Source organism: Cupriavidus sp. FW305-27 (assembly GCF_058787995.1).
In genome coordinates this window covers 1-56,219 of record NZ_JBYTAG010000044.1, presented here as the reverse complement: position 1 = coordinate 56,219, position 56,219 = coordinate 1, and the positions used below count along the sequence as shown (strand labels likewise).

Below are 56,219 nucleotides of genomic sequence, written 5' to 3'. Positions count from 1 at the left end.
CCAGGCGGCCAAGTCGGCTTTTTCGTAGGGGTGCCTCACATTTCCCGATGGGGTTGTGGATGGTTCCGCCGTCTGGAGCAGGTTAGCGGTCGTGTGAGGTTCGGTGGTATTCGGAAATTCCTAAACGGCCGGCAGGAAAATACAAATGGCGCCGCCAGCGGCTGCACATGACCATGCAGTCGGGTGCATCGCCCCCAATCTCCCGCCACCTGCCGAATCGATCCGAATCGACCATGAAGCATACCCGCATCCGCACCTTCAACACCAAAGTCACCTACCCGGAACAGAATCTGGACAACGACCTTTGCCAGGCCGTTGTCGCGCGAGGCCGTACCGTTTTTCTGCGAGGGCAGATCGGCCAGAACCTCGACACCTCGGAGAGCGTGTGCATCGGGGACGTCGCCGGACAGGCGGAGCAGGCCATGGCCAATATCGCGATGCTGCTCGAGGAAGCCGGCGGCGAGCTCGAGGACATCTGCAAGATCACGATCTACATCATCGACCCTCGCTACCGCGAGGCGGTGTATCGCGTCGTGGGCCGCTGGCTGAAGGGTGTCTTCCCGGTCTCGACCGGCATCGTCGTATCGGCCCTGGCCCGCCCCGAGTGGCTAGTAGAGATCGACGCCACCGCTGTCATCCCCGACTGAGCTGCCATGACCTTTTCCATCATTGCACGGTGCCCCGCCAGCGGCCAGTTCGGCGCCGCCGTGGCGTCCTCGTCACCGGCGGTTGCCTCGCGCTGCATCCGCGGCCGCAAAGGGGTCGGCGCAGCCGCGAGCCAGAACATTACTGACCCGGATCTGGGGCCCCTCGCCCTGGACCTGATGGCCAGCGGCCTGACGCCGGAACGCGCCCTCGCGGAACTGCAGAAGCGCCCCCATATCGAGTATCGCCAGCTCATGGCCATCGACGCGCACAACCCGCCAGTGGTGTTCACGGGTGCCAGGGCGCTCGGCACCCTGGCAAGCGTGGTCGGCACCCATGCCGCATGCGCGGGCAACATGCTGGCGACGCGTGAAGTGCCCCAGGCCATGCTGTCGGCCTTCGAGCAGACCGAAGGCGCGCTCGCGGAACGGCTGATGCAGGCCATGCTCGCCGGCCAGGCCGCCGGCGGCGAGGAAGGTCCGGTGCACTCGGCAGGCCTGCTGGTGTACGATGCGCAAAACTGGCCTGTCGTGGATCTGCGCCTGGACTGGGTAGAAAACGACCCGGTCGAGGCCCTCCATGCCGCCTGGCAGGTTTACGCGCCGCAACTGAAGGACTATGTCAAGCGAGCGCTCGATCCCCGCGCGGCGCCCAGCTTTGGCGTTCCCGGAAACCTGTGACCAGTCCGACGCATCGAATGAAGCGTGACAGCGCCGGTCAGGCAGCCGGCACTCGAAAGGGCAAACCTTCTCCAGTACACTGGATCGTTCCCCTTTTCCTGATCTCGACATGCTCAATCGCATTTCCCTGCGCCAGATGGAGTATTTCGTCGCAACGGCGAAGCATGGCAGCATTGCCGCTGCGTCGACGCAAATCCATATCTCCTCTCCCTCGATCTCCGCAGCGATCGCCCATATCGAGGCCGAACTGGGCGTGCAGCTGTTCGTGCGCCATTCTTCCAAGGGCATTGGCCTGACCACCATCGGCAAGCTGGTCCTGCATCACTGCGAAGATATGCTCGGACGGTCGTCCCGACTCTATGAAATCGCCTCCGATTCGAGCGACGTCATCCAGGGCACCTTGCGGGTGGGAAGCTTCCAGTCGCTCACGGCAATGATTGCGCCCGAGGTCATCTTCGGCTTTTCGCGCGCGTTCAAGAAAATCGAGCTGCAGATGGTCGAAGGCGATCAGGAAGTCTTGATGAACAAGCTCCATGCGCTTGAGATCGACGTGGCGATCACCTACGACCTGCACCTTGAGGACGACATCCAGTTCGAGAGCCTGGCGACGATGCCGCCCTATGTCCTGGTGAGCGAGGTCCATCCGCTGGCGCAGCAGAAAGTCGTCTCCTTCGAAGAGCTGGCGCCCGAACCCTACGTCCTGCTCGATATGCCGATGAGCCGGGACTATTTCACCTCCCTGTTTGAAAAGGCCGGCGTGACGCCGAACATCGCGGCGCGTTCGCAGTCCACGGAAGTGGTCCGGTCCATGGTCGCCAACGGCATTGGCTACGCACTCTTCAATGTGCGCCCCAAATCCGATCAGTCGCTCGATGGAAAGCGCATGGTGCGGGTCCGCCTTGCCGGTACCCATCGGCCCATGCTGCTCGGCCTGGCGACTTACAAGCCGATGAAACAGTCAAGATTGACGAGAATCTTCATGGAACGCTGCCGCGCTTATATCTCCGACCAATACATCCCCGGAATGAGCGCTCCAAGTTTCTTCGATCCCCATATAGCAGCGCCGCTGAAATCGGCGTCCTGAAGCGCCAGCCGCATCGGTCATGCCGTGTTTTGGCAATGCCCCCTCAAGAAGGGCCAGAGATGGAAAATCAAGCCTCCTCCGCAAGCGTCTCTCTCCTGGAAACGCTCATTTCTTTCGCATCGGTTTCCCTGACGCCAAACATCGCGCTCATCCACAAGGTCCAGGACATCCTGGCGGAAGCCGGCATCGAATCGATGCTCGCGCCCGACCCGCAAGACCACAGCCGCTCCAATCTGTTTGCGACGGTCGGTCCGGTGGGCGTTCCGGGCGTCCTGCTCTCCGGCCATACCGATGTGGTGCCGGTGGAAGGCCAGCCCTGGACTTCACCCCCGTTTGAGGCAACGCACCGGGATGGCCGCATCTACGGACGCGGCACAGCCGACATGAAAGGCTTCGTGGCCTGCGCCGTCACCGCCATGGTGGCGGCCGCCCGGCAGCCGCTCCGGCGCCCCTTGCAGCTGGCGCTGTCCTTCGATGAGGAAATCGGCTGCGTTGGCGTGCGCCACCTGCTGCGCCGCCTGGAGCACAGCCTCCCCGCACCCTACCTGTGCATTGTCGGCGAGCCGACCCTGATGCGGATCGGCACCGGTCACAAGGGCAAGGCTGCCTACCGGGCGGTCTGCTGCGGCCAGGCCGGCCACTCAGGCCTGGCGCCCAGGTTCTTCAACGCCATCCACATGGCCAGCGACCTCGTCGCATCCCTGCGAGACGTGCAGCGTGAACTGGCGCAAAGCGGCCCGCGCGAGGAGGGCTACGGCGTGCCCTACAGCACGGTCCACGCCGGCGTCATCCACGGCGGCCGTGCCTTGAACATCGTGCCCAGCGAATGCGAAGTCAGCTTCGAGATTCGCAACGTCTCGGAAGATAAACCCGAGCAGATCCTGAAGCGCGTCCTGGAACGCCTGGCCGAGCGCGTCAAAAAAGAGGCGCTGGATCCTGCGGCGCCGTTGCCAGACATCCAGATGACGAACAGCTATCCCAGCCTGAGCACCCGCGAGGATTCGCCTGCTGTCGGCCTGCTCGCCTCGCTGCTCCCCGCGGGCACCCCATGCGCCAGGGTGGACTATGGCAGCGAGGGTGGATTGTTCCAGCAGAGCTGGAATCAAACGCCAGTGCTGATCTGCGGGCCCGGGAGCATTGAAGTCGCACATAAGGCCGACGAGTATGTGGAGCTGGCGCAGATCGAAGCCTGCGACCGCATGCTGGCCGGCCTCGTCGAATTTCTCTGTCGATAAGCCTGGCATCCTGGCCAGCTTTGGCCCGGACGCCTCACGGACGCTATCAAAATGAAGTCAGCAGGATGCTGCGATCGACCGACTGGATATCCGTCTTGCCGCAAAACGCCATGGAGAGATCGAGCTCGTTCTGAATGATGCTCAAGGCCGTGGTCACGCCTAGCTCGCCGAGGGCGCCCAGGCCATACATCATGGCGCGGCCGATATACGTGCCACGCGCCCCGAGCGCGATCGCCTTGAGCACATCCTGGCCCGAGCGGATGCCGCCATCCATATGGACTTCCACCCGATCCCCGACGGCTTCCACGATGCGTGGCAATGTGGAGATCGATGACGCGGCGCCGTCCAGCTGGCGCCCGCCATGGTTCGACACAATGATGGCATCGGCGCCGCTTGCCAGCGCCAGCCGCGCATCCTCGGGGTCCTGGATGCCCTTGACGATCAGCTTCCCATCCCACCGCTTCTTGATCCATTCAATATCGTGCCAGGACAGACGCGGATCGAACTGCTCCTGAGTCCACTCCACCAGCGCCCCGATCTTGTCGACGCCCCTGGCATGCCCGACGATATTGCCGAACTGACGATGTTTGGTACCCAGCATGCCCATGCACCAGCGCGGCTTGCTCGCCATGTTCACAAGGTTGCGCAGGGTCGGCTTGGGCGGCGTGGACAGACCGTTCTTCTTGTCCTTGTGCCGCTGGCCGAAGACCTGCAGGTCCATCGTGACCACGAGCGCCGAACAATTGGCATTCCTGGCACGGTCGATCAGGCTTTCGACAAAGGTCCGGTCGCGCAGCACATACAGCTGGAACCAGAACGGATGGCGCCCGGTCGCTTCCGCCACCGCCTCGATCGGGCAGATGCTCATGGTGGACAAGGTGAATGGGATGCCGTGCCGCTTCGCCGCGCGCGCGGCCAGGATTTCTCCATCGGCGTGCTGCATGCCGGTCAACCCGGTGGGCGCGATCGCCACCGGCATGCTGACCGGCTGGCCCACCATGGTGCTGGCGGTGCTGCGCTCGGTAATGTCCACCGCCACGCGCTGGCGGAATTCGATACGCTGAAAATCCGCCTCGTTGGCACGGTAGGTATATTCGGTCCACGAACCGCCGTCGACATAGTCATAGAACATGCGCGGCACGCGCTTTTTCGCCAGCCTGCGCAGGTCTTCAATGCACGTCATCTCGGCCATGGGAACCCCCTTGAAAAAAACAAAAGCTGCCGGATCGCCCGATCCGGCAGCTCGTGCGTGCAACCTCGTTACCAATGACAGGTCACCGTGCAGCCTCAGGAACAGGCTCAAGACCGCTCATACGTCATATATCCGTTCTGGAGCACGATATGGTCAGCGATGTATTTCGCATCGTGCCAGACGCCATAGATGAAGGACGACGCCCGGTTGACCAGATTCGGCAGGCCCAGGAAATAGATGCCGCTTTCCGCGGAGATGCCGCGCTTGTGGAACGGATCGCCCTTCTCGTCGAAGGCATTCTTCACGTTCAGCCAGTTGAAATCAAACTTGAAACCGGTCGCCCAGAGGATCGTGGTGATGCCGGCTTCAGCCAGGTCGAGGCTGAGGATCGGGTGCTTAAGGCACTCCGGGTCTGGCAGCAGCTCCCAGGCGTCAGGTTCCGGCGGAAACGGCAGGCCATTCTCTTCGATATAGGCATCCGCTTCGCGCAGCACGTCGAAGTAGGCGCGGTCGCCTTCGGCGATGTTCTCGGGCAGGCCTGGCTCGAATGTCATGACGCCATCCTTGTAGGATTGGGTCAGGCCGACCAGGTTGATGCCCGCGTGCGCCAGGCGCCGGAAATCGACGGTCTTGCCGCCTTCATAGCCGCTCACGGCGAAAGCGACGTGCGCCTTCTTGGGCCGGATCCTCACTTCATCCCACAGGCCGAGGGCGCCCAGCCACCAGCAGTAGTCACGGCCACGGTACGCGCGCGGCGGGCGGTAATGCTCGCCGACCGAGAGATAAACCGTCTTGCCGGCCTGGCGCAGCTCTTCGGCGATCTGTGAGCCGGAAGCGCCCGCGCCCACCACGAGCACCCCGCCTTCCGCCAACTGGCCCGGATTCTTGTAGGCCGAGGAATGCAGCTGCCGGATTTTTTCGCTCTCAGGCACGATCTTCGGATAGGCTGGCTTCTGGAACGGGCCGGTTGCGGCAACCACGTTGTCTGCCTCGATGATGCCGTCGGAAGTCGTCACCCTGAATCCGGGACGCCCTTGATGCCGTTCCACCCGCCTGACTTCCACGCCGGTACGGACCGGCGCCTTCAGCATGGCGGCATAGCTCTCGAAATACTGCGCCATGCGCTCTTTCGACGGAAAGGTCTCCGGCGAGATGCCCTCGAATTTCATCCCGGGAAAACGGTCATGCCAGGCCGGTCCATTCGCGACCAGAGAATCCCAACGTTCCGAGCGCCAGCGTTCTGCGATTCGGCTGCGTTCCAGCACGACATGCTGCACACCCATGTGCGCGAGATGCTCGCTCATCGCGATGCCCGCCTGGCCAGCACCGACCACCACGGTGTTGATTTTTTCCACTGACATTTGAATTTCCTAAGAATGATCGCCCCGGTCAGTCGCCCCGGCACGGAAGCTTCGACGGCAAGGCGTACTGGCGCCCTGGAGACATCGCTCATCGACGGTGGCCAGTTTGATGAAGCCCACCTCGTTTGAAAATCACGTTTTTCAAACTCAGGACTTAGGAAAAAGTAAAGCGCGGGCCGAAGGGTTCGGCACTGCCCCCCGCACCCGCGCACCACAAGGCGTTCCCGGCCATCGCATCCGCGCCGCCTGCGCCTGAAAACGGACATTTCGTTTTTTCCGAGGGACCGCATCAGTTTCGGCAAAGTCCCGATACTGGCTGTTTGACTTATCCTGCTTGCCAGTACCAGCTCGGCCTCGATGTCATTGGGCCCAAGCCTGGAGCACGGCATACTCCTCAATCTCTGTACACCTATGAACGTAGCCAACTCCGAGCCTGCCGCACAGCAACCCCACGCACAGCCCGATACCGCAGTCAGCCTGGAACGGGTGGTCAAGAAGTATCACGACCACACCGTGCTGCACGAGCTCTCGCTGAAGATACGACGCGGGGAATTCCTCACCCTGCTGGGCCCGTCCGGCTGCGGCAAGACGACGCTCCTCAACCTCATCGCCGGCTTTGCGGAAGCCGACACCGGCGAGATTTTCATCGATGGCCAGCCGGTGACCTGCGAGCCGCCGCACAAGCGGCAGATCGGCATCGTCTTCCAGAACTACGCGCTCTTTCCCCACATGACCGTCGAGCGCAATATCGGCTATGGCCTGCGCATGCGGGGCGTGGGCAAGGACGAAATCGCACAGCGCGTGAAGCAGGTGATGGACCTGGTGAAGCTGGACGGCCTCGGGCACCGCAAGCCGCGCGAACTTTCGGGAGGGCAGCAGCAGCGCGTGGCGCTGGCGCGGGCGCTGGTGATCCAGCCCAAGGTACTGCTGCTGGACGAGCCCTTCTCGGCCCTGGACAAGAACCTGCGCGGCTCCATGCAGGTAGAGATCCGGGAAATCCAGCGCCGCTTGCGCCTGACCACGGTATTCGTCACCCACGACCAGGGCGAGGCGCTGGCCATGTCCGACCGGATCGCAGTGATGTCGAACGGCACCATTCGGCAGATCGCATCGCCGGCCGATCTGTATCAGAACCCGCAAGACCCGTTCGTGGCGTCCTTCCTGGGCGACGTGAACATCCTGCCGGCTCATTATCACGGCCAGACGGCAACGGATGTGCAACTGCGCCTGGGCTCGGGGCTCATCAGCTTCCCGCATGCCCGCCTGGCCGACGCATCGCACGATGGGGAAAGGCTGGACGTGTACGTGCGCCCGGAGCACATCAAGCTTGAGCATCTGCATGCCGAATCGGTGTTGAGTGGCACGGTGATCAATCACGTCTACCAGGGCGATCACATCAATACGTTCATAGACGTGGACATTCCGATGACGGCCCGTCAGGTCGTCACGGTGCGCAGTGCGGGCCTGGGCGCCATGCAGCAATGGCCCATCGGCTCGGTCGCGGGACTTGCGCTGCCCGATGAGGGCGTCAGCATTTTCAGTCCGCAGAAGCGGACGTAAGAACAGATGCAAGAGCGCAACGCGAAGGCGTAACACAACGCGTCAGACAACGCAGCCTGAGAGAACACACCCATGACCAGTCTTCCTCGCTCCATGCGAGCCATCATCGCCCGTGAACCCGGCGACGCCGGTGTGCTAACGCTGGCCGAGCGCCCCATGCCCGAGCCCGGTGCTGGCGAAGTCCTGCTGCGCGTGCTTGCCGCCGGCGTCAACCGGCCCGACATCATGCAGCGTCAAGGTATCGCGAAGCCCGCGCCCGGAATCACCGACGTGCTCGGCCTGGAAGTCTGCGGCGAAGTGGTGGCCTGCGGCCCCGGTGTGGACAGTCAGCTGATGGGCCAGCGGCTGATGAGCCTGGTACCCGGCGGCGGCTATGCGCCGTGGTGTACGGCGCCGGTCGATCAGTCCTTCATCGTGCCCGGCACGCTTTCCGATGCCGAGGCAGCCGCCTTGCCCGAGGGGCTGTTCACCGTGTGGCACAACCTGTTCGAGCTGGGCCGCCTGACCATGGGTGAAACCGTCCTGATCCACGGCGCAGCCGGCGGTATCGGCACGCTCGCGATCCGGATGGCGCATGCCGCCGGCGCAACCGTCATCGCCACGGACAACGACGAAAGCCGTTTTCCGGAACTGCGCGCCATGGGCGCCGACGCGACGATCTGCTGGCCCACCACCGATTTCACCAAGGCCTGCCTGGAGTACACCGATGGGCGCGGGGTCGACGTGGTCATCGACATCGTCGGCGGCGACTATGTCCGCCGCAATCTTGCCGCCATGGCCTTCGGCGGCCGCCATGTCAGCCTGTCCTTCATGCAAGGCTCGGCGGTCAATGTCGAACTGCTGACGCTGATGCAGCGCCAGGTGAGCCTGCACTCGTCCACCATGCGCCCCCAGAGCCATTACGAAAAGACCCGGATGGCCCAGAGCCTTGCCCGCCATGTCATCCCGCTGCTGAAAAACGGACGGGTCAAGCCGCGCATCCACGCCACCTTCCCGCTCGCGGAGGCGGTCGCGTCCCACCGGATGCTGGAAAGCGGCAAGGTCTTCGGCAAGCTGGTCCTGATCCCCTAGAGCCTGTCATCCAATCAAGCATGCTGAAACTTCTTTTCGCTCCGACCTCGCCATTCGTGCGCAAGGTCATGGTCTGCGCACACCTGACGGGGCAGGCCGAGAACATCGAACTGCTGGACAGCGCCGCCCATCCGGTGCGGCGCGACCCGCGCATCGCGGCCCACAACCCGCTCGCCAAAGTCCCGACGCTGCTCCTCGAAAATGGCCAGGCCATCTATGACAGCCGGGTGATTTGCGAGTACCTGGCCAGCCGGGCAGACGCCGCGGACATCTTTCCCGCCTCCGGCCCCGCGCGGTGGACGGCCCTGACCCGCCAGGCGCTCGGCGATGGCCTGCTCGACGCCGCGCTGCTCGCGCGCTACGAACGGACCGCGCGCCCCGAGGAAGTCCAGTGGCCCACGTGGCGCGAAGCGCTGCTGACGAAAGTCAGCGCCTGCCTCGAGTCAATCGACGCCATCGCACCGGACCTGGCGGAAGAACAGCCCACCATCGGTGAAATCACCATCGGCTGCGCGCTGGGGTATCTGGACTTCCGGTTTCCCGAACTCGATTGGCGCGCCCGATACGGCAACGCGGCACGCTGGAATGAGGCTTTCCAAAGCCTGCCCGCCATGCTGGCCACGCGCCCCCACGAAGGTTGAGATAACAGAGGTCAGAACATGAGCGAGAAGATCACCATCTGGTTCCTGAACGGCCCCAACGCCAATCTTTATGGCCTGGACGCCAACAAGACCTACGGCAGCGACAGCTTTCCGGTGCTGCAGTCACGATGCGAGCAAAAGGCCGCGTCGCTGAATGCCGACCTGCGCTTCTTGCAGTCGAACTACGAGGGACAGCTGGTCGACTGGATCCAGGAAGCGCGCGGCGTGGCGGACGGCATCATCATCAATGCGGCCGGCCTGACCTACTCGTCGATTCCGATCCTCGATGCCTTGCTGTCTTTCCCCGGCAAGATCATCGAAACCCATATGAGCAACATCTGGAAGCGCGAGCCGTTCCGCCACCACTCCTACATCTCAAAGGTGGCGGATGGCGTGATCGCCGGGCTGGGCGGCGACGGCTACGAATTCGCCATCGAGGCCGTCACGCGGCTGGTGCAGAAGGGCAGAGCAGCGGTCTGATTTCCATGCGCACGCGGAACGGCAGCAGGATGTACTCTCGCTGCCGTCCTTGCCATTATTCTCAAGGCAGTTGCCAAGATGCCAATTTCTGAAGACACCCCCTCGGGCGCGCTGGCTTTCTACAGCGCCTTCGACGATTTCGACACGTGGAAGCGCGCGCTCCAGGCCCAGCTCCCGAACCTGAAAGTCATTCACTCCAGCAAAATCACCCGGCCAGCCGACATTCACTACGCGCTCGCCTGGAAACCGCCGGAGAATTTCTTTGCCGAAATGACGAACCTGCGCCTGATCGTCAATCTGGGAGCGGGGGTTGATTCACTGGTCCAGCGGCAGGATCTTCCCCAAGGCATTCCCATCACGCGGCTCACGGACCCGCAGATGGCGCGCATGATGGCGGGATACGTGCTGTTCTCCGTGCTGCGGCACGCCCGGGACATCCCGTACTTCGAGCAGGCGCAGCGGCGGGGTGAGTGGGCCTACCGTCATCCCCGTTCTCCGGAAGACATCCGCGTGGCGGTTCTGGGGCTCGGTCAGCTGGGCGCGAAAGCGGCCCACGAACTGCAGCGCCAGGGGTTCAAGGTGATCGGCTGGTCGCGCAGCCCGGCGCAGATCGAAGGCGTGGAATGCTTTGCCGGACTGGAAACGCTCGACACCGTGCTAGGACAGGCGGACATTGTCGTCGTGATGCTGCCGCTCACGCCGCAGACGGCTGGCATCCTGGATCGGGCGCGACTCGAGCAGCTGCCGCGAGGCGCGGCCTTCATCAACGTTGCGCGGGGCGCACTGGTCGATCAGGCGGCGCTTACGGACCTGCTCCAAAGCGGCCACATTGGCGGGGCAACCTTGGACGTTTTCGAGCGCGAACCTTTGCCTGCCGGGGATCCGCTGTGGAGCATGCCTAATGTGCTGATCACACCCCATCTGGCTTCGGTGGCGATTCCGTCGTCTGCGGCGAGGCAGATTGCGGAGAATATTGTTCGGGTTTCTGCCGGCGAATCGCCGGATAACATCATTGATCCAGCACGCGGATATTGAGGTATGGGCTACGTCCGGTGCAATGCGCCGGACGCGTGGAAGGGATGAGAGACGCGATCAAAATGGAGCGAAGCGGTTCTGGCTAGGGGGCGAAGCAGGGGACTTGGATCGCGAGGCGAATTGTTCCAATGCCGCTGTGCCAGGGTGGCGGCAGACAGTACAGGTAGTCCGGCGAGGCCACGCAACAATGACAGATCATTTTGATCGCGTCTCCAGCGTCAGACTGCCGCTTCTTCCTGCTCACCCGTATGAATGCGGATGACGCGGTCGATCAGCGTCACGAAAATCTTGCCGTCGCCGATCTTGCCGGTAAGCGCAGCTGGCGCCCGACCTCGTACCGAGTCACCTTGCAGTGAGAGCCGCCAAGCCGTCAGTGGACCACCTTTTGGCCCCCCGTGCGCAAGTTCCCCAACTATGTCCTAAGCAAATGGTCGAATCGATTTGCTGTAGCCGTTCCGGATGCCTGATGAGAAGAACCCGCCGCACTCCGCCTTTCGCGCACAGGGCTCGCATTCTGGTGCGTATTCGTTCTTCCAGTCAGAGATGGACTTGACATATGCTGGCTCGACATCCGCATTCACCAAGCAGAGTTGATGGTTATACACAGACGTCTTGAGTCCATAGCTTCTTAGAATCCCGACAGCCGTACTAAGCTCCGTCTTGTAGTCGGCGGGGTCGATCCAGAGCGCATCCAGGTTCGCGCGGGTGAACCCGGTCATTTCCAATCCCATTAGCGCGACGTGGTCGACAAACAGAAGATTCCGGGCAATGAATTCTGAAAGCGCAGGCAGACCTTTATAGGTTTGCTTGTGGACCACAACACGAATCTCAACTTTCTGATTCAGGCGTTTCAGATTCAGGATGCCTCGAATTGTTTCATCAAAGGCCCCTTCGGCTTGGACAACGTAGTCATGACGTGCCGGGTCGGCCGAGTAGACTGGGATGCCTATCATCACATCGGGATGCTGAACTGCTGCATATTGTTCAGCAAACGCCGCGGCGGCGAATGTTCGCCCGTTCGACAGGATGTGCAGGGAGGTACGTGGTAGCCAGTTCCTAATTTGATGAAGCAGATCGATGAATCCGTCGCCGAACAGCGTTGGTTCTCCGCCTGTAATGCCCAGCGAACGCGTGTTCCGCGGAATCAGGCGAACGGTCTCCATGGCCTCGTCCAGCAACCAGCGGTCATCAACCTTCTTCGGTGGCTGCGAACACATCAAGCAATAGTTGTTGCACTGCTCTGTAAGCAGGATGCTGTTGTGGTTGGACTCCGCCCGGAAAAGCGCTCTGATCCTACCGTCGCCGGTCAAGCTGACAACATCGCCCTCAGCCAGGTAAGAGAACTCGTCGGTCAACAGGGTGCAGGGGATGTCATCGGTCAGGCTCGTCGGCCGTTCGTTGAACGCGAAATAGTGAGCGAAGCCGGTGGGGGCCGGCACATTAGATCGGGACAGGTAAGCCCTTGCCCCCCTCAATGGGAGTGGAAGGGCAGGATTCGTACTGAGGCTGAACTGCCGCCGAGGTGCCGGCGATTGCGGCTGTGGAGCCTTCTCCTCGGCGAGGCGGATAACGCGTCCTGAAAGTGTTAGCATCGATTCACCCACCGCATGAAAATTTCCCTGGCTGCTTCGTCATTGCGCATCTTATCGAGCAGGTACTTGGTAATCCCCATGACGCGCTTGCAGAAGTCGGACTCCGGCTTCCGTCCAAGAACGTCGCCATACATGCCATGGTGAAACACAGGGTCGGATCCACACCACGGCTCGAACGCACAATCGCTACACATTGGTGCAGACGCCGTGAAGGAGTCTTCGAGGGCCGTCAGTAGCGCGTCCGCGGTGAATATTTCCTCGTAACTGTTCTGATGAACATTACCGATGCGGAACGTCGTGTCGCCCATCTCACGCAGCATGCGGCTCTCGTCAGACGCATAGACGTCACCGTCGTAGTTAAACACGACGGCTGCGATGCCGGCGCCTGCAGGAGTCATCAGATCCACAAAGCCAGGGTCTTCGGCCGACATCATCTTGGTCAGCAACAGGGTGGAGTAGTACTCGGTGAAGGGCGTTCCTGCCTTGTTGAGGGCGAGGATGTAGTCCATTCCCTCTTTGTAGAATTCGAGCCACCGTTCGGTGTTGTAGGCCTGAAAGCTCTTCGTCTTGAGCGCAAAGCCGTAGGGGGAGAGATGGCGCAGAAAAATACCGTCGAAGCCATGCTTGAGGTATTCGTCGATGATGTCGCGGACGCGATTCAGACTTGCCGGCGAAGTGGTCATCAGCGCGGATACCGAGTCGTAGCCCACCATGTCGCGGGCGCGCTTGAGGCCTGAGACAAAGCGCTCGTGACTGTCCCGACCGGGACGCGGCCGGTTCTTGTTATGCAGGTCCGCCGGGCCATCCAGGGAGGATGACAGGAAGATCTTGTGGTCGCGACAGAACTCCAGAATCTCATCCGTGGCCAGCGACAAGGTTGTGGTGATAACAAACTGGAGATCCCGGCCTTCCACTTTGTTTATTTTCTCAGCCTTTTTCACTACATATCGAATCAGCTCGAAGTTCAGTAATGGCTCACCACCTTGAAACTCAATTTTTATAGCGGGGTTCGGGGAACGGAAAACGAGGTCCAAAGCCTTGTCCGCTGTCTCCGGTGTCATATCGAAGGCCGCTTTGTTCTCCGACTGGCGAGAGACTTGGCAATACTGGCAACTATGATCGCAGCGTAACGATGCGACAAATATGTGCAGATTCGTGAAGTTGGAAAGCTTACTAAACTTGGTCCGCGTCTTCAGTGTGAGCAGTTCCAAACTAGCTTCGTCACCGGCTTCACGGAGGAAATGCCGGGATCTCAGCGTAATGTAGTCGGGGTCGCTAGGACTCAAACGATGCGCTACGAGGTCCTCAAGCTGCCGGCGAGATAAAAAAGCAAACTCGCCGACGGCATTCGTGGCCACCACATTTTCGTTATCCAGGGCTTCAAACCGAAACGGTAGTAACTGATATCGCCCCGCATTCTTGCTTTGATAGCTCTCTAGGCTGCGAAACTTATTCATTGTTGCAACCCTGTGCGCGAGAACGCGTACGCTAAAATCAGGTTTCTCGCTGCCTCTGTTTCGTTTTTTATTTGCAGGCGGAGTTGTTGGTCGAGGAGTTCACGTTTGAAGTTGGCTAGAACGTCTTCCAGTGGTGCTGCGATGCCCCCGACCAATTCAATTTCGCAAACTACGGAGGTCGGACTTTGCGAGATCAGCACCGTGAGCCGGTCTATGAATCTGTATGCCGCCTTTTGTACCGCCTCCAGGCAGTAGACGGCGGAATCTAGTTCCAAACGTGTTGTCATGGGGACCTTGGAGGAGCCGACCCACGAGGAGTCGGCTATGAAATGTGTTTGTTTCTGCTTAGTACCGGCTGGAGTAGTGCGACGAATGCGACCGGTGCGACGAATGTGATGAGTGCGACTGATGCCACGCCATCAGCTTTCCCTCATGGGCGTCCGAGCGCTTCAGGATGAAATTGAAGACGTCGCCGGCAGAGTCTGTCACTGCGATTCTTTCGAGAGATTTGGCGTCAATCGAAGTGGTCGATGAAGCATCAACCGAATGTGTCGGCGCTTGCGACGGCAGCTGCGCTGCAGTGGCGCCCTGCGCCGCAAAACCTGCGGCGACTGCCGCAAATGTTTTGAGGAACCCCTTCATACCGTCTCCCTTTTTATTAGTCCGCCTCTCTAGAAATTCAGCCTGCGGATGTATAACCCATTTGAGTTAAATTCCTCCCATTTGTACTAAATGGGAGGCAAGGCGTATTGGCCGTGTAAGGTCTTGGTACACCTTGTAAGGAAGTGTAACATCCGATTTTTGAATTGGCGGCATAAGGTGCTATGTGTGCTTTGTTATGCTCTCGCACATGTGGTTTTTGACAAGAATCCTAAATCGAAAGTGGATACCGAGGCGCTTTGGAAGTTCTGCGCTTATGATCGATCGACGTGCGACATCGGAAGCCCATCCCGAGTGGTACCTCCGAACCTTTGGCGCGGTCCGGCCAACTCTGGACAGAAGTGCGGGGGTTGGTCGTGGATGTTCACCAGTCCGAGGCAACGGGGATTCCAACGAGATCAAATACGTCAGCCCGACCCATTGGCCACAGGCGGACGAGGGGAAGATGAATTTCCCGGGTTGCAGCCCCTATCGAGTGAATATGCTAACTGACAGCAAAGAGGTTTTCAATGCGAAGGCAAATGCTAGTCCTGCGTGTGGGAATTGACCGTGGGGGCGGGAACTATTAGGAGCCCCGATTTGCGGATCGCAGTTTTGAGTACACATTGATTCCGGAATTTAAGGTTCATCGCTGATTTCCGGGAAGGCACAGATCGGCCAAGAGCTGTCGCCACCGCAATTTGCGATGATTCAACGGGCGCGCTTGCCGTCCTCGGTGGCCGTAGTGCATCATCCCTGCCGTACAAATCCACAAGCGCCTTACGGAGCTAACGCACATGGCGTACTCGAAGTCCAGGACCAGTCTGCTGATTGCTTTTCTCATTGCGAGCAGCGCCACTTTCGCGCAGCATGAGGTCAATTTCCACGACCCCATCAATATCGAAGGCCACGTGTCGGAAAAAAATGGCCCACAACATGCAGGTGGAGCAGAAAAGGGTGGCCCGGAGGGCCCACGCGACAAGCCAGCTAACGGCCCAACCACCACGATTCAGGCTCAACCCATTGATGTAGTTGCGGAAATGTCCCGCGGTCGAATCAGCGGGAAGGATGCTGTTCCTGTCACGGTGGGAGGCGTCACCTACATGGTGTCGCCTCAAGCAAAGGCGGACCTGAAGGAATTTATCAAGACGTACAACGCGACCGGCCACGTCGGACAGCTTGTCGCTGCAGCCGCAACCCTTTTCGCAATGTTTGGACTCGTCACCGAGCCCGATCTGAGTCAGATCGATTTCAACATCGACGAGACTGTAATGGTGCTGTCGGCGCCTTCGATCTTTGCAGCAGCTTGGCGCGCCCAGGCCTTGGACTATGTTCGAGGCTACATCAATCCCAGCCGCGCCCATACCCAAGAGGGTCGCATGTGGCAGCGGATGGAAGATCTGATCCGCGAGCCGGGGAGGTATCGCGACGGCGGTATCAAGCGGGAGCCGAATGGGCAAATACAAATGCGCGCGCTGCCCGCGCAGCGGTATCGCGATGTGCCAGGCGACTATCCCCTGACGCAAGCGGACGAGGTCGAACTGGGACGGCTGATCGATAGCCTGCGACGGAACCCCATTGCCATGGACTACCTTGCTAAAACTGACGCCGTGTTGGGCATCTATACGCAGGACCCACAAGGACGGCCAAGACTGTCCGCACGAGACCAATACCTCATGAACATGGCGCTACTGCGACTCGCGCCCCAAGAGAAGACACAACTCGCACAAGCATTCTGGCGAAACACGCAGTTTCCGGCCGCACTCACGCCGGCATTCTGGTCATCCATGTCGGCCTACCTGCAGCGTGAGGAATGGGATCGCAATTCGCACATCGCAATCCTGCGTCACATGGCGGGCTTCAGCGACGACCTTGGCTTTCCGGACGAGTTGCCGAGGTATGACGATGGGTTCTGGACGAACATCGCACCAGCAGCGTTGGCGGCCACTGGGCCGATCTTCGTCTTTCCCCAGCACGGCCCGCAGGCTTGGACCTTCCACTATCCCGGTCCCGGAGGCCAGTAGCAACGCGTGCGATTCGCCCGGCCGGAGTAGCGGAACGATCGAGTTCGTCGACTACCTGCAGCCTCCGCTATACCGCGAAGGCGGGTCCTTCCAGCATCGAAACGGCGTAGGGCAACGGACGGCGGCCACCTTTGGCACCATCTTGCACGTCTCCACGACGTGTGGGTCCAAGCGCGCCTTTGTCACAGTCTGCCGTCAGAGTGCGTCCAGCGCGGGCCGCGGGCTGCTTTGGGTCGGATTCGGCCGGTTGCGACGTCAACGGCCCAGGCACTCTCCCAGAGACAGTAAGATCAATCACGCAGATCGGCGAAGATCCAAAAAAAAACCGCAGCCGAAGCTGCGGTTATTCCTTCACGCCGGAGCAACACCCCCGGCCACATCAGCACCACCACTCACTCCACCGGACAAATCTCCCCCGCCGTCCGGTCAAACTTCGCCTTAATCATCGCCACCAGACACCGGATACCAAAGCAAGCATCCGAACATTCGCTTTCCACTTCCAACAGCACTAGCACCCTGTCCAATCCAGCACTGATGCAATTCAGCGATTCGCGACAATCTTCCGGATTGGCGATCAAGACGGTTTGTTGTTTCGACGCGGTTTGCTCTTCCATTGCGAACTCCTATCAAAGTTGGAAGACCCGCCTGATGGATAAAAATGAAGGGTGGCGGGCCAGACAGCGGGGGTACCAAACCGGTCTTCACAGAGTAATCCGGCCAGCCTTTCGGCTGCCCCGCCCGGCCCGCCAAAAACTGAGGAGACGTGGACGCGCGAACTTGGCCGTATGAGACGGCCGTCTGTAAAGATCCGGGTTGGTACGCCCGATCACCGTTGTCTCGGTGATGGCTCCAGTGTTCCCATCTCTGTCGTCTGTGGCGATCAGACGATTCGCAATCTTCCGGCGCTTCGCTGTCAGGCAGTTGCCTAGCGAATCCTGTCGAACCCACCAGCAGCCCAACGCTCTGCGCTGTCCCGCGTCAGCCGAAAGTCGGGCCGCACCTTCACAGTCGCCAGCACATCGCCGAAGGAATCCTCAGCCGTGAGCGTGCCAAAGGGCTCGAATTCATCCGGCGTAATGACGAGCTTCACAATCACAGTGCCGGATTCAGACTCGATACTGACCTGCTTGTTGAGCTGCGCATGCAATTGCTGCTCATGCCGCCGGATAACCTCTGAAGCCGTCTTGACCAGCGTCTGGTGCGCAGTGGCATCCAGCGGCTTGGGATCGACCTTGTTTCGCCCCATGGTCCAGGGACCGACCAGCGCGGGCTCGGCGCTGCCGTCGCGGATCATTTCGACTGCCCAGCCGTCGCCGTCCTCGTTCTTGATGACGCGGGCGGTCCAGCCCTTGTCGCGCCAGAGGCGGGGCTCGTGGATGGCGGTGGATTCGTGCTCGGAAAGGGCGTCGTCGGTGTGGTGCATCAATCTCGTGGTACGGGTCGGGGAACCCGCGAGGATACTATAGGGGCCGACAGGCAGCGTTCGGCCGTGCGTGTGGGCGCCTGGCAGGTTGCTGAAAGACCGGCCGGCGGCGGGGTTGCTCCCCTCTTAAATGAGTTCCTTCATCAAGCGCTCGACAGTCATCGGTCGATTGGAATTCAGGAGCAATGCTCGCATTGCGGACGCACCTTCAGGAACATGCCGGAAGGTCATGCTATCCCTGATCCTTCTCGGACAGCGCGCTTTCCAGTAGCTCACGTGCCTCCCTTCCATGAAGCCAAATGCAACGCTTCCATTCTTCGGTGGCTCCGTGCCTTCCTAAATATGCCTCGCGCTCTTCGGCGGTTAAGGATTCCCAGAATGAAGACCAATAGTTATCCCACCAATATTCAATGTCGCCTTGCAGGAATCCCAGCTTAAGCGGTTCGCTAATCTCTGGAAAGGCGACCCACGGAGGCGGTGGACTTGAGTTGGCCACTACTATGCGATCCAACACGGAAGTATCGTTGGTCATCATTGATACTATTGATCCAGAAAATTCATTACTGAACGCAATGGAGATGAAAAAATCTCCAGCCTCATTGCCGCTGCGTCTTATATACAAGTGCTCATCAACTTTATCGAATCCGTTTTTAATGCCTTCGATAAGCTCATGTACCTTATTCGACTCCAGTTGAAAGTGAGCGTAAAAAGCATTTATACCCGTTCCGGGTAATAAGCTGGAAATCTCAGGGTACCTAGAAGGCCTCTTTTCAGTCGCTGATATTGGCACCATATCTAGCGGACGAGAAAATAAACCTTTCAATTCTTCCAGCGAGCGGCCGAAGCGTGCTCGGAGGGCTCGATTCCGCTCCTCGGCGATACGCCTGTGAGTCAACATGTCGCGCAATTTCTTGAGCACTTATCTCACTCCATTTGATCGACCACCCAGTCCGCGCCCGAATAACCTAGGCTTCCGCCGATGATGCCATGGCTAGCGCCGCGCCGGCAGTAGCCGGGGCGCTTGCGCTATCGATCACGGGACAGCCCATCAGGGTGCCGTTCGCGGCCAGCGTCGGATACGCATATGGGTCTTGCGCCGTGCGACAGTCTGCTAGGCGCGGCTGAACATCGACTTCCTGATAATGGCATGCACGCCCCAGTTGCCATTCACCACCTGCGTGATACCAAAATCCACTGCAACAGAGATCAGCGCAACCGCCTCATCTTCACTCAGCCCCTTGACCGACATAAGGAAGCGGCGTGTCTTGCGGAAGGCGTCGCGCATGGCGTCGTCCAGGGTGGACTTCAGGTAGATATGGCTCTGCGCCATCTGGCCCAGTTCAGCCAGGTGGTTGGGCGAGCTGAAGCCATGCAGGATCCATTCGTCGGCGGTTTCCACCAGCGGGTAGCTCAGGTCGGCGAAGGGAGCGTCGCGGTCGATCATGGTGCTCTTGTGCAGGACGAGCTGGAAGTCACCGGTCAGCGAGCATTCGATGGCCGTGCCGCACAGCTCGGAGTCTCCCTGCGAGGCATGGGGATCGCCAATCGACAGCAGGGCGCCCGGCACGGCTACCCTGAGGTAGACGCTGGCGCCCCGGGTGACGCGCCAGTTGTCCAGGTTGCCGGCGAAGCTGGAGGGCGGGATGGAGTCGATCAGGCCGTCCTGCGCCGGCGCCACGGCGATGACGCCGAAGTGGGGGCGGACCGGTATCTCGATATCGCGCAGCACGTCGTAGTTCTTGACGATGGTGTCGTGGTCGACCGGCACGCCGGGATAGTCGATGGTCGGGTGCAGCACGCCGAACGGATCGCGCTGCGGCGTCCAGCGGAAGTTGTAGACCGCGCGCGCACGGCTGTCGGCGCGTTCGCAATCGATCTCGAAGACGGTGACCACTTCGCGCTCGCGCGGCTCGGTCAGCATGTCGCGGTAATGAAAGCCCCACCAGGTCGCGGCGTTGCTGCCGAAGGCCCTGCCGGCAAAGCGCGGGTTGCAGCACGGGCGCGGGCGCACGTCCAGGATGCGCACCTCCAGCACATCGCCGGGCATGGCGCCGCGCACCGCGACCGGGCCGGTGCAGATATGCACGCCAAAGCCTTCGCCGGCGCCGCGGCCGTAGACCGACGCATCGATGGGGCCCGCGCCGCGCCGGTTGACGTTCTTCTGCTCCGCGGTCCAGTGAAAGACGCTTTCGGCGCCGGCGTCGCCGTCGATCATGCGTTCCCGGTCGTCAGAGGCGTGCTGCGTCAGGGTTTCGATGGTGACGGTGTCGCCGGGCATGACCTCAAGCACGGGCGGCAGGTCGTGGCTGAGATAGCCCCAGTGCACGGTCTTGTCCGTGGCCTGCAGCCAGTGGTGCCGGCCTTCCGGGCGGGCGGCGTGCGAGCGCGCCTGGGTGATGGGGACGATGGTGGGCGCCGCTTGCAGGCGCGCAGCAGGGCCATCGTTCGCGGGCGCGCCATGGCTAGCGGGAGCCCGCTTCGCATTGGCCGGAAGCCCGCGGGAGACATTCTGCGGTGGGCGATGCTCGGGCGTGTTCGCGGTCTGCTCACGGTAGGCGCGGGGCGAGATCCCGAACTGTTCGCGAAACGCGTGGCTGAAGTGCGAAGGGTCGTTGAAGCCCCAGCGATAGCAGATGTCGGAGACCGAGAGCTTGTCGTACTGGTGGTTCGCCAGGTCGGCCCGGCATCGCTCGAGCCGGCTGGTGCGCAGGTAGGCGGAAAAGCTGCTGCCGGATTTCTCGAAGAGCTTCTGCAGGTAGCGGGCCGACATGCGCTCGTCCGCGGCGATGGCGGCGAGGCTGAGTTCCGGCTCGGCAAGGCGTGCGTCGATGCGGCTGCAGACGCGCGCAAAAACGGCCGCGCGCGAGGGCGTCATGTCCGGCGGTGCGCTGGGCTGGCTGTCGGCCAGCGCGGCGTCAAGGCAGGCGGTGATGGTGTTGTCGAAGGGCTGGATGGCCTTGGCGTTTGCGGACACGATGGTGTCGAAGCTGGCCGCCATGGACTGGAGCAGGCGGGCAAACAGTTCAGCGGCGTCGCCGCTCAGCACCAGCGCGGAGCGAGGCAAGGGGGCCGTGATGCGTGCGCTCAGCAATGCCTGGCCGATATGCACGATCAGCATGCGGAAGCTGGTGGCCAGGGCCAGCCTGCGGGCGGCGTGTTCCGGCACGCAGACCACCTGCCCCGGCCGCAGCGGTTCACGCAGTTCCGGCGCAGCGAGGTGCGCTTCGCCTTCGGTCAGCATCAGCAGCATCAGGCCGCGGCCGTCGCCGCTGGTGATGGCCAGCGTCTGGGGGACCGATGCAATGCAGGTCAGCTCGATGCCCGCGGGGGTGGTCCGCGACTCGATCGTGCCGTGCAGGGTGTGATCGGCGCACAGGCTTTCGCAATGCAGGCGTGCGGCGCGGAGTTCGTCACGCCAGGCTGCGCCGCGCCGGTTGTGTGGATAGGCTTCGGTGGAAAAACGCAAAAGGTGCAATTGAACCTCCCTGGCATCACGCTGCAACAGCGAAAACGGGCGGACATTGCTGTCCGCCGCGCATCCAAAGCATTTCCTGCGAAGGCCGGGCCCTCCGCTAGCCGAACAGCAACTGCCCCCGCATCGCGGCCACCAGTACGAATCCCGCGAACGTGCCAAAGATGGCGAAGATCCCGCCGAGCACGTTCGGGGCCGGTATCGGTGCACGTACCGCAGTGTAGATAACGCCGGTCACCAAGCCAACGGCTGCGGCCTGCAGCTCGGTGCTGCCCAATGCAATTTCCACCATGTCATTCCCCAATCTCATGAGTTGCGCGTGATTCAGCGGCTTTCCGGCGGCCGCCCGAAGGCGATGGTCCTGCGCCACGCGTGCACGATCAGATAGCCGATGTAGGTGAAGAGGATGGCGCAGATCCCGCCGGTGACGTTTGGCGCGGGGATCGGCAGGTTCAGCCAGGAATACAGCGTGCCGGTGACCAGGCCGACAATCAGTGCAACCAGCTCGTTGCGTCCTATGTAGACGTATTGCATATGGCGCTCTCCCTTTGTATTGAGTTGACGGCTCAGCCCTTGTCCTTGGGCGGGAAGATCGAGCGCGGCATGGTGCAATGGATGCCCTGGGTGCCATCGACGACCTGCGTCACGCCGAAGTCAGCCGAGACGCTCATGAGCGAATAGGCATCGTCGCGCGAGAGTCCCTGTTGCTCGGTCAGCAGGTGGATCATGTCGCGGGCCGCGTTCTTGCCGGCTTCATCCAGGTCTTCATGGAAGCCGTGGACGACCCAGCAATCCGGCGTTTCCAGCAGCGGCGAGGGGAAGTGGAAGTCCTTGCGCAGGACCACCTGGAACAGGACGTTCAATGAGGCCTCGATGGCGGTGCCGCTGATCTCGCCGTCGCCTTGCGAGATATGCGGGTCGCCGATCGAGAACAGCGCGCCGTCGACCTGGACCGGGTAGTACATGGTGGCGCCCGCGCCGATGCGCCAGTTGTCGATATTGCCGCCATGCAGGCCGGGCTCGACGGTGGTGACGCGGCCGCGCGCGTCGGGCGCGACGCCAGCGGTGCCCAGGTGCGGGCGCACGGGAACCCGCACACCGGCCAGCGCCGGCTGCCTGCAGCATTCCCGCTCATCCACGAGCTTGCCGGGGATGGTCATCTTGCCGGGGTAGTCGAAGGCGTACAGGGCATGCGCGGTGTTGGAGCGCTGGTCCAGCTCATAGATGGTGACCCGCTCCTTCTCGAACTCTTTGTACAGCTGGCCCCAGTGCGCCGCGGCATTCGCCCCGAAACGGAAGCGCGGAATCATCTGCAGGTAGCGCACCTCCAGCACGTCGCCGGGCTTGGCGTCTTCGACATAGATAGGGCCGGTCATGATGTGCACGCCGGGGTTGCGGTCGTCGTGGGGAATCGCCCGGAAGATCTCGCGAATGGCGTCGTCCATCATCAGGTCGGGGGCATCGCCGGCATGGTGGGTTACCGCTTCGGCGCGGATGAGGTCGCCGCTTTTCACGGTCAGGGCGGGCGCCTTGGCGGCATCGAAGTAGCCCCAGTGGACGGTCTCGGGGCGGGCGGGCAGGTCGTGCAGCATGTTGTCTCCTATGTTTTCTTGCAGCCGTGTCCGCAGCCGTTCACCCGGTGAGCGGCTGGATTCGATGAGGTAATCAGGGACACTGGCTATGCGTGGCAGGCGGGGTATGCCTGGTACCGCGCGGCAGTCCTGCTGGCGCCGCGCGGTGAGTCAATACTAGGGACAGGGCGTTGCGGGGCAGTAGGGCGATTCACCCCAAACTCTTGTGTTGCTGCGTACTAAGGTAAACCCGCTGCACGATGCCGGGTCGCGGCGGGCTGTTAATTCCTGGTTGACATCGTGTCAACGATCTATGGAATTGTCGACAACGCCTTGACAGTGCGGAAGCCCGGCAGAGCCAGGGGCTGATGCTGAGGATGGCAGGGGCCCTGGGCATGGATGCCGCGCAGGTTGCGGGGCTGAAGGCCGCCGGGGGTGGTGTAAGTCGCTGTGCGGCGCCGGCGCAATGCCGGCGCCTGCTATTGCTATTGCGATGGCGCCTCGGGCCATTTCCCCTTGCGGGGAAAGCGCATATCGAACTCGGTGAACACGTGCTCCTCGGAGCGGCAGCTGATGCTTGCCCCCCAGCTGTTCAGCACCTTCTGGCAAAACGCCAGTCCGATGCCGGTGCCGCGATGTGCCGGGTAAGAGAAGAAGGGCTGGAACATCCGGGCCAGCACTTGCGGCGGCACGCCCGTGGCGGTGTCGCGGAACACCACATGGACGGCGTCGGGCCGGACCTCGCAGCGGATATGGATGGTGCCCTTGCCGGCCCGCTTGGTCGCTTCCAGCGCGTTCTTCAGCAAGTTGGTCGTGACCAGCCCGAACAACTGGGCGTTGCCCATCACGTAGGCGGGGCCAGGCAGGTCGACGGTGACCAGATCCAGGTCGCTGTGCTCGAACGGAAACCGGCCGACAGCGTCGCGGATCACACCGCCCAGTTCGAACAGCTCCTGCGTGGCGTTGTCCGGGTTCTTGGAGTTGGCGACCAGCAGTTCAATGCTGTTGCTAATATGGGCCAGGTCTGATTCCATCCGGGCCACGGCCTGCATCAGGCCGTCGCGCTGCGGCGTGTCCTGGTCCAGGGCTGCCGGCAGCCGCGCCTTGAGGCCCCTGGCAGTCATGGCCAGGCTGGTCAGCGGCGTGCGCAGTTCGTGCGCGACGGTGGCCAGCGCGGCGGCCATCCCGCGCCGCTTCTGTTCGGCCAGCAGCTGGCGGTCCATCTTGATCACCACCAGCACCGCGATGACAAAGCCGATCACCGGCAGCTGCAGCAGTACCGGCTCCCACGGGATTCCGCCCATGGAGTTGCCCGCCAGCACGAACAGCGCAATGGCTGCTGCGGCCCCTGAGAACAAGGCAATGGTCGCGAACGCGGTGTTGAAGTGATACAGGATCACCACCGCGATGATGACCGATTCGGCCCACACCATGGAGCCGCCATTCTCCAGGTAGAAGAAGATAAAGGCGAACGGCAGGCCTATGGTAATGGCAAAGAGTGCATAGGGCGGCAGCCAGCGCCGGTCCGAGAAGGCGGAGGCGAACAGCAGCGGCACGAACAGCGCGGTGCAGACCAGGCGCAGCCAGAGGTTTTCATAGGGCTGCGGGAAGATGTAGGACCAGATCACGTAGTACAGCGGGTGTCCGATCACGCCCAGCGCCCCCACCATCTGGATCCGGCGCAGCCGGATGACGCTCTCCTCGTCCAGCAGCGTAGCCCGCGCGGCGGTCTCGAATACAGTCTGCCACGCATCGCGGGCGACGCCGGCAAGTGAGGTGCGGCCGTCTTCCGCTTGCGCTACCTTTGCATCCATCTCCAGGACTACTCCTCGCGGGAGCCTGCCAGCGACCCGCTTGTGGGATTTTGAGACTTGCGCCGGGCCCGGCGCGTCGAGGACCATTCATCCAGCCGGACTTCGTCGCGGATGCTGGCGAGCACGCCGACCAGGCGGTCGATTTCATTGGCGGCAAGTTTCGCATGCAGCGTAAGTCGCATCAATGCCCGATTCTTCGGTGTTGCCGGCGCACAGAATACCGCGCCGAAGATCCCGCGGCTCTGCAGCGCATCGCGCAGCACCTTGACTTGCGGCTCGGTTCCCGCCTCCAGGCCGATGATCTGCTCGGAGCCTTCGCTGATGTTGTAGCCCAGTTCGGCAATCGCAGCCCGGGTGTCGCGAGTGATGGCGTGCAGGCGCGCACGGCGCTCATCCGCCGTGGCGACGAAATCCGTCACGGCATCGAACCACGCAACCTCATGGCGCAGCAGCCCGGAACTGAAAATGGCCGGCCGGGACTCAACCGCGAAGAAGTCCTTGAAGTCGGTCGAACAGGCAACATAGCCGGCGCGGCCGGCAAACGCCTTGGCCAGCGAGGCCGTGCGGAAGTGTACGCGCTCGGACAGCCCGAGCGCGCGCACCAGGCCGCCGCCAGACGGCCCATGGGTGCCGAGCGAGTGCGACTCATCCACCACCAGCACGCAGCCAGACGCCTCCGCCAGGTCGACATAGTCCTCCAGCGGCGCCACGCTGCCGGTGGTGCTGTAGACCGAGTCCACCATGATCACGCCCGGGCCGAAGCGCTCAAGCTGGCGGCGCACGTGCTCGCAATCGTTGTGGCGCACCGGCACGGCCTGCGCGCCCGCGGCGATGATGCCCTCCCACAGGGAGGCATGCCCGTTCATGTCGATATAGACCGGAATGCCGGGGCCGGCAATGCACTGCACCAGGCCGACGTTGGCGGCCCAGCCGGACTGGGCGATCAGCCCGTCCTCGGCCTGCATCAGGTCTGCGATCTTGCGCTCGACGCGCCGCTGCGGGGTGTCGCCGTGCTGGAACACGGACGACATCAGCAACTCCGGCTCCTCATTGAGGAAGGCCCGCGCCTGCGCCTGTACCAGAGAGGTCTCGCCGAGCAGGCAGAGATAGTCGTTGCTGCTCAGGTGCAGTGCATCGGGCCCGGGCGTGCGTCCGTGAAGCAGATGATCGCCGCCCCAGAGCTTGCCCATCCGCTCGTCGAAATGTTGTGCCATCCGCGCCGTGATCCATGGCGGCAGCGTGGGGGCTTTGGCGCGAGAGGCGTGGCGCATCGAGTGCGGAGGCTCGGCTTCGGAGAACATCGGCTTTCCTTCTACAGGTCGGGTAATCAGTGAGATCGGTGGCAAGGCTCTGCATGGCGGTTGCGGCAAAAAGCTGCCGTCCGCGCGCGACGCGGCCGCACCCAGTCCTTCCGGCGAGGTGCCATTGCTGACAAGTCGGGGGAGTCCTGTTGACGTAGCGACCACTGTGCCAGCCTTACTCAGCGATTGTGACCGGACTTCCACCAATCCAACGTCCGTTTGGAGTGGGGGGTGCCGGGTTGAGACAGCCGCGTCGTGGCCGCACCTTCGCCGGCCGATAGGCCGATTTCTCACTGTAAAATGCCTTTAGCATCACTTATGTGATGCTTGCGCTACCTGCTGCGCCGGTCCGTGAAGCCCGGACCGGGCGGGCTCGCGCTTGGCGGGACCTTGTCAGGCCCGGGACTGCCGAATGCTCATCATCAGTTTTGGTGAAGAATGCCCTTTTTGCACGCCCTGTTTACAGGCAGGCGCCTGCGGCAGCGCGCCATAGCCAGGAAGCGGGGCAACATGGGACTTGGCACCGAGGGCGGGAGACAAGGGGACTGCCAGGTACGCAGGTTGCCGCCAGCGTGACCTGGCTGGCGGCGTGTGGGGGAGGGGGGCTTCGGAGAGAGGGCGCTGCCCATGGCGCTTCCAGGCTGGTGCCTTTGGCGCAGGGGTACAGGGCAGCAGCGTGCTGCGACGCTTGTGTCGGGGGCGCCTTACGCCTGGCCTGCCTCGTCGATCAGCGCGGAAACGTCGACGATATACATCTGCCGCTCGGAGTCGTGGATCGAATCGATGCACACGTGCCGCCCGTCGCGGCTCCAGCGTGGATGCAGGTCGCAGCGGTTTTCCTTCTTCAGGACCGGGCTGGTGTAGTAACTGCCCAGGTCATGGCGCACGCCCTGCGCCATGTCGAAGAGAAACAGCACGCGCTCGTTGGTGTGCGCGTCGGGATAGGTGTCGCTGAGCAGCCAGCGCTTGTTGGTGGGCGAGAAGGTCATGTGACCGTTCTCGGTCAGGATGCCGTCGCCGATGACTTCAACCTTGCCGCCGGGGCTGTCGTGGTAGAGGTGGTAGTGGATGCTGCCCGCGTGCGGTCCCCACACGATGATATTGCTATCGTCTTGCCAGAGCGGATGGGAGATCTGGTACTCGGACTTCTCATAGTCGAAGGTGCCGACCGCGTTCGGATCGAAATCTTCGGCAAGCTGCGGCAGCGGATGGTCGGAGCATTCGAGCAAGCGCATGTCGCTGCCGTCCGGATTGACCGTGATCAGCCGGTGCAGGAAGCAGGTTTCGTCCTCGACCCGTTCGGTCCAGCGGTGCAGCAGCAGCACACGCGATGAGGACGGGTTAATTTCGATGTGGCTGACCCAGTGGATGGCCTTGTCCATCGAGGCGCGCGGATTGAAGTTGCGCAGATCAGCGTAGCTCACGACCAGGCGCGTCTGGCCGGTGCGCAGGTCCATGTAGTGGATGCCGTCGTCGGCGGGCGCATTGTCCAGCGCGGGCTGGGTGCCGTGGTCGCTGTAGCCGATGGTCTGGTGCGTGACGTAGAGGCGGCGGTAGTCCACGCACAGTGCATAGCGGCTGTCCGGCGCGACCACATAGACCGGCATCGGCAACTGGCGCGCTTCACCGGTATCGAGGTTGAAGATGGTGGCGCCCAGGTTGGGATAGAAGGCCTTGCTGTCCTGGGTGCGGCAGTTGTAGACAAGCTGGCGCTGTGCTTCCCCATCCAGCCATTGCAGCTGCGAGCCCATCTGCCAGTTCCAGGCGGTAGTTACCCCCACGCGATGGAAGCGGTCGTTGTCCTGCAGGTCGAAGTAGCCGATCTCGGCAACCAGGTCGGGGGTCAGGTCGGCATCGGCCATCGGCACGCGCTGCGCCAGCAGGTAGCGGCCGCTGCGGTCCCAGTTGGTCTTGTTGTAGTAGCCGAAGAAGTGATGAGGCTCGCCCGCGCCGACGCGGCGGCAGGGCAGCGGCTTGGCAATGATGCGTTCCGTTGACATGAAGCGTGTGTGTCCGTGTTGAAGCTGAAGTCTGGAAGGGGCAATGGCTGGCCGCGCGGCCAGCCATGAAGGGGGCGTGTCCGTGCGCGGATGGAAGCCGCTTATTCGGCGCTGATCCTGCCCTTCAGGATCACCTGGTCCCAGCGCACTTTCTCCGCGGCGACGAACTTCTGCGCGGCATCGCGCGTATTGGCCACCGGGGTCATGCCCTGCTCTTGCAGTCCCTGCCGGAACTCCGGCGTGGCCACGATCTGGCGGATATCGGCGTTGAGCTTGTCCGCGATCGCATCGGGCACCCTGGCGCCAACCGCAACCGTGGTCCAGGAAGTCGCCACGAACGACGGGTAGCCGGCTTCGCTGGCAGTGGGCACATCGGGCAGCGCGGCCGAGCGGGTCTTGCCGGTCACCGCCAGCGCCTTGAGCTTGCCGGAGCGGATATAGGCCAGCGTGGTGGGCGGATTCTCGAACATCATGTCGATCTGGCCGCCGAGAAGATCCGTCATGGCCGCGGAGCTGCCCTTGTATGGCACGTGCGTGATCGGGGCATTGGCATTAAGGCGGAACAGCTCACCCATCATGTGCACCGAGGAACCGACGCCGGCCGAGCCGAAGGTCCGCGTGTCTGGCTGCTGGCGCGCCAGGCTGGCCAGTTGCTGCAGGTTGTTCACCGCCAGCTTCGGGTTGACCACCACCACGTGCGGCATCTCGGCCAGCACCGTCACGACCTTGAGGTCGGTGGCGGGGTTGTAGTTCAGCTTCTTGAAGGTGGCATAAGTGGCGTGCAGGCCCAGCGAGCCCAGCAGCAGCGTGTAGCCGTCGGGCGCCGCATCGACCACGGCCTTGCCCCCGATATGGCCGCCGGCGCCGGGCCGGTTCTCGACCACCACCGATTGCTTGTAGAGCTTGCCCAGCCGGTCGGCCAGCATGCGTGCCTGCAGGTCCGAGCTGCCCCCGGCGCTGAACGGCACGATGATCCGGATCGTGTGGTCCGGATAGCCCGGCTGGGCGAGCGCGCTGCCCGTGCCGGCGATGGCCAGCACGGCCGCAACGATCGCGCGTTTCCAAACATTCCGGGGTGAATGCCGCTTCATCAACTTTCTCCTTGGGTTCTGGTCCTGCCGTCTTGGAAGCGGCAATGCGAAGCGAGTGTAGAGGAGGGGTTGGCATTCTGAATAATTCTTTGTTCAATGCACCCTATGCAGATTTGATATACATTGCCCGACGCGCCCGTCCCTTGCCGATGCCATGTCCCGTCCCCTGAATTTCCGCCAGATCGAGGCGTTCCGCGCGGTCATGCTGACCGGAACCACGACCGCGGCCGCTGCCATGCTGCATACGACCCAGCCGTCGGTGAGCCGATTGCTGGCCCAGATGCAGGCGGCGACTGAACTGAAGCTGTTCGATATCCAGAAGGGCCGGCTGCGGCCGACGCAGGAAGCGCGGCGCCTGTTCGACACGGTGCAGAACCACTTCCAGGGGCTGGCGCGGATCGAACAGGACGTGGCGGTGCTGCGCAAGTCCGGCACCGGCGTGCTGCGTATCGGTTGCACGCCTTCACTCGGGCTGGGGGTGATGCCCAAGGTGATCCGGCCGTTCACCGAGCGCCACCCGGACGTGCATATCAGCCTGCAAACGGTCGGCGGGCACCAGTTGCGCGAAGGGTTGCTGCATGGCCTCTACGACCTGGTGCTGACCACCAGCGAGATCGATCATCCGCACCTGGATGTCAACGTGGTGCATCAGTCGGGGGCGGTGTGCGTCATGCACCCGGAACACGCGCTGGCGGCGCGCGACACCCTTCGCGTGCGCGACTTGCGCGGGCAGTTCCTGATCCTGCTGAACGCAGACGATGCGCTGCACCTGGCGGTGCAGCGGCTCATGCAAAAAGCCGGCGTCGAGCCGTCGGCGACCATCGAGACCACTTACTCAGGCACGATCTGCACGATGGCGGCCGAAGGGGCGGGCATAGGGATCGTCAATCCCTATGTCGCGGCTGTATTCGGACACGGCTTGCGGGTGGTGCCGCTCGCACCGCGCTGCCCGGTGGAGGTGCGCATGGCGTTCTCCGGGCATTCCGCGCCATCGGAGATCGCGGAGGAATTCGCGGCGCTGCTGGCGGCGCATTTTCGCGTGCGCTCGCCGCTGGCGGAGAAGGCGGGGCGGGGGCGGGGCTGAAGGCCCCGGGCAGTCGCTCAGTCCAGCGACACGCCGAGCTTGCGGATCAGTTCGCCCCAGCGCGTACGCCCCGCGGCCAGCCATTGCGCTGCCGCCGCGCCGTTGCTCGTCTGCGGCCGCACGCCCTGTGCCAGCAGCTTCTTCTGGAAATCCGCGTCCGCGAAGACGGTCTTGAGCTGCTGCTCCCAGCGCGCACGGATGGCCGCGGGCGTGCCTGAGGGCAGGAACATGACGAAGGCGAACTCGGCATCGAAGTTGGCGATGCCGGTCTCTGCCACCGTCGGCACGTCCGGGAGCAAGGGGTCGCGCTTGAGGCCGGACACCGCAAGCGCGACCAGCTTGCCGCCCTTGATGTATTGCACGGCGGTCGGCGTGGCCAGGAATCCTGCCGGTACCTGACCCGCGAGCACGTCGCTCAGCGCTGGCGCATTGCCCTTGTAGGGGACATGGGTGCCCCGGATCTGCGTGCGTGCCTTCAGCATCTCGAACACAATATGGCCCGGCGATGCTACGCCAGCCGATGCATAGGACAGGTCTTTGTCCTTGCCGGCAGCCAGGAACTGCTTCAGGTCGCGGATTTTCAGGCCGGGATGCGTGACCAGCACCTGATTGAAGGTGCCGGCCAGGCCAACCGGCTCCAGGTCGCGGACCGGGTCGAACGACATCTTGCGATAGGCGAACGGGTTGACGGTGACCACGGTGTCAGTCGACATCAGCAACGTGTAGCCGTTCGGCGTCGCATGCGCGACGGCTTCGGCACCGATGTTGCCGCCGGCGCCGGAGCGGTTCTCCACCACGACCGGCTGCTTCAGGTCGCGCCCGGCACGCTCGGCAATGAGCCGTGCCACGGTGTCGAGCGGGCCACCTGCAGGAAAGTTGACGATCAGGCGGACCGGCTTGGCCGGGTAGGCATCCTGCGCGCAGGCGGGGACCGCGGCCGCCAGCATGGCTGCGGCGATCAGTATTCTGAAGGGACGGCGTGTCATGGTTGTCTCCGTGGATATTGTTGTCATGGGGTGCTGCCGCTGGTGGTGCGGGCGGACCCGATTCAGGCAAGCGCGGTCGGATTGGGGCTGGCGTCGCTGTGCGAGATCATCGTGACCAGCAGCTGGTGCAGCAGCGCCTGGCGCGTGCTTGCCAGCGCTGGCGCATCCCACAGGTTGTGCGATTCGGTTGGGTCGGTTTCAAGGTCGTAGAGTTCGCCCCACGGCGCGCCTTCGTACACACTGAGCCGATAGCGCGCGGTTTGCAGCGTCCGCATGCGCGTGCGCATCGGGAAGCCGAACATGGTGCGCTGGTTCTCTTCCTCGATCAGCAGGGCTTCCCGCGGCAATGCCTCGCCGGCGATGGCGGGCAGCAGCGACAGGCCTTGCATGCCGTTGTAGGGCGCGCAGCCCGCGCGCGCGAGGATCGACGGCGCGATATCGATGCTCGAGCACAGTGCCTGGCTGCGTGCGGCGCGGGCATCGGTGGCCGTGCGCGCTGCGGGTTCCGACCAGATCAGCGGCGTGCGGATCAGGCCCTGGTAGTGCAGCGGCCCTTTCCAGAGCAACTGGTGATCGCCGAAGAAGTCGCCATGGTCGCTGGTGAACAGGACCACAGTGTTGCGATCCAGGCCGAGCGCGGCCAGGTGCGCCATCACGCGGCCGATGGTGTCGTCGATATGCGCGATCGAGCCATAGTTCAGCGCCAGCGCTTCGCGGGCCTCGCGCGCCGTGCAGGCGAACATCGCCGGCGTATGCTTGACGGCGCGGCCGGCGTCGCGCTGCGCGTGCATCCAGCGCAGGTGCGGCGGCGCCAGCGCCGGATCGGCGTCGAACGAGAGCGGCAGGGTCATGTCCTCGGGCCGGTACATGTCCCAGAATCGGCCGGGTGGCGTGAACGGGTGATGGGGATCCGGAAACGAACACTGGATCATGAAGGGGGCGTCCTCCTGCGCGTATTGCCCGAGCAGGTCAATGGTGCGATCGCCGATCCATGCCGTGGTCGACAGCGTTTCCGGTACGCGCGTGCGCCAGGCCTGCCGCGCTTCGGCCAACACATAGCCAGGCGTCGGGATGGCATGCTCCTGGCCGCAGGCACGCGCTACTTCGGGATGGCGCTGCTCCAGCCAGCGCCGGTAATGCCCGCCGGCCGTGTCGCCATGGTCGGTCACCAGCTGCACGTCGGCAAAGCCGTAATACGGCAGGGACATGGCGAAGTCAGGATCGTCGCGCCAGGCCGGTCCCCATTCCTGGTCGAAGCGCCCGCTTTCAGGCCGGCGCGCTTCGCCCTCCGTGCGCGGATCGCCGGGACGTGGCCAGACGGGCGCAAGGCCGGTCATGTTCTGCAGATGCGATTTGCCGACCAGCCCCGTGCGATAGCCGGCATCGCGCAACCGCTCGACGAACGTCGTCTGTGACAGCGGCAAGGGAATGCCATTGTGGCGCGCGCCGTGTACCGACGGCATGCGCCCGGTCATCAGCGATGCGCGGTTCGGCATGCAGATCGGCGAGGCCACATAGCAGCGCTCTGCCACCCAGCCGTGGCTGCCGAGCCGGTCGATATTGGGCGTCTGCACCACGGCGTTGCCATAGATGCCGAGATGGTCGGCGCGATGCTGGTCGGTGATGAACAGCAGGAAATTGGGGCGGGCGCTGGCGGGAATGCTGGACGGGGGCATGGCAATGGCGGCTTGCGGGGGATGGAAAAATTATTGCATCGTCCGCGATTCCATTGAAATGATTAATATGGCCTCTGCTATAACCTGAAACTCATACCATGGACTGGACCCAACGGATGCGTATCCGCCAGCTGCATGTGCTGGTGGCGCTACATGAAACCCGCAATGTCAGCCGTACCGCTGCGCGCCTGAACATGACCCAGCCAGCCCTGTCGCGCTGGCTGGCCGAGCTGGAGAGTGAACTGGGGGTGGCGCTGTTCGAGCGGCATTCGCGCGGCCTGGTGCCGACCCGCTTCTGCGAAGCGCTGGTCGTACATGCCCGCACCATCCTCAATGAGATCGAACGCACCCAGGCCACCATTCGCGTGATGGCAGAAGGCGCGGCTGGGCAACTGGCGATCGGCGCGACGCCAACCGTATCGGTCGACCTGCTGCCGTCGGCGATCAGCCGGTTCCGCGAGCGCTTTCCCGATGCCCACCTGACGCTGGCAGAGGGCACCGTCGAAGACATGCTGCCGGCCCTGCGCGAAGGACGGCTGGACTTCGTCATGGGGCGTACCGAAGTGCAGGGCATCGACGGCGCGCTGCGCTGCGACCTGTTATATCCGGAGACCATCCGCGTGATCGCCGGCCCCACGCATCCGCTCGCGCGCAAGCGCAAGGTCGGGTGGGCGGATACGCGCGCCTATACCTGGGTGGGGCCGCCCGTGACCAGCCAGATCCGGCGCGAGCTGGACTACGAACTGGCACTGGCCGGCGAACCCGCCCCATGCGTGCGGATCGAGAGCGCGACGTTGCTTGCCAACGTGTCGCTGCTGCAGCAGGGAGAACTGCTGGCCGTGATGTCAGGCCGGATGGCAGCGTTCTTCAGTCGCCTGGGGCAGGTGGCGATATTGCGGCTGCCATACCGGCGCGAGGGCATGGTCGGCGTGCTCCGGCGCCGGGACACCGAGCAGACGCCGCTGCGGCAGGCGTTCATGGACGCGCTGGCTGCCAGCGCGCACGGATAGTCAGATAGTCAGCAAGGACGCCATCCGGCTACCGCGCCGGTTGCCTCGCATCTGGCTCAGGCCCACTCCCCTCCAGCGCCGCCCCACGCGCCTCCATCGTCCTGCGCGCAATATTGAGCTGGTGGATCTGCGTCGTGCCTTCATACAGCCGGAACAACCGCACATCGCGATAGAAGCGCTCGGCCACGGTGCGTGCCATATACCCGCTGCCGCCGAACACCTGCACCGCGCGGTCGGCCACGCGGCCGGACATTTCGGAGGCGAACAGCTTGCACATCGACGCCTCCATGGTCATGTCCTCGCCGGCGTCGCGCTTGCGCGCGGTGTCGAGCACCAGTGCGCGGGCGGCGTGCAATTCCGTATTGCTGTCGGCGATCATCTGCTGCACCAGCTGGTAGTCCGCGATCGGCTTGCCGAACTGCCGGCGCTGCGCCGCGTAGCGGACCATCTCGTCGACCAGCCGGATGGCGGGCCCCACGCACAGGCCGGCCAGGTTGATGCGCTGCTTGTTGAGCGCCTTCATCGCCGTCTTGAAGCCGACATTGGGTTTGCCGCCGACGATGGCGCTGGCCGGCACGCGGCAGTCCTTCAGGTAGACATCGCCCACCGGCGAGCCGTGCTGTCCCATCTTGCGTTCCGGTTCGCTGGTGCTGAGGCCCGGGGTGCCGCGCTCGATCAGGAAGGCGCTGATGCCATGGGCTCCCGGTGTATCGGGATTGGTGCGGGCGAACACGGTGAACAGGTCGGCGATCGGCGCATTGGTGATAAAGCACTTGCTGCCGTTCAGCACGTAGTGATCGCCGTCTTGCCTTGCGGTGGTTTGCAGTGATGTCGCATCGGAGCCGGCTTCCGGTTCGGTCAGCGCAAAGCAGCCGGTCACCTTGCCGGAGGCCAGTTGCGGCAGGTAGCGCTGCCGCTGCGCTTCGGTGCCGTCGGCCACCAGCGATTCGGAGGCGATCCCGGTATTACCGCCGAAGCGGGCACGGAACACGGTGGCGGCCTGCGAGACCTCGATGTTCACCAACGCCAGCTCCTCGGTGGTCAGCCCTGCGCCACCGTACGCTTCGGGGATGCTGTGGCCGAACAGGCCGAGGCGGCGCATCTGTTCGACCACGGGCTCGGGGATGACATCGGTGCGGTCGATCTCCGCCTCTAGCGGGATGCAGGTTTCGAGCACGAAGCGGCGGATATCGGCAAGCAGCGCTTGCTGGCGGGCGGAGTCGCGGATCATGGAATGTTTCCGGTAGGTTGGATGAGCGTGTGCGGCTACTGTGCCGTGATGCCGGCGGTCTTCAGCACGCCGGTCCATTTCTTGGTTTCCGTGTCCAGGAAGCGGTCGAATGCGGCGGTGGATTGCGGTGCCAGGTCCATGCCGAGTTCGGCCAGGCGGCGTGCCGTGGCGGGGTCCGCGGTGGCCTGCGCGGCGGCCTCGGCCAGCTTGCGCACCACCGCGTCCGGCGTGCCCTGCGGCGCGACCAGGCCGAACCACCCGCCCACTTCATAGCCGGGCAGGCGCGCGGCCTCGGCCACGGTGGGCACGTCGGGCATCACGGCTGAGCGTTTTGCTGAAGTCACCGCCAGCGCGCGCAGCTTGCCGCTTTGCACCTGCTGGCGGGCAATGGCCGAGGTCAGCGCCATCATCGAGACGCGCGCGCCCAGCAGGTCGCTCATGGCCTCGGGCTGGCCCTTGTAGGGCACGTGGGTGAGCTTCACTTGCGTCATCTGCGCCAGCAGTTCGGCCGACAGATGGTTCGAGGTGCCGACGCCCGCGCTGGCGTAGGTCAGCGTGCCGGGCTTGCTGCGCGCGGCGTCGAGCAGTTCAGGCAGTGTGCGCAGCGGCGACGAAGCCGGCACCACGATCACGTTGGGTACGGCACCAATGCCCGCCACCGCGCGGAAGTCCTTGCCGCTCTTGCCCTGGATCGACGGGTTCAGCATCGGCCCGACCACATAGCTGGGGCTGACCGCCAGCAGCGTATAGCCGTCGGCGGGTGACCGGGCGACGAAGTCCGCGCCGATGGCGCCGCCGGCGCCGGTCTTGTTCTCGACGATGACGGGCTGCTTCAGTACCTTGGCCATGTTCTCCGCGGTGATGCGGGTGACGGAGTCGACCACACCGCCCGCCGAGAACGGCACGATGATCCGTATCGGGTGGTCCGGGAAGCGCGCCGCATTGTCAGGGGCGGCCAGCACTGGCAGCGGCATCAGCGCGGCGCAGGCCAGCATGCCGGCAGCGAGCCGGCGCAACGGTTGGATGGCATCCATCTTGTCTCCTTGGGTTGCCTGCGCCGGGGGATTTCCCGCGGCGCGGTTTCATGCGGGCCTCTGGCGGGCCGCTTGTCATGCCGGCGACATCGCCGGCAGAGTGCATTGCTGCGTCCTGCCGGCTAGCGCGCGCAGCTCAGTTCGATCTGCCGCACTGCCTCGCGCAGCCTTGGCGCCACCTCGCGCTCCAGCATGTTGTCGCGGTTGCGCGATGCGGCGATGGTGCAGTTCAGCGCAAACGGGTCTTCGTGCAGCGACTGGCGCACGGGTGCCGCGATCGCGTGGATCTCTGGCCGCCACTCGCCGCGGCTCAGGCAGTAGCCGTGGGCGCGGAAATGCTTCTGGTCGTCCGCCCACATCTGGCGCTCAACGTTGAAGCGCTCCGGATCGTCCACGCGCAGCCGGTTCAGCAGTGCCGTGCGCTCGTCTGCGCTGCAGGCCAGCAAGATCGCGCGGCCGATCGCGCTGGCCAGCAGCGGCCGGGTGCTGCCGATGTCCGGCTGGTAGAGGTTGCCGGGATCCAGCCGGCAACTGTCCACGTACACCACCGACAACCGCTCGCGCATGCCCAGGTTCACCGTGCAGCCGGTTTCCCGTGCAATGGCCTCCATATAAGGCCGCGCCACCTGGCGGATCGCCAGCCCGGCCAGCATCGGGTAGGCCAGCGCCAGCACGCCGGCGCCCAGCCGGTACTTCTGGTTGCCGGGCACGCGGCTCAGGAAGCCGAGCAGCCCCAGCGTGTAGGTCAGCCGCGACACCGTCGCCTTGGGCAGCCCCGTGCGCGCCACGATGTCCTGGTTGCCCAGCACCGGGCTGGACGGCGTGAAGGCACGCAGCACCTCCAGCCCGCGCGCCAGGTTGGTGGCGAACTGGCGGTCGGTGGCCAGTGCATCCTCGCTGGCCAGGCCGGGCAGGGGCAGGTGTTCCGGGTTGCGGTCCATGCTGTGCGGTGGTTGCTTGGGTTCCATGCTGGGATCCGGGAATGGGGGCGTCAATGTTGTAGCACGACAGTTCCGCACAGCGAAACCGTGCTTGCATCCGGGCAAGCCGCCTGCCACCTTGCAGCAGACGCCAATGCCGCCGGAGGCCCGCCATGCAAGACCAGGACACACACGCTGTATCGCCAGACGCACACTGCACAGGCCCACTGGCCGGACTGCGCATCCTGGACATGGCCACCGTGGTGGCCGGCCCGTTTTCCGCCACGCTGTGTGCCGACATGGGCGCCGATGTGGTCAAGCTGGAGCTGCCCGACGGCAGCGATCCGCTGCGCGGGCTTGAACCGGTTACCGAGGACCACGCCCTGTACTGGAAGGTGACCAACCGCGGCAAGCGCGGCATCTCGCTCGACGTGCGCACGCCGCGCGGCCGCGAGATCTTCCTGCGCTTGCTGCCCCAGTTCGATGTGCTGGTCGAGAACTTCCGCACCGGCACGCTCACGCGCTGGGGGCTGGATCTCGACACCCTCCATGCGGCCAACCCGAAGCTGATCGTGCTGCGGCTGACCGGCTTCGGCCAGACCGGGCCCGATGCGGCGCGGCCCGGCTTTGCCCGCATCTTTGAAGCCAGGAGCGGCTTCACCAACCTGGCGGGCACCGCGCAGAGCGGACCGATGCATATGAACTACCCGGTGGGGGACATGATCGCCGGGCTGTTCGGCGCGTTTGCGATTGCCACTGCGGTGGCAGAGCAGCGCGCCAGGCCCGGCCAGCGCGGCCGCGAGATCGACCTGGCCGCCACCGAGGCGTTGTTCCGCCTGCTGGATCCGCTGGCCATCGAATATGAACAGTTGGGGCATGTGCGCCAGCGCGCCGGCAACCGCACCACCTACGCGGCGCCGTCCAACATGTACCGCACCGCGGACGAGATCTGGGTCACGGTAGTGGCCTCCTCCGACGCCACCTTCCGCCGGCTGGCCGAGGCCATGGGCGCACCGCAACTGGCGCAGGCGCCGGAATACGCCACCAACGCCGGGCGCGTGCGCAATATCGAAGCGCTGGACGGCAGCATTGCCGAATGGTTTGCCGCGCAGCCCTATGCCGCCGTGGCGGCCCGGCTGGAGCAGTGCCAGGTGCCATTCAGCAAGGTATTCAGCATCGCCGATATCGTCGACGACCCGCAGATGGCGGCGCGCCAGGCCATCGTGCGGCTGCCCGATCCGGACCTGGGCTCGGTGCCGGCGCCATGCGTGGTGCCGCGCTTCTCGGGCTATGCGCCGCCGTCACCGCGTACCGGGCCGGATGTGGGCGAACACAATGCCGAGGTCTATGGGCGGCTTGGTATCGGGGATGAGGAGCTGGTCCGGCTGCGGGCGGAGGGCGTGGTCTGACACACCGGGCGCGAAGGCTCACTCCCCAGTCATCAGCGCCGAGAAGTCCCCCACGATCTGCCGCAACAGCCGTGCCGCCGGCGGCGACAACACCCGGCCCTGGCGCGACACGGTCTGGATTTCCCCCTGGTAAAGCAGGGGGTTTTTCATTGGCAGCGACACCACGGGCGCCTCGTTAAGCTGGTTCCACAAGGCCAGGCGCGTACACAGGACGTAGCCAAGCCCCGCCGCCGCGAAGTGCCCCAGCGCATTGAATGACGAGGTGGTCAGCAGCGACTGCAGGCGCACGCCCTCGCTGATCTCTGCGGCCTCGATGTGCTGGCGCACGCCGAAGGTCCGGTGCAGGGTGGCGCCAGGGTAGGGCAGCAGGTCCTGCAGGTCCAGCGGCCGGCCCAGCTGCGCCAGCGGGTGCGAGGCCAGCACCTGGGTCTGGATCGGCATCGGATGGGCGTGGTGGCAGCGCAGCCGCGCGTCCTTGGGGGGCTGGAACACCAGCCCGATATGGGCGCTGCCATCGACAATGCGCTGCACGATCTCGTCGGTGCTGCCCACCGACAGGTCCACCGTGATGCCCGGGTGGGCCAGCATGAAGGTGCGCAGGCTATGGCGCATCAGCCATTCGACGAAACCTTCGCCCGCCACGATGTCGATATGGCCGCGCGCCACCTTCTGGATGCTGTCGAGTTCGGCCAGCAACTGCTGCTTCTGGTTGTTCTGGTTGCGCACGTAGGCGGCCAGCAGATCGCCCGCCTCGGTGGCAACCACGCCGCGGCCGTGCCGCTCCAGCAGGCGCGTGCCGCAGTCTTTCTCCAGCACGGCGATGGCCCGGCTGACGGCTGAGGGGTCCATGTCGAGGACTTCGGCGGCGCCGCGGACCGAGCCGCTGTCGAGCACCTGCATGAAGTAACGCACGCGCCGCGTGTCAAGTTTGTCGTCCATCGAAAGCACGTGTCACTCCGGTTGAGCGTTGCATTGAATGCAACAAGTTTCCCATATCACGATCATTGATGAAACGCTCAGGCGCCGGAATACTAGCCCGATCCTTCGGTAAGCGGTCAAGATCGAACCGGAATGCCGAAGAGAGCACGTTTGTGCGACATAAGCAGCCTTCCCGCGGAGACACCCGATGACCAACCCCATTGCCCAGCCGGCGCTTGCGTCCGCTTCCCCGATTGCCGCCGTCACCGGCAGTGGCAAGGTACGACTGGCCGTTGTCACGCTGGTCGTGGTGGCGATTGCCGAAACCATTGGCGCGGTGCAGTTCAAGCTGGGGCCCGGCAAGGTCGTGCTGATGCCGATGCTGTGGGCGCTGCTGATGGCCGCGGCGTGGGGCATCGCGGCCCGGAACGTGCCGCGCGCGGTGCGCATCGACGCGCCGCTGCAATCGCTTGCCACCGGGCTGCTCAATGCCGGGCTGCTGCTGTTCGTGGTGAAGCTCGGCCTGACCGTGGGCGGCGCGCTGCCGCAGCTCAAGGGCGCAGGCTGGGCGCTGTTGTTCCAGGAGTTCGGGCACGCGCTCGGGACACTGGCGCTGGGCCTGCCGCTGGCCTTGCTGCTGGGCATCAAGCGCGAGGCCGTCGGCGCGACCTTCTCGGTCGGGCGCGAGGGCAATATCGTCATCATCGGCGAGAAATACGGCATGGCGTCGCCGGAAGGCCGCGGCGTGCTGGCCGAGTACATCACCGGCACCGTGCTGGGCGCGCTCTTCATCGCGGTGCTGTCGGGGTTTGTCAGCAGCCTGGGCATCTTCGATCCGCGTTCGCTGGCCATGGGTGCCGGCGTGGGCTCGGGCAGCCTGATGGCGGCGGCCGTCGGCGCCATCGTCGCGCAGCACCCCGGGCAGGCTTCCGAGATCATGGCGATTGCCGCGGCGTCGAACCTGCTGACCTCGGTGGCCGGCTTCTACTTCACGCTGTTCCTGTCGCTGCCGCTGTGCTCATGGCTGTACGGCAAGCTGGAGCCGGTACTGGGCCGCTTCTCGCGCCGTGACGCCATGCGCGAGGTGCGGGACGTCAAGCTCGATGGCGCGCTGGCGCACGGCACCTCGGCGCGGGATGCCGCCCTGGGCTGGTTCCTGGTTGGTGCCGGCGTGCTGATCGGCAACAAGCTGTCATACAACGTGCCGGTGTCGGTATCGCTCAAGGGCATCCTGGTAGCCATTGCCATCGTGGTGGCCTGCGACCTGCTCAAGCGCGTGTTCCCGCGCGTGCCGCTGCTGCTGACGATGTCGGTGGTGGTCACGCTGATCGGCGTGCCGGGGATGTTCCCGTTCTCCGACGCCGTCATCGCCATGACGGAAAAACTCAACTTCATGACCTTCACCACGCCGGTGCTGGCGCTGGCGGGCTTCTCGGTGGCCAAGGACCTGCCGGTGTTCCGGCTGCTCGGCTGGCGCATCGTGGTGGTGTCGCTGACGGCCACGGCCGGCACCTTCCTCGGCGCCACGCTGATTGCCGAGTTCTTCCACTGAATCCCACCCGTAGCAGAGATTACCCATGTACCGCGACCCCGATATTGCCGACGACATCCGCCAGGACATGCTGGCCTGGCGCCGCGACATCCACGCTGTTCCGGAAACCGCATTCGAAGAACACCGCACCGCTGGCATCGTGGCGCAGGCGCTGGGTTTGATGGACATCGAAGTGCAGCGGGGACTGGCGACGACGGGCGTGGTCGGCACGCTGCGCAACGGCGATGGCCCCAGCATCGCGCTGCGCGCGGACCTGGATGCGCTGAACATGCAGGAGCTGGGCAAGGCCGCCCACGCTTCCACCTGCGCGGGCAAGATGCACGCCTGTGGCCACGACGGCCATACCGCCATGCTGCTGGGTGCGGCCGCGCACCTGTCGCGCAACCGCGATGCCTTCCGCGGCACGGTGCATTTCGTGTTCCAGCCCGCCGAAGAGAATGAAGGCGGCGGCCGCGTGATGGTGGAAGATGGCCTGTTCGACCAGTTCCCGGCCGATGCCGTCTATGGCATGCACAACTTCCCCCAGTTGCCACGCGGCAAGTTCGCCATCCGCGCCGGCACCATGACCGCGTTCCTGGACAACTTCGAGATCGTCATCACCGGCAAGGGCGCGCATGGCGCCCAGCCGCACCACGGCATCGATTCCGTGGTCGTGTCCGCGCACCTGATCACCGCGCTGCAGACCATTGCCAGCCGCCGCACCGATCCCACCGATTCGGTCGTGGTCAGCATCACGCAGATCCACGGCGGCGATACCTGGAACGTGCTGCCTGAGTCGGTGGTGCTGCGCGGCACCATCCGCACGCTGAACCCCGCCGTGCGGGATCGCACGCAGACGGCGATGCGGCAGATCTGCGAGGGCGTGGGCACGACCCACGAGGCGCGGATCGCGATTGACTACCGCCCCGGCTACCCCGGCGTGGTCAACACCCCCGCCGAGACCGACGCCGCCATTGCCGCCGCCGCGCAACTGGTGGGCGCCGACAACGTGAAGACCGATATCAAGCCGGCAATGGGATCGGAGGACTTCGCCTTCATGCTGGAAAAGCGCCCCGGCGCTTATATCGGCATCGGCGCCGGCGAGAGCGCGGAAGACCCGCCCCTGCACAATCCCTACTATGACTTCAACGACAGGATCCTGCCGCTGGGCGCGGCGTATTGGGTGGCGCTGGTCGCGCAGCAATTGCCGGCCAGATGATCCGCGCCCGTCAGGACCTGCGGGCTGCTTGCGCGAACACGTTCAGGAAGCCCAGCGCGGGCTGCGCGCCGGTGTGCGCTTCGATGGCGGCAGCCAGCACCGGCGCCGGCAGCCAGGGATAGGGCAGCGCCGCCTGCAGGGCCGCCAGCGTGACCGCGCCGGGATCGGCGATCGTGTCCATCCGTTCGATATGGATATGCAGGCTGGCGATACGGTACGTGCCGTCATCGCCGGCGGCAAAGCCCCAGCGGTAATGGCCCTTGCCGACGCGCAAGGCGCTGGCCGCGGTTTCCCGCATCACCACCAGCCAGGGGATCGTCATGGCGTTGCCGTCCAGCGCGGCCGCAACGTCGCCGATGTAGTAGGTCCGGCAGCGGTCGAACGTCTTCGCAAACTCGCTGACCAGCGTCGAGGCAATGGCATCCGCGCCTTCGGCCTTGGGCGGAAAGCTGATGGAGTCGGTATCGATCGAGAAGGTCAGCGACGCATCCGGAGCAAAGGCTTCGTGGATCAGCGCCGGGCGGTTGTTGTCCTTGGCCTCGACGTATTGGGCCAGCCGGGCTTTGGCGGTGGCGAGCGGGATTGTGTTCATGCTGGACTCGGGGGTATGGGTTGAAAGGCGGGGCGGCCAGGGTGTTGCGGCGAGTTTGTTAGAATTTGGCACAAAGCTTGTATCAAAAGCTAAGTGGACATACCGCCGATGGCAACGACTCCTGCAAATAAGAACCTGACCGTAACGCATCCGGCGTGCCTGGTCGACGGCTCGGACCGTGAATTCCGGCACCTGGTGAATGGCCTGCTGCCGTTTGCCGCGCGCCTGCTGTCCGTGCGCGACGGCTTTGGCAGCCTGATCGGCCTGACGGGGGTCCAGTACTCGCTGATCCGCTCGATCCTGCACCTGTCGCAGCAAGGCGAGGTGACGGTCAACCAGCTCGCCGACCATCTGCACCTGAGCGGCCCGTTCATCACCATCGAGACCGGCAAGCTCAAGAAGCTGGGGCTGATCGACAAGAAGGCCCATCCCGAAGACAAGCGCAAGATGCGTCTGACCATCACCGCCGCCGGGACCCGTCTGCTCAATGAACTGCTGCCGGTGCAGCAGCAGATCAACGACGTATTGTTCGACGGCGTTTCCCGCACCGAATTCAAGGTGCTGTGCTCGGTGGTCGACCGGCTGGTCGCCAACGGCGATCGCGCCGCGCTGGATCTCGAACATCTGCAGGCGCGCCGGCAGAAGGGCTAGTGCGCGGCCCACTGCACCGTGCCGACATCGATGCCCTCCTGGTGCATCTCCCATAGCGGGCTCAGTTCACGCAGGCGGGTAACGGTCTCGCTGACCTGCCGGATGACCTCGTCCACCTCTGCCTCGGTGGTGTAGCGCCCAAGCGTAAAGCGGATCGAGCTATGTGCCAGCTCGTCGCTGCGGCCCAGCGCCCGCAGCACGAACGAGGGCTCCAGTGAAGCCGAGGTGCAGGCCGAGCCCGACGACACCGCCACGTCCTTGATGCCCATGATCAGCGATTCGCCTTCGACATAGTTGAAGCTGATGTTCAGGTTGTGCGGGATACGGTGCGCCAGGCTGCCGTTGACGTAGACCTCGTCCAGCCGCGACAGCCCCGCCAGCAGCCGGTCGCGCAACGCGCCCACGCGGCGCGCTTCCTCCGCAAGTTCCAGCTTTGCCAGCCTGAAGGCCTCTCCCATGCCCACGATCTGGTGCGTTGGCAGGGTGCCTGAGCGCATGCCGCGCTCATGCCCGCCGCCGTGGATCTGCGCCTCGATGCGGATGCGCGGCTTGCGCCGCACGTAGAGCGCGCCGATGCCTTTCGGGCCATAGACCTTGTGCGCCGTCACGGTGAGCAGGTCGATCTTCAGGGTATCCAGGTCGATGGCGATCTTGCCGGCGGCCTGCACCGCATCGCAATGGAACACCACCCCCGTCGCGCGGCATAGCTCGCCGATCTGCGCAACTGGCTGGATCACGCCGATCTCATTGTTGACCATCATCACCGAAACCAGGATGGTGTCCGGCCGCATGGCCGCTCGCAGCGCGTCAAGGTCGACCAGGCCGTCGGTGCCGACGTCGAGATAGGTCACCTCAAAGCCCTGCCGCTCCAGTTCGCGGCAGGTATCGAGCACCGCCTTGTGCTCGGTCTTGACCGTGATGATGTGGTTGCCCTTGCCGCGATAGAAATGCGCCGCGCCCTTGATCGCCAGGTTGTTGCCCTCGGTCGCGCCGGAGGTCCAGATGATCTCGCGCGGGTCCGCATTCAGCAGCGCCGCCACATGCGCGCGTGCGGTCTCGACCGCCTCTTCCGCCTGCCAGCCGTAGTAGTGGCTGCGCGATGCGGGGTTGCCGAACTGCTGGTGCAGGTAGGGAACCATCTTCTCGACGACCCGGGTGTCGACCGGTGTCGTCGCGCTGTAGTCCATGTAGATCGGAAGGGTGTTCGGCTCGGATTGCATGGCGCTCATTCCTGGAGGCGGATGTGGGGACGACCGTGGGCAAAGCGTACCCGCTGGTCAAGGAAAGTGGGGCCGAGTCTAGCACCGGGTAGCGGCCGTTCGCGGCAGCGCCATGCTGCCGGTAGGGTTGCTTGACGCGCGGACAGCTGCAATTCAGGCCGCGTGGCGCCACCTGTCCGCTAGCCGGAAAAACTTGTCCAGCAACGGTTTCCGGATTTCATTGAGTCGCCTCGGGAGCTGTCCGGCTCCGCACTCTAGGGTTTCCACCAACTTGAATGCCGTTGTTTTATAGCATTCAATAAAACCTAAGTTACAAAGGTAAATAAACAAAATAACAGGTTTGGTGACAACACTTGCGTAGGAGTCGTGATGGCTGAGTCATCTGTCGGTCAGGGCGTCAATGTGGACGCCGAAGCGCAGCGCCGCTTCAGAAATGCGTTGGCGATGTTTGCAACAGGCGTCGCCGTGATTACCGCGCCGCGCGAAGAAGGGCTGCCGGTCGGCATCACGGTGGCGTCGTTCAACTCGGTATCGCTGGACCCGCCGCTGGTGCTGTTCTCGGTGGACCGCCGCTGCCTGAGCCTGGGCGACCTGCGCAGCGCGCGGCGCTATGCCGTCAACGTGCTGGGCGAGGCGCAGCAGGATATCTCGAACCGCTTCGCCAGGGCCAATTCCGGCAAGTGGGAAGGCATCGGTTTCAGCAAGCGCAACGAGGACAGCCACGTGCTGCTGCCGGACGCGCTGGCCACCTTCGAGTGCGAGCCCTATGCCATGCACGACGGCGGCGACCACGTGATCTTTATCGGGAGGGTGCTTCGCCATCAGGCCCGCCAGGACGGCCGGCCACTCATCTTCTTTGGCGGCAAGTACCGGGCACTGGAAGACAGCCCGGCCGCCGCCTGAATCCACAAGAACAGACAGTCAGCACAGGAGAACGACATGATCAAGACCGGTAACCAGCACATCGCCATGCTGCGCGATGGCCGCGAGGTGTACCTGGACGGCAAGCGGGTGACAGATGTCACCAGCCACCCGGCCTTCCGCAATTCGATCCGCAGCTACGCCAACCTCTACGACTTCCAGGCGCAGCCGGGCAATATCGACAAGATGACCTTCCAGCCGGCGGGCACCGACCGGCGCGTCAGCCGGATCTGGGAGCTGCCGGCCAGCTACAACGAACTGGTCGAACGCCGCCAGATGCTGGAAGCCTGGACCGAACTGCACTACGGCTTCATGGGCCGCTCGCCCGACCACGTGGCTTCCTGCATCTCGGGCATGTACATGGGCATCGATGTCTTCGAGCAGGCCGATCCGGCACGTGCCGGCGCGCTGCGCGACTACTACCGCTATGCCCGCGACAACGACCTGTTCCTCACCTATGTGATCGTCAACCCGCAGGCCAACCAGTCCAAGTCCGCGCACGAGCAGGAAGACAAGTACCTGGCGGTGGGCATCGTCGACCAGGACGCGGAGGGCATCACCGTGCGCGGCGCCAAGATGCTGGCGACCAGCGGCATCATGGCCAACGAGGTCTTCTGCAGCTGCATCCAGCCGCTGCGCGAGGGCGACGAGATGTATGCGCTGTCCTTCGCGGTGCCGATGAACACCAAGGGCCTGAAGGTGATGTCGCGCAAGTCGTATGAAGCCAATGCCACCTCGGTGTTCGACAACCCGCTGGCCAGCCGCTTTGACGAGAACGACGCGGTGCTCTATTTCGACGACGTCAAGGTGCCGTGGGAGCGCATCTTCGTCGCGGGCGACGTGGGCTTGTGCGCCAGGCAATTCCACGCCACGCCGGCGCACGTCTACCAGAACTACCAGTGCCAGGTGCGGCTGATGGTGAAGCTGCGTTTCCTGGTGGGCCTGGCGCACCGCATCACCGAGATCAACGGCACCAACAGCTTCCCGCAGGTCAGGGAAATGCTGGGCCAGCTCGCCGCCGAAGCAGGCATGGTCGAGGCCTGGGTCTACGGCATGGAGGCCAAGGGCCAGGTCGGCAAGCATGGCTACTTCGTGCCGGACCGCAGCATGCTGTACGGCTCGCAGGTGGTGACCCAGCAGCTCTACGGCAAGGTGCTGGCCACGCTGCGCGAGCTGGCCGGCGGCGGCATGATCATGCTGCCGTCGAGCATCGAGGATTTCGCCAATCCGTCGCTCGCCGGGATCATCGCCAAGACGCAGAAGTCGCCGGTGTGCAGCCCGGAAGAGCGCGTCAAGTTCTTCAAGCTCGCCTGGGACGCGGTCGGCTCCGAGTTTGCGTCGCGCCACAACCAGTACGAGATGTTCTATGCCGGCGCCACCTTTGTCACCAAGGGGCATGCCTATCGCACCTACGACTGGCAGAACGCATCCGGCCTGGTCGACAACATGCTCGGCAGCTATTCCCTTGAAAGCGAACTGGCCAAGCTGCCGCAGGCCGCCTGACTTTCCGCACCTTTCCCAATTCCCGCATCGAACACGGAGATCGACATGGCAATCACCAAACTTCACGACGAGTTCCACACCCTGGACCTGGAGTCCGGCTGGGAGGTCCCCCACGGCTATCCGTCGGGTATCCAGCAGAAGATCCTGTCCGGCTCGCTGGACGAGAACGGCCGCAGCGGCAGCCGTACGCGCCTGCTGCGTTTCCAGCCCGGCGTGTTCACCACCTCGCCCTTCGTGCATGAGTACTGGGAAGAGGTCTACCTGCTCAGCGGCGACCTGACCGTCGGCAACGACGCCAATGGCAAGGGCGGCGAGGCCTTCGTCCCCAACACCTACGCCTGCCGCCCGCCCGGCGCCTTCCATGGCCCGTTCAAGTCAGACGGCGGCTGCATGCTGCTGGAGATCCACTACTACGACCCGGCCTGATCATGGAAGCGACTATCGCAACCGCGCAGCGCCAGCTTGCCGCGGGCAGCGCCAACGCGCTGTCCCTGCTGGCGTCATGCGTCGAACGTATCTGCAATCCAGGCGGCGAGGGCGCGCGCGTATTCCCGCATGGCGTGAGCATGGCGGCGCGCAAGCAGGCCCAGGCCAGCGACATGCTGCGCGAGCAGGGCGTGGCCGGCCCGCTGGCGGGCGTGCCGGTGTCCGTGAAGGACCTGTTCGACGTGCAGGGCGACGTGACTCGCGCCGGCGCACGTGTGCTGCCGGAGCGTGCGGCCAGTGCCGACGCGCCGGTCATTGCGCGCTTGCGTGCGGCGGGGGCGGTGTTTGTCGGGCGTACCAATATGACCGAGTTCGCCTACTCGGGCGTCGGCATCAATCCGCACTACGGCACGCCACGCAATCCCTACGACCGGCAGGCGGGCCGCATTCCCGGTGGCTCGTCGTCGGGGGCTGCGGTGTCGGTGACCGACGGCATGGCCCTGGCCGCGATCGGCTCCGACACCGGCGGTTCGTGCCGGATCCCGGCCGCGTTGTGCGGCATCGCCGGCTTCAAGCCCACGGCGCGGCGCGTGCCGCTGCAGGGCACGGTGCCGTTGTCGCCCAGCTATGACTCGGTGGGCTGCCTGGCCAACACTGTGGCGTGCTGCGCCGCAGTTGATGCCGTGATGGCGGGCGAGGTGCCGCCCGCGGGGCCGGCGCCGCTGGCAGGGCTGCGCCTGGCGGTGCCCACCGGCCTGGTGCTGGAAGGCATGTCGGACGAGGTGGCCGAGGTCTTCAGCCGCACGCTGCGCCGGCTGTCCGCGGCGGGCGCGCTGCTGCAGGACGTGAGCTTCGACAGCTGGGACCAGCTGGCCGGCATCGGCGCGAACGGCGGCCTGGTCGCAGCGGAAGCCAGTGCCTGGCACGGCAGCCTGCTGGCTGAGCAGGCCGATCGATATGACCCGCGCGTGCTGTCGCGCATCCGGCTGGCTGACGGGCAGCGTGCCGCCGACTACCTGCGCATGCTGCAGCGCCGGGGCGAGCTGTGCCGGCAGGCCGATGCCGAGCTGGCGGGATTCGATGCCGTGGTCCTGCCCACCGTGCCGGTCGTGGCGCCGCGCATCGCGGACCTGGACGACGACGAAGCCTTCTTCAGCACCAACCGGCTGCTGCTGCGCAACCCGGCTATCGCCAACATGCTCGACCTGTGCGCGCTGTCGGTCCCGTGCCATCGCCTGGGCGACGCACCGGTGGGGCTGATGCTGTTAGGGCGCCACCTGTCCGACCGCAGGCTGCTGGCCATCGGCATGGGCATCGAGGGGGCATTGCGGCACGAGCGGGGTTGAGCCCCCGCAGCAGTACAGAAGTACCCATAACTACAGTGGAGACAACAATGCCTGATATCCGTACCGGCGCCGCCGTACTGGCCTGCGCCACCCTGTTCGCGGCGACTGCTTCTGCAGCCGACCCGGCCCCCATCAGCGACGGCGTGGTCAAGATCGGTGTGCTGACCGACATGTCGTCGATCTTTTCCGATATCGGCGGCAAGGGCTCGGTGGTGGCCGCGCAGATGGCCGTGGACGATTTCGGCGGCAAGGTGCTGGGCGCCCCCATCCAGGTGGTCAGCGCCGACCACCAGAACAAGACCGACGTCGCCGCCACGCTGGCGCGCGGCTGGTTCGACAACCAGAAGGTCGACGTGATCCAGGACGCCCTGCCGTCCTCGGTCGCGCTGGCGGTATCCAACCTGGGCAAGCTCAAGCACAAGATCGTCATCGCCAGCGGTGCCGGCACCACGCGCCTGAGCAATGAAGACTGCTCGCCCTACACCATCCAGTATTCGTACGACACCTACGCCTTTGCCGCCAACACGGTCAAGGCACTGGCCCGGCGCGGCGACCACAGCTGGTACTTCCTGACGGTCGACTACGCCCTGGGCGCGTCGCTGGAGAAGGACGGCACCGAGGCGCTGTCCAGTGTCGGCGGTACCCTGAAGGGCAAGGCCAGGCATCCGATCAACTCCGCCGACCTGTCGTCCTACCTGCTGCAGGGACAGTCCTCGGGCGCGAAGGTGATCGGCCTGGCCAACGCGGGCGCCGACACGGTCAATGCGATCAAGACCGCCGCGGACTTCGGCATCAACACCGCGGGCAAGCAGAAGCTGGCGGGGCTTCACATGTTTATCAGCGATATCCACAGCCTGGGGCTGCAAGCCGCGCAGGGCATGACGCTGACCACATCGTTCTACTGGGATCGCGACGACGCCACGCGCGCCTGGTCGCAACGCTTCTTCGACAAGACCGGGCGCATGCCGACCCTGGTGCATGCCGGCGTGTATTCGTCGACCACGCATTACCTGAAGGCGATCCAGGCCGCGCGAACCGACGACAGCGATGCCGTGCTGGCCCGCATGCGCGAGACCCCGGTCAATGACTTCTTTGCGAAGAACGGCACGATCCGCGCCGACGGCCTGATGGTGCACGACATGTACCTGGTCGAAGTGAAGCGGCCGCAGGAGTCCAAGCGCCCTTGGGACTACTACAAGATCAAGAGCGTGATTCCCGCGAGCGAAGCGTTCCGCCCGCTCAGCGCAAGCACTTGCCCGCTGGTCAGGAAGTAAGCCCACATCCCTCATCGAGGCCGGCATTCCAGCCGGCACTCCACCCCATTGCAGAGAGCAACCGATCATGCAGACCCTTACCTTTGAACTCGACAGCTGCCAGGGCAAGTCGCAGCGCACCGTCACCATCCATCAGCTCATCGTGGCGGGATGGACCGGGCGCGACGTCGAAGCCATGGAAGCCCATATCCGCGAACTGGAGGAGTTGGGCGTGAAGCGCCCGCCCTATACGCCGGTGTTCTATCGCGTCGCTGCGCAACGCCTGGGGCCGGCCCCGGAGATCCAGGTCAGTGGCGAGGCCAGCAGCGGGGAAGCCGAGTTCCTGCTGGTCCGGGACGGCGATGAAATCCTGGTGGGCATTGCCTCGGACCATACCGACCGCGAAGCCGAGACCTACGGCATCACCGTGTCCAAGCAGATGTGCGAGAAGCCCTGCGCCCCGGCCTTGTGGCGCCTTGCCGAGGTGGAAGGCCACTGGGACCGGCTGATGCTGCGCTCCTACGCCACCATCGACGGCGAGCGCGTGCTGTACCAGGAAGGTCCGGTGACCGCCATGCGCTCTCCTGCGGACCTGCTGCAGCGCTTCAGCGGCCATGGTGGCGACTTTGGCGAAGGCTCGGCCATGCTGTGCGGCACGCTGCCCGCGATCGGCGGCATCCGCCCGGCCGAGCGCTTCGAGATCGAGCTGGAAGACCCGGTGCTGGGGCGCACGCTGCGCCACGCCTACGCGGTCGCGGCGCTGCCCGTGGCGGGCTAAGCATGCCGCGCGATTCCAACCGAAGCGGCAGCGCCACGGAGTCAAGGCCATGCACCACGACCTGATACTAGAGACCCGCAACCTCGGCAAGGCCTTCCGCGGCTTTACCGCGGTGAGCGATGTCAACCTGCAAGTCCGCCGCGGGTCGATCCATGCATTGATCGGCCCCAACGGCGCAGGCAAGACGACTTGCTTCAACCTGCTCACCAAGTTCCTGGAGCCGACCACCGGCACTATTCTTTTCAACGGCATCGACATCACCCGCGAAAAACCCGCGCAAATCGCGCGGCGGGGCATGATCCGCTCGTTCCAGATCTCGGCGGTGTTCCCGCACCTGACGGTGATGGAGAACGTGCGCATCGGGCTGCAGCGGCAGCTGGGCACGGCCTACCAGTTCTGGCGCAGCGAGCGCTCGCTCGATGTGCTCAACGACCGCGCCATGGAGCTGCTCGAGCAGGTCGGTCTGACCGAGTTCGCGCAAACGCTGACGGTGAACCTGCCGTACGGGCGCAAGCGCGCGCTGGAGATCGCCACCACGCTGGCGATGGAGCCCGAGCTGATGCTGCTCGATGAACCCACCCAGGGCATGGGCCACGAGGACGTGGACCGCGTCACGCAGCTGATCAAGAAGGTCTCGGCGGGCCGCACCATCCTGATGGTGGAGCACAACATGAGCGTGGTCTCGTCGATCGCGGACAAGATCACGGTGCTGCAGCGTGGCGCGATCCTGGCCGAAGGCCCGTATGCGGAAGTGTCCAGGGACCCGCGCGTGATGGAGGCCTACATGGGCACCGCCGACGCGGAACTGCAGGGCGCGCACTGAGCCGGGAGACCAACGAGATGACCTCATTGAACACACGCGCCAATACACCCGCGCTCGAGCTCAAGGACCTGCACGCCTGGTACGGCGAATCGCACATCCTGCACGGCGTGAACCTGACCGTGAACCGCGGCGAAGTGGTCACGCTGCTGGGCCGCAACGGCGCCGGACGCACCACCACGCTGCGCGCGATCATGGGCCTGACCGGGGCGCGCAAGGGCTCGATCAAGGTCGACGGCCACGAGACCATCAGCCTGCCGACGCACAAGATCGCGCACTACGGCATCGGCTATTGCCCCGAAGAGCGCGCCATCTTCTCCAGCCTCTCATGCGAAGAGAACCTGATGCTGCCGCCGGTGCTGAAGGGCGCCGACACCAGCAAGGGCATGAGCGAGACCGAACTCTACGAGATGTTCCCGAACCTGAAGGAGCGCCGCCAGAGCCAGGGCACGCGTCTTTCCGGCGGCGAGCAGCAGATGCTGGCGGTCGGGCGCATCCTGCGCACCGGCGCCAACCTGCTGCTGCTCGATGAAATCTCGGAAGGGTTGGCACCGGTGATCGTGCAGGCGCTTGCGCGCATGATCCTGATGCTCAAGCAGAAGGGGTACACGGTGGTGATGGTGGAGCAGAACTTCCGCTTTGCCGCGCCGCTGGCTGACCGCTTCTACGTGATGGAGCACGGCAGCATCGTCGAGCGCTTCGCGGCCAGTGAGCTGCAGGCCAGGATGCCGGTGCTGCATGAACTGCTGGGCGTATAAGGAGCGACTCATGAATCTGTTTGAAATCCCGCTCCCGGCGCTGCTGTCGCAGTTGTTGCTCGGGCTCGTCAACGGCGCCTTCTACGCCATGCTGAGCCTGGGGCTGGCGGTCATCTTCGGGCTGCTGAATGTCATCAACTTTGCGCACGGCGCGCTCTTCATGCTGGGTGCGGTGCTGGCGTGGGCCGGCATGGCCTATGCCGGCCTCAGCTACTGGGTGATGCTGCTGTTGTCGCCGCTGGTGGTTGCCGCGCTGGGCGTGGGGATCGAGAAGACCATGCTGCGCTGGATCTACAAGCTCGACCATATCTACGGCCTGCTGCTGACGCTAGGCATCACGCTGGTGATCGAAGGCATCTTCCGCTCGGTCTATGGCGTGTCCGGGCTGCCCTATGCACCGCCCGAGGCGCTGCAGGGCGCCTCCGACCTCGGCTTCATGCGCTTGCCCAACTACCGCGTGTGGGTGGTCGGGGCATCGCTGGCGGTCTGCCTGTCGACGTGGTACGTGATCGAGAAGACCAGGCTGGGCGCCTACCTGCGCGCCGGCACCGAGAACGCCAAGGTGGTCGAGGCGTTCGGCGTCAACGTGCCGCGGATGGTGACGCTGACCTATGGCTTCGGCGTGGCGCTGGCCGCGTTTGCCGGGGTGCTGGCGGCGCCCGTCATGCAGGTATCGCCGCTGATGGGGCAGAACCTGATCATCGTCGTGTTCGCGGTGGTGGTGATCGGCGGCATGGGCTCGATCATGGGCGCGATCCTGACCGGCCTGGGGCTGGGCGTGATCGAGGGGCTGGCCAAGGTGTTGTACCCGGAAGCATCTTCCACCGTTGTCTTCGTCATCATGGTGGTGGTGCTGTTGTTGCGCCCGGCAGGGCTGTTCGGAAAGGAGAAGTGATGAGCGGACAATCTATCGCCGCAATCGGCATGCGGCAGCAGCAGGCGGCGGGGCGCCTGCCAAAGCAGGTGATGTACGGCGTGGTGCTGGCGTGCCTGCTGGCCGCGCCGCTGGCCGGTGCGTATCCGGTGTTCGTGCTCAAGGTGATGTGCTTTGCGCTGTTTGCGTGTGCCTTCAACCTGCTGATCGGCTATACCGGGCTGCTGTCGTTCGGCCATGCGGCCTTCTTCGGCGGCGCTGGCTACGCCGCCGGCCATGCCATGAAGGTCTGGGGCGTGACCCCGGAAATCGGCCTGATCCTGGGTACCGGTGCGGGCGCTCTGATCGGCTACGTGGTGGGCTCGCTGGCCATCCGCCGACAGGGCATCTACTTCTCGATGATCACGCTGGCGCTGGCGCAGATGCTGTTCTTTATCTGCCTGCAGGCGCCGTTCACCGGCGGCGAGGACGGCCTGCAGGGCATCCCGCGCGGCAAGCTGTTCGGTGTGCTGCCGCTGTCGGACGATCTGACGCTGTACTACGTGGCGCTGGCGATCATCGTGGCCGCCTTTGCGCTGATGGTGCGCACGGTGCATTCGCCGTTCGGCCAGATCCTGAAGGCGATCAAGGAGAACGAGCCGCGCGCGATCTCGCTGGGCTATGACGTCGACCGCTTCAAGCTGACCGCCTTCGTGCTGTCGGCGGCGCTGTCGGGGCTGGCCGGCTCGATCAAGGCGCTGGTGCTGGGCTTCGAGACGCTGACCGACGTGCACTGGTCGATGTCCGGCATGGTGATCCTGATGACCCTGCTGGGGGGGCTCGGCACACTCACCGGCCCGATCGTCGGCGCGTTTGTTGTGATCGCGCTGGAGAACAAGCTGGGCGAACTGGGCAGCTACCTTGCGGCGGTGACGGACATCGACTGGTTCAACGGGCTCGGTGAATCGGTGTCGATGGTGACGGGCATCATCTTCATCGTATGTGTGCTGACCTTCCGCAAGGGGATTGTGGGGAGTTTGGGGCGCGGACCCGGATGAGGTGAAAGCCGTCCAAGGAGTTTCTCCTCTCTCGCGCTTGCGGGAGAGGGGCCGGGGAGAGGGTATCCCTCACGCAATGCGGCCTACAAGATGGGGCTGGGAGCCCACACGCGGCTCGCGCAGGCGATCGGGGAGCTGGTAGTGCGGGCGCAGGCCGAGCGTGCGGCTGCCGCACCGAGCGCCCCACAGCCAGGAGGCCGGTCGCGGTCGTCCCGCGAACAATAGGCTTCAAACCGCCCGGCCGTCATGCAAAGCCTTTGAAAAATCATCCCCAAATTTAGGCCATGTCTGATTGATCCCCACTGCCGATTTCGGCTCAATGGTATTCGGCAAACCAGCCGTTTCCAACCGAGGATCAATGATGCAAGACAGGAAAACCAAGAAGATTTACGTTGCAGCATTCGAAGGTGCGAAGACCGCCAACGGCGGTGAAGTCGTGAAGGGTTCCGGCAATCAAAGCTACGATGGCCGTCCCATCGTCCGGGTTGGCGACGTGGCGACCTACCAGGATGGCAGTACGGCGGTGATTATGGCGGGCGCAGGCAAGGCGTGCGAGTCAGCAGGCGTGCCGGTGGCCCTCATCGGCAGCCCCCTGAGCAATGGGGACACTATTGTGTTCAGTCCCGTGACGGCGCTGGAATTCCACGAATCGGCAGACAAGTCTATCCTTGGCCTGCTCGATCCCGCCTACTATTCCGTGCGCGCCTAAGAGGCCGTCATGCCGGATATTCGCTACGCACTCCGGAACGGAGACAAGACAAGCTCGGGCGGCATACTCTTCGCCACGGGCCGCGGCATATTCCATCATGACCTGATAGTCGGTGTCGAAGGCGACCATGCAACCTGCCCCGCCTGCAAGGTGGGCGGGCCGGTGATGAATGACTGTTATCAGGCCGTCGATGTAGATGGCAAACAGATGTTGGTGACTGGTGCGCGAGTCAATTGCAAGTGCCCGACTCACCCGGTTGTCATCCACTCGCGGATGGATTTCATTATTGAGGTGAACCGGGGAGGCCGCAATGCGCCGCCGCCGCCATCGTCCGCGTCCTTGGCCTCTTCGAACCTGACTTCGCCCGCGACAGGTGACTACGACGAGCAAGTCCGAGTCCGAGCGGGTAATACACCCTTGGAAGGCTACCCCTACTTCATCGCGACGCCCGACGGGCGGGCATTCTCCGGGTGTATAGACGAAAGCCGCAAGTTACCTCGCATATATACAAAGAACCTCAACGAGTACGCAATTTATTGGGGCGATGACGCTCTAGCAAAACAGATAGAGGTATGAGGTATGCCCAATAAGAAAACGATCGTGACAACAAACGCGACACCGAACTCCATTAAGGAAGTGCAGCTTAAGGTGGTAACGTTTCAGGAACTCTGGGAAAATTATCCGTCGGGTAATCCATACGACAATCCGGCCTATTCCGATCAGTGCGCGATCCGTATGAGTGTTACTCTTCATCGAGTCGGCATCGAGATGAAGTCCTTTTCATCGAAGCTTGTGAAGCCGCTGTCGGGGCAGCCGAGTATCGGGCGTATTATTCTTCCCGCAGACGGGAAGGTCACTGCCACGCGAGCAAACGAACTCGGGGAATGGTTGAAGTTGCAACCTTTTGCCGGACTAGGGAAGGCGGAGAATATTACAGGGCGGGAC

At 64.0% G+C, this 56,219-nt stretch carries 54 protein-coding genes and 1 pseudogene; 29 read left to right on the top strand and 26 right to left on the bottom strand.

Annotation, left to right across the window (positions count from 1 at the left end):
* The first annotated feature begins 233 nt into the window (after positions 1–233).
* The 4 genes from AC3WRI_RS20905 to argE all read left to right on the top strand — a co-directional run bounded on the left by AC3WRI_RS20905 (position 234) and on the right by argE (position 3,644).
* Positions 234–647 (top strand): RidA family protein, encoded by a 414-nt coding sequence (locus tag AC3WRI_RS20905; protein ID WP_454750896.1) that lies wholly within the window; start codon positions 234–236, stop codon positions 645–647.
* Between the two features lie 6 nt (positions 648–653).
* Positions 654–1,325, top strand: a complete 672-nt coding sequence (locus AC3WRI_RS20900; protein ID WP_454750895.1) for a DUF1028 domain-containing protein — start codon at positions 654–656, stop codon at positions 1,323–1,325.
* A 109-nt stretch (positions 1,326–1,434) separates the two neighbouring features.
* Positions 1,435–2,409 carry a LysR family transcriptional regulator gene (locus AC3WRI_RS20895; protein ID WP_010812546.1) on the top strand — a complete coding sequence of 325 codons (975 nt, stop codon included), beginning with the start codon at positions 1,435–1,437 and terminating at the stop codon, positions 2,407–2,409.
* A gap of 59 nt (positions 2,410–2,468) precedes the next feature.
* On the top strand, positions 2,469–3,644 hold the full coding sequence (gene argE / locus AC3WRI_RS20890) for an acetylornithine deacetylase (RefSeq protein WP_492293993.1): 1,176 nt from the start codon (positions 2,469–2,471) through the stop codon (positions 3,642–3,644).
* Between the two features lie 46 nt (positions 3,645–3,690).
* On the opposite strand, the gene AC3WRI_RS20885 is transcribed toward argE, so the two are convergent.
* The gene (locus AC3WRI_RS20885; RefSeq protein ID WP_492293991.1) at positions 3,691–4,836 is read right to left on the bottom strand and encodes an alpha-hydroxy acid oxidase; all 1,146 of its coding nucleotides are present in this window, start codon (positions 4,834–4,836) and stop codon (positions 3,691–3,693) included.
* 107 nt (positions 4,837–4,943) lie between these two features.
* Entirely contained in the window at positions 4,944–6,197 is a 1,254-nt protein-coding gene (locus AC3WRI_RS20880; protein ID WP_492293990.1) for a flavin-containing monooxygenase, read from the bottom strand.
* 411 nt (positions 6,198–6,608) lie between these two features.
* Between AC3WRI_RS20880 and AC3WRI_RS20875 the strand changes: the two genes are divergently transcribed.
* From AC3WRI_RS20875 to AC3WRI_RS20855, 5 genes are all read left to right on the top strand, one after another.
* Positions 6,609–7,757, top strand: a complete 1,149-nt coding sequence (locus AC3WRI_RS20875; protein ID WP_492293988.1) for an ABC transporter ATP-binding protein — start codon at positions 6,609–6,611, stop codon at positions 7,755–7,757.
* A gap of 93 nt (positions 7,758–7,850) precedes the next feature.
* Positions 7,851–8,828 (top strand): NAD(P)H-quinone oxidoreductase, encoded by a 978-nt coding sequence (locus AC3WRI_RS20870; protein WP_492293986.1) that lies wholly within the window; start codon positions 7,851–7,853, stop codon positions 8,826–8,828.
* A 20-nt stretch (positions 8,829–8,848) separates the two neighbouring features.
* A complete protein-coding gene (locus AC3WRI_RS20865) occupies positions 8,849–9,469 on the top strand; it encodes a glutathione S-transferase (RefSeq protein WP_011616615.1) in 621 nt (206 codons plus the stop codon).
* Between the two features lie 18 nt (positions 9,470–9,487).
* Entirely contained in the window at positions 9,488–9,949 is a 462-nt protein-coding gene (locus AC3WRI_RS20860) for a type II 3-dehydroquinate dehydratase (RefSeq protein WP_010812539.1), read from the top strand.
* A gap of 78 nt (positions 9,950–10,027) precedes the next feature.
* Positions 10,028–10,984 (top strand): 2-hydroxyacid dehydrogenase, encoded by a 957-nt coding sequence (locus tag AC3WRI_RS20855; RefSeq protein ID WP_011616616.1) that lies wholly within the window; start codon positions 10,028–10,030, stop codon positions 10,982–10,984.
* A gap of 218 nt (positions 10,985–11,202) precedes the next feature.
* On the opposite strand, the pseudogene AC3WRI_RS20850 reads toward AC3WRI_RS20855, so the two are convergent.
* From AC3WRI_RS20850 to hxsA2, 5 genes and pseudogenes are all read right to left on the bottom strand, one after another.
* Positions 11,203–11,304, bottom strand: a pseudogene (locus tag AC3WRI_RS20850) (P-II family nitrogen regulator); the annotation flags it as partial.
* A 99-nt stretch (positions 11,305–11,403) separates the two neighbouring features.
* Positions 11,404–12,423 carry a His-Xaa-Ser system radical SAM maturase HxsC gene (gene hxsC / locus AC3WRI_RS20845; RefSeq protein ID WP_231881488.1) on the bottom strand — a complete coding sequence of 340 codons (1,020 nt, stop codon included), beginning with the start codon at positions 12,421–12,423 and terminating at the stop codon, positions 11,404–11,406.
* Between the two features lie 146 nt (positions 12,424–12,569).
* A complete protein-coding gene (hxsB, locus tag AC3WRI_RS20840; protein ID WP_011616618.1) occupies positions 12,570–14,033 on the bottom strand; it encodes a His-Xaa-Ser system radical SAM maturase HxsB in 1,464 nt (487 codons plus the stop codon).
* Positions 14,030–14,320, bottom strand: a complete 291-nt coding sequence (gene hxsD / locus AC3WRI_RS20835; protein ID WP_041687975.1) for a His-Xaa-Ser system protein HxsD — start codon at positions 14,318–14,320, stop codon at positions 14,030–14,032. The genes hxsB and hxsD overlap by 4 nt, the downstream gene beginning before the upstream one ends.
* Before the next feature lie 58 nt (positions 14,321–14,378).
* Positions 14,379–14,675, bottom strand: coding sequence for a His-Xaa-Ser repeat protein HxsA2 (hxsA2, locus tag AC3WRI_RS20830; RefSeq protein ID WP_011616619.1), 297 nt, complete (start codon positions 14,673–14,675; stop codon positions 14,379–14,381).
* A gap of 794 nt (positions 14,676–15,469) precedes the next feature.
* Here hxsA2 and AC3WRI_RS20825 point away from each other — a divergent pair.
* Entirely contained in the window at positions 15,470–16,696 is a 1,227-nt protein-coding gene (locus AC3WRI_RS20825; protein ID WP_011616620.1) for a hypothetical protein, read from the top strand.
* Positions 16,697–17,088: 392 nt separating this feature from the next.
* On the opposite strand, the gene AC3WRI_RS20820 is transcribed toward AC3WRI_RS20825, so the two are convergent.
* From AC3WRI_RS20820 to AC3WRI_RS20770, 11 genes are all read right to left on the bottom strand, one after another.
* Positions 17,089–17,310, bottom strand: coding sequence for a DUF1484 family protein (locus tag AC3WRI_RS20820; protein WP_041687977.1), 222 nt, complete (start codon positions 17,308–17,310; stop codon positions 17,089–17,091).
* Positions 17,311–17,621: 311 nt separating this feature from the next.
* Positions 17,622–18,119 (bottom strand): hypothetical protein, encoded by a 498-nt coding sequence (locus tag AC3WRI_RS20815; RefSeq protein WP_492293984.1) that lies wholly within the window; start codon positions 18,117–18,119, stop codon positions 17,622–17,624.
* A 232-nt stretch (positions 18,120–18,351) separates the two neighbouring features.
* Entirely contained in the window at positions 18,352–19,038 is a 687-nt protein-coding gene (locus tag AC3WRI_RS20810) for a hypothetical protein (RefSeq protein WP_011616622.1), read from the bottom strand.
* Between the two features lie 192 nt (positions 19,039–19,230).
* Positions 19,231–21,594 carry an acetamidase/formamidase family protein gene (locus AC3WRI_RS20805; RefSeq protein WP_041687979.1) on the bottom strand — a complete coding sequence of 788 codons (2,364 nt, stop codon included), beginning with the start codon at positions 21,592–21,594 and terminating at the stop codon, positions 19,231–19,233.
* 97 nt (positions 21,595–21,691) lie between these two features.
* Positions 21,692–21,883, bottom strand: a complete 192-nt coding sequence (locus AC3WRI_RS20800) for a DUF1427 family protein (protein WP_010812533.1) — start codon at positions 21,881–21,883, stop codon at positions 21,692–21,694.
* Positions 21,884–21,915: 32 nt separating this feature from the next.
* Entirely contained in the window at positions 21,916–22,125 is a 210-nt protein-coding gene (locus AC3WRI_RS20795; RefSeq protein ID WP_010812532.1) for a XapX domain-containing protein, read from the bottom strand.
* 32 nt (positions 22,126–22,157) lie between these two features.
* Positions 22,158–23,183, bottom strand: coding sequence for an acetamidase/formamidase family protein (locus AC3WRI_RS20790; protein WP_010812531.1), 1,026 nt, complete (start codon positions 23,181–23,183; stop codon positions 22,158–22,160).
* A gap of 464 nt (positions 23,184–23,647) precedes the next feature.
* Positions 23,648–24,976 carry a sensor histidine kinase gene (locus tag AC3WRI_RS20785; protein WP_010812530.1) on the bottom strand — a complete coding sequence of 443 codons (1,329 nt, stop codon included), beginning with the start codon at positions 24,974–24,976 and terminating at the stop codon, positions 23,648–23,650.
* An 8-nt stretch (positions 24,977–24,984) separates the two neighbouring features.
* The gene (gene cqsA, locus AC3WRI_RS20780; protein WP_011616625.1) at positions 24,985–26,277 is read right to left on the bottom strand and encodes an alpha-hydroxyketone-type quorum-sensing autoinducer synthase; all 1,293 of its coding nucleotides are present in this window, start codon (positions 26,275–26,277) and stop codon (positions 24,985–24,987) included.
* Between the two features lie 704 nt (positions 26,278–26,981).
* On the bottom strand, positions 26,982–28,277 hold the full coding sequence (locus tag AC3WRI_RS20775) for a hypothetical protein (RefSeq protein ID WP_454750299.1): 1,296 nt from the start codon (positions 28,275–28,277) through the stop codon (positions 26,982–26,984).
* 101 nt (positions 28,278–28,378) lie between these two features.
* Positions 28,379–29,368: a Bug family tripartite tricarboxylate transporter substrate binding protein gene (locus AC3WRI_RS20770; protein ID WP_011616627.1), complete on the bottom strand. Its 990-nt coding sequence runs from the start codon at positions 29,366–29,368 to the stop codon at positions 28,379–28,381.
* 154 nt (positions 29,369–29,522) lie between these two features.
* On the opposite strand from AC3WRI_RS20770, the gene AC3WRI_RS20765 reads away from it, so the two are divergent.
* Positions 29,523–30,452 carry a LysR substrate-binding domain-containing protein gene (locus AC3WRI_RS20765; protein ID WP_058698918.1) on the top strand — a complete coding sequence of 310 codons (930 nt, stop codon included), beginning with the start codon at positions 29,523–29,525 and terminating at the stop codon, positions 30,450–30,452.
* A 17-nt stretch (positions 30,453–30,469) separates the two neighbouring features.
* On the opposite strand, the gene AC3WRI_RS20760 is transcribed toward AC3WRI_RS20765, so the two are convergent.
* Together AC3WRI_RS20760 and AC3WRI_RS20755 are read right to left on the bottom strand one after the other, a co-directional pair.
* Complete coding sequence (locus AC3WRI_RS20760; RefSeq protein WP_492293982.1) at positions 30,470–31,438, bottom strand: Bug family tripartite tricarboxylate transporter substrate binding protein; 969 nt, start codon at positions 31,436–31,438, stop codon at positions 30,470–30,472.
* A 62-nt stretch (positions 31,439–31,500) separates the two neighbouring features.
* On the bottom strand, positions 31,501–33,114 hold the full coding sequence (locus AC3WRI_RS20755; RefSeq protein ID WP_492293980.1) for a sulfatase family protein: 1,614 nt from the start codon (positions 33,112–33,114) through the stop codon (positions 31,501–31,503).
* Between the two features lie 98 nt (positions 33,115–33,212).
* On the opposite strand from AC3WRI_RS20755, the gene AC3WRI_RS20750 reads away from it, so the two are divergent.
* Positions 33,213–34,124 carry a LysR family transcriptional regulator gene (locus tag AC3WRI_RS20750; protein ID WP_035827359.1) on the top strand — a complete coding sequence of 304 codons (912 nt, stop codon included), beginning with the start codon at positions 33,213–33,215 and terminating at the stop codon, positions 34,122–34,124.
* 28 nt (positions 34,125–34,152) lie between these two features.
* Here AC3WRI_RS20750 and AC3WRI_RS20745 read toward each other — a convergent pair whose 3' ends face one another.
* From AC3WRI_RS20745 to AC3WRI_RS20735, 3 genes are all read right to left on the bottom strand, one after another.
* On the bottom strand, positions 34,153–35,355 hold the full coding sequence (locus AC3WRI_RS20745; RefSeq protein WP_492293978.1) for an acyl-CoA dehydrogenase family protein: 1,203 nt from the start codon (positions 35,353–35,355) through the stop codon (positions 34,153–34,155).
* A gap of 35 nt (positions 35,356–35,390) precedes the next feature.
* Positions 35,391–36,389, bottom strand: a complete 999-nt coding sequence (locus AC3WRI_RS20740; RefSeq protein WP_492293976.1) for a Bug family tripartite tricarboxylate transporter substrate binding protein — start codon at positions 36,387–36,389, stop codon at positions 35,391–35,393.
* 122 nt (positions 36,390–36,511) lie between these two features.
* On the bottom strand, positions 36,512–37,357 hold the full coding sequence (locus AC3WRI_RS20735; protein ID WP_371258387.1) for an IclR family transcriptional regulator: 846 nt from the start codon (positions 37,355–37,357) through the stop codon (positions 36,512–36,514).
* A 125-nt stretch (positions 37,358–37,482) separates the two neighbouring features.
* Between AC3WRI_RS20735 and AC3WRI_RS20730 the strand changes: the two genes are divergently transcribed.
* Positions 37,483–38,718: a CaiB/BaiF CoA transferase family protein gene (locus AC3WRI_RS20730; RefSeq protein WP_010812519.1), complete on the top strand. Its 1,236-nt coding sequence runs from the start codon at positions 37,483–37,485 to the stop codon at positions 38,716–38,718.
* A gap of 18 nt (positions 38,719–38,736) precedes the next feature.
* On the opposite strand, the gene AC3WRI_RS20725 is transcribed toward AC3WRI_RS20730, so the two are convergent.
* The gene (locus AC3WRI_RS20725; RefSeq protein ID WP_010812518.1) at positions 38,737–39,657 is read right to left on the bottom strand and encodes a LysR family transcriptional regulator; all 921 of its coding nucleotides are present in this window, start codon (positions 39,655–39,657) and stop codon (positions 38,737–38,739) included.
* 187 nt (positions 39,658–39,844) lie between these two features.
* Between AC3WRI_RS20725 and AC3WRI_RS20720 the strand changes: the two genes are divergently transcribed.
* Together AC3WRI_RS20720 and AC3WRI_RS20715 are read left to right on the top strand one after the other, a co-directional pair.
* On the top strand, positions 39,845–41,188 hold the full coding sequence (locus tag AC3WRI_RS20720) for a DUF3100 domain-containing protein (RefSeq protein WP_492293974.1): 1,344 nt from the start codon (positions 39,845–39,847) through the stop codon (positions 41,186–41,188).
* A gap of 25 nt (positions 41,189–41,213) precedes the next feature.
* The gene (locus tag AC3WRI_RS20715; RefSeq protein WP_454750291.1) at positions 41,214–42,386 is read left to right on the top strand and encodes a M20 aminoacylase family protein; all 1,173 of its coding nucleotides are present in this window, start codon (positions 41,214–41,216) and stop codon (positions 42,384–42,386) included.
* 10 nt (positions 42,387–42,396) lie between these two features.
* On the opposite strand, the gene AC3WRI_RS20710 is transcribed toward AC3WRI_RS20715, so the two are convergent.
* Positions 42,397–42,978, bottom strand: a complete 582-nt coding sequence (locus AC3WRI_RS20710) for a nuclear transport factor 2 family protein (protein ID WP_010812515.1) — start codon at positions 42,976–42,978, stop codon at positions 42,397–42,399.
* Between the two features lie 108 nt (positions 42,979–43,086).
* Here AC3WRI_RS20710 and AC3WRI_RS20705 point away from each other — a divergent pair, with 108 nt between their 5' ends.
* A complete protein-coding gene (locus AC3WRI_RS20705) occupies positions 43,087–43,629 on the top strand; it encodes a MarR family winged helix-turn-helix transcriptional regulator (RefSeq protein ID WP_010812514.1) in 543 nt (180 codons plus the stop codon).
* On the opposite strand, the gene AC3WRI_RS20700 is transcribed toward AC3WRI_RS20705, so the two are convergent.
* Positions 43,626–44,849: an IscS subfamily cysteine desulfurase gene (locus tag AC3WRI_RS20700; protein WP_011616635.1), complete on the bottom strand. Its 1,224-nt coding sequence runs from the start codon at positions 44,847–44,849 to the stop codon at positions 43,626–43,628. The genes AC3WRI_RS20705 and AC3WRI_RS20700 overlap by 4 nt on opposite strands.
* A 369-nt stretch (positions 44,850–45,218) precedes the next feature.
* On the opposite strand from AC3WRI_RS20700, the gene AC3WRI_RS20695 reads away from it, so the two are divergent.
* From AC3WRI_RS20695 to AC3WRI_RS20635, 13 genes are all read left to right on the top strand, one after another.
* The gene (locus AC3WRI_RS20695) at positions 45,219–45,752 is read left to right on the top strand and encodes a flavin reductase family protein (protein ID WP_439672434.1); all 534 of its coding nucleotides are present in this window, start codon (positions 45,219–45,221) and stop codon (positions 45,750–45,752) included.
* 36 nt (positions 45,753–45,788) lie between these two features.
* Entirely contained in the window at positions 45,789–47,273 is a 1,485-nt protein-coding gene (locus AC3WRI_RS20690) for a 4-hydroxyphenylacetate 3-hydroxylase family protein (RefSeq protein WP_010812511.1), read from the top strand.
* A gap of 45 nt (positions 47,274–47,318) precedes the next feature.
* Positions 47,319–47,699, top strand: a complete 381-nt coding sequence (locus AC3WRI_RS20685; protein WP_010812510.1) for a cupin domain-containing protein — start codon at positions 47,319–47,321, stop codon at positions 47,697–47,699.
* A gap of 2 nt (positions 47,700–47,701) precedes the next feature.
* Positions 47,702–49,045 carry an amidase gene (locus AC3WRI_RS20680; RefSeq protein ID WP_492293972.1) on the top strand — a complete coding sequence of 448 codons (1,344 nt, stop codon included), beginning with the start codon at positions 47,702–47,704 and terminating at the stop codon, positions 49,043–49,045.
* A 47-nt stretch (positions 49,046–49,092) separates the two neighbouring features.
* Positions 49,093–50,319, top strand: coding sequence for an ABC transporter substrate-binding protein (locus AC3WRI_RS20675; RefSeq protein ID WP_011616637.1), 1,227 nt, complete (start codon positions 49,093–49,095; stop codon positions 50,317–50,319).
* A 67-nt stretch (positions 50,320–50,386) separates the two neighbouring features.
* The gene (locus AC3WRI_RS20670; protein WP_010812507.1) at positions 50,387–51,076 is read left to right on the top strand and encodes a DUF2848 domain-containing protein; all 690 of its coding nucleotides are present in this window, start codon (positions 50,387–50,389) and stop codon (positions 51,074–51,076) included.
* Between the two features lie 49 nt (positions 51,077–51,125).
* On the top strand, positions 51,126–51,899 hold the full coding sequence (locus AC3WRI_RS20665; RefSeq protein WP_439672436.1) for an ABC transporter ATP-binding protein: 774 nt from the start codon (positions 51,126–51,128) through the stop codon (positions 51,897–51,899).
* Positions 51,900–51,916: 17 nt separating this feature from the next.
* Complete coding sequence (locus tag AC3WRI_RS20660; protein WP_010813254.1) at positions 51,917–52,654, top strand: ABC transporter ATP-binding protein; 738 nt, start codon at positions 51,917–51,919, stop codon at positions 52,652–52,654.
* A gap of 10 nt (positions 52,655–52,664) precedes the next feature.
* Positions 52,665–53,549, top strand: coding sequence for a branched-chain amino acid ABC transporter permease (locus AC3WRI_RS20655; RefSeq protein WP_011616641.1), 885 nt, complete (start codon positions 52,665–52,667; stop codon positions 53,547–53,549).
* A 71-nt stretch (positions 53,550–53,620) separates the two neighbouring features.
* Positions 53,621–54,565 (top strand): branched-chain amino acid ABC transporter permease, encoded by a 945-nt coding sequence (locus AC3WRI_RS20650; protein WP_492294001.1) that lies wholly within the window; start codon positions 53,621–53,623, stop codon positions 54,563–54,565.
* Positions 54,566–54,857: 292 nt separating this feature from the next.
* Positions 54,858–55,274, top strand: a complete 417-nt coding sequence (locus tag AC3WRI_RS20645) for a PAAR domain-containing protein (protein ID WP_234788267.1) — start codon at positions 54,858–54,860, stop codon at positions 55,272–55,274.
* Between the two features lie 9 nt (positions 55,275–55,283).
* Positions 55,284–55,850 carry a PAAR domain-containing protein gene (locus AC3WRI_RS20640; protein WP_143010756.1) on the top strand — a complete coding sequence of 189 codons (567 nt, stop codon included), beginning with the start codon at positions 55,284–55,286 and terminating at the stop codon, positions 55,848–55,850.
* A 3-nt stretch (positions 55,851–55,853) separates the two neighbouring features.
* The coding region (locus AC3WRI_RS20635; protein WP_492293970.1) for a T6SS effector amidase Tae4 family protein at positions 55,854–56,219 on the top strand (366 nt) is incomplete at its 3' end.

Bases quoted from the DNA above. Each gene is read 5' to 3' on its own strand.
- AC3WRI_RS20905 (WP_454750896.1), top strand. From the start codon at position 234: ATGAAGCATACCCGCATCCGCACCTTCAACACCAAAGTCACCTACCCG.
- AC3WRI_RS20900 (WP_454750895.1), top strand. From the start codon at position 654: ATGACCTTTTCCATCATTGCACGGTGCCCCGCCAGCGGCCAGTTCGGC.
- AC3WRI_RS20895 (WP_010812546.1), top strand. From the start codon at position 1,435: ATGCTCAATCGCATTTCCCTGCGCCAGATGGAGTATTTCGTCGCAACG.
- argE (WP_492293993.1), top strand. From the start codon at position 2,469: ATGGAAAATCAAGCCTCCTCCGCAAGCGTCTCTCTCCTGGAAACGCTC.
- AC3WRI_RS20885 (WP_492293991.1), bottom strand. From the start codon at position 4,836: ATGGCCGAGATGACGTGCATTGAAGACCTGCGCAGGCTGGCGAAAAAG.
- AC3WRI_RS20880 (WP_492293990.1), bottom strand. From the start codon at position 6,197: ATGTCAGTGGAAAAAATCAACACCGTGGTGGTCGGTGCTGGCCAGGCG.
- AC3WRI_RS20875 (WP_492293988.1), top strand. From the start codon at position 6,609: ATGAACGTAGCCAACTCCGAGCCTGCCGCACAGCAACCCCACGCACAG.
- AC3WRI_RS20870 (WP_492293986.1), top strand. From the start codon at position 7,851: ATGCGAGCCATCATCGCCCGTGAACCCGGCGACGCCGGTGTGCTAACG.
- AC3WRI_RS20865 (WP_011616615.1), top strand. From the start codon at position 8,849: ATGCTGAAACTTCTTTTCGCTCCGACCTCGCCATTCGTGCGCAAGGTC.
- AC3WRI_RS20860 (WP_010812539.1), top strand. From the start codon at position 9,488: ATGAGCGAGAAGATCACCATCTGGTTCCTGAACGGCCCCAACGCCAAT.
- AC3WRI_RS20855 (WP_011616616.1), top strand. From the start codon at position 10,028: ATGCCAATTTCTGAAGACACCCCCTCGGGCGCGCTGGCTTTCTACAGC.
- hxsB (WP_011616618.1), bottom strand. From the start codon at position 14,033: ATGAATAAGTTTCGCAGCCTAGAGAGCTATCAAAGCAAGAATGCGGGG.
- hxsD (WP_041687975.1), bottom strand. From the start codon at position 14,320: ATGACAACACGTTTGGAACTAGATTCCGCCGTCTACTGCCTGGAGGCG.
- hxsA2 (WP_011616619.1), bottom strand. From the start codon at position 14,675: ATGAAGGGGTTCCTCAAAACATTTGCGGCAGTCGCCGCAGGTTTTGCG.
- AC3WRI_RS20825 (WP_011616620.1), top strand. From the start codon at position 15,470: ATGGCGTACTCGAAGTCCAGGACCAGTCTGCTGATTGCTTTTCTCATT.
- AC3WRI_RS20820 (WP_041687977.1), bottom strand. From the start codon at position 17,310: ATGGAAGAGCAAACCGCGTCGAAACAACAAACCGTCTTGATCGCCAAT.
- AC3WRI_RS20815 (WP_492293984.1), bottom strand. From the start codon at position 18,119: ATGCACCACACCGACGACGCCCTTTCCGAGCACGAATCCACCGCCATC.
- AC3WRI_RS20800 (WP_010812533.1), bottom strand. From the start codon at position 21,883: ATGGTGGAAATTGCATTGGGCAGCACCGAGCTGCAGGCCGCAGCCGTT.
- AC3WRI_RS20795 (WP_010812532.1), bottom strand. From the start codon at position 22,125: ATGCAATACGTCTACATAGGACGCAACGAGCTGGTTGCACTGATTGTC.
- AC3WRI_RS20790 (WP_010812531.1), bottom strand. From the start codon at position 23,183: ATGCTGCACGACCTGCCCGCCCGCCCCGAGACCGTCCACTGGGGCTAC.
- AC3WRI_RS20785 (WP_010812530.1), bottom strand. From the start codon at position 24,976: ATGGATGCAAAGGTAGCGCAAGCGGAAGACGGCCGCACCTCACTTGCC.
- cqsA (WP_011616625.1), bottom strand. From the start codon at position 26,277: ATGTTCTCCGAAGCCGAGCCTCCGCACTCGATGCGCCACGCCTCTCGC.
- AC3WRI_RS20775 (WP_454750299.1), bottom strand. From the start codon at position 28,277: ATGTCAACGGAACGCATCATTGCCAAGCCGCTGCCCTGCCGCCGCGTC.
- AC3WRI_RS20770 (WP_011616627.1), bottom strand. From the start codon at position 29,368: ATGAAGCGGCATTCACCCCGGAATGTTTGGAAACGCGCGATCGTTGCG.
- AC3WRI_RS20765 (WP_058698918.1), top strand. From the start codon at position 29,523: ATGTCCCGTCCCCTGAATTTCCGCCAGATCGAGGCGTTCCGCGCGGTC.
- AC3WRI_RS20760 (WP_492293982.1), bottom strand. From the start codon at position 31,438: ATGACACGCCGTCCCTTCAGAATACTGATCGCCGCAGCCATGCTGGCG.
- AC3WRI_RS20755 (WP_492293980.1), bottom strand. From the start codon at position 33,114: ATGCCCCCGTCCAGCATTCCCGCCAGCGCCCGCCCCAATTTCCTGCTG.
- AC3WRI_RS20750 (WP_035827359.1), top strand. From the start codon at position 33,213: ATGGACTGGACCCAACGGATGCGTATCCGCCAGCTGCATGTGCTGGTG.
- AC3WRI_RS20745 (WP_492293978.1), bottom strand. From the start codon at position 35,355: ATGATCCGCGACTCCGCCCGCCAGCAAGCGCTGCTTGCCGATATCCGC.
- AC3WRI_RS20740 (WP_492293976.1), bottom strand. From the start codon at position 36,389: ATGGATGCCATCCAACCGTTGCGCCGGCTCGCTGCCGGCATGCTGGCC.
- AC3WRI_RS20735 (WP_371258387.1), bottom strand. From the start codon at position 37,357: ATGGAACCCAAGCAACCACCGCACAGCATGGACCGCAACCCGGAACAC.
- AC3WRI_RS20730 (WP_010812519.1), top strand. From the start codon at position 37,483: ATGCAAGACCAGGACACACACGCTGTATCGCCAGACGCACACTGCACA.
- AC3WRI_RS20725 (WP_010812518.1), bottom strand. From the start codon at position 39,657: ATGGACGACAAACTTGACACGCGGCGCGTGCGTTACTTCATGCAGGTG.
- AC3WRI_RS20720 (WP_492293974.1), top strand. From the start codon at position 39,845: ATGACCAACCCCATTGCCCAGCCGGCGCTTGCGTCCGCTTCCCCGATT.
- AC3WRI_RS20715 (WP_454750291.1), top strand. From the start codon at position 41,214: ATGTACCGCGACCCCGATATTGCCGACGACATCCGCCAGGACATGCTG.
- AC3WRI_RS20710 (WP_010812515.1), bottom strand. From the start codon at position 42,978: ATGAACACAATCCCGCTCGCCACCGCCAAAGCCCGGCTGGCCCAATAC.
- AC3WRI_RS20705 (WP_010812514.1), top strand. From the start codon at position 43,087: ATGGCAACGACTCCTGCAAATAAGAACCTGACCGTAACGCATCCGGCG.
- AC3WRI_RS20700 (WP_011616635.1), bottom strand. From the start codon at position 44,849: ATGCAATCCGAGCCGAACACCCTTCCGATCTACATGGACTACAGCGCG.
- AC3WRI_RS20695 (WP_439672434.1), top strand. From the start codon at position 45,219: ATGGCTGAGTCATCTGTCGGTCAGGGCGTCAATGTGGACGCCGAAGCG.
- AC3WRI_RS20690 (WP_010812511.1), top strand. From the start codon at position 45,789: ATGATCAAGACCGGTAACCAGCACATCGCCATGCTGCGCGATGGCCGC.
- AC3WRI_RS20685 (WP_010812510.1), top strand. From the start codon at position 47,319: ATGGCAATCACCAAACTTCACGACGAGTTCCACACCCTGGACCTGGAG.
- AC3WRI_RS20680 (WP_492293972.1), top strand. From the start codon at position 47,702: ATGGAAGCGACTATCGCAACCGCGCAGCGCCAGCTTGCCGCGGGCAGC.
- AC3WRI_RS20675 (WP_011616637.1), top strand. From the start codon at position 49,093: ATGCCTGATATCCGTACCGGCGCCGCCGTACTGGCCTGCGCCACCCTG.
- AC3WRI_RS20670 (WP_010812507.1), top strand. From the start codon at position 50,387: ATGCAGACCCTTACCTTTGAACTCGACAGCTGCCAGGGCAAGTCGCAG.
- AC3WRI_RS20665 (WP_439672436.1), top strand. From the start codon at position 51,126: ATGCACCACGACCTGATACTAGAGACCCGCAACCTCGGCAAGGCCTTC.
- AC3WRI_RS20660 (WP_010813254.1), top strand. From the start codon at position 51,917: ATGACCTCATTGAACACACGCGCCAATACACCCGCGCTCGAGCTCAAG.
- AC3WRI_RS20655 (WP_011616641.1), top strand. From the start codon at position 52,665: ATGAATCTGTTTGAAATCCCGCTCCCGGCGCTGCTGTCGCAGTTGTTG.
- AC3WRI_RS20650 (WP_492294001.1), top strand. From the start codon at position 53,621: ATGTACGGCGTGGTGCTGGCGTGCCTGCTGGCCGCGCCGCTGGCCGGT.
- AC3WRI_RS20640 (WP_143010756.1), top strand. From the start codon at position 55,284: ATGCCGGATATTCGCTACGCACTCCGGAACGGAGACAAGACAAGCTCG.